The sequence below is a fragment of the Neobacillus vireti genome, assembly GCF_036962345.1.
Classification (GTDB): Bacteria; Bacillota; Bacilli; order Bacillales; family Cytobacillaceae; genus Neobacillus; species Neobacillus vireti_A.
In genome coordinates this window covers 1-57,671 of sequence record NZ_JBALNB010000004.1, presented here as the reverse complement: position 1 = coordinate 57,671, position 57,671 = coordinate 1, and the positions used below count along the sequence as shown (strand labels likewise).

At 40.7% G+C, this 57,671-nt stretch carries 54 protein-coding genes and 1 riboswitch (1 of these 55 running past the window's edge); of the genes, 5 read left to right on the top strand and 49 right to left on the bottom strand.

Going from position 1 to position 57,671, the window contains the following annotated elements; all coding sequences use genetic code 11:
- The 9 genes from rlmD to V7108_RS02700 all read right to left on the bottom strand — a co-directional run.
- Positions 1–741, bottom strand: partial view of a 23S rRNA (uracil(1939)-C(5))-methyltransferase RlmD gene (gene rlmD, locus V7108_RS02740; protein WP_335567325.1) — the 5' portion only. The gene continues 627 nt to the left of window position 1, outside the view; 741 of the gene's 1,368 nt are visible here — the first part of the coding sequence; its start codon is at positions 739–741; its stop codon lies off the left edge, out of view.
- 930 nt (positions 742–1,671) lie between these two features.
- On the bottom strand, positions 1,672–3,138 hold the full coding sequence (locus V7108_RS02735) for a nicotinate phosphoribosyltransferase (RefSeq protein ID WP_335509434.1): 1,467 nt from the start codon (positions 3,136–3,138) through the stop codon (positions 1,672–1,674).
- A gap of 58 nt (positions 3,139–3,196) precedes the next feature.
- On the bottom strand, positions 3,197–3,748 hold the full coding sequence (locus tag V7108_RS02730) for a cysteine hydrolase family protein (RefSeq protein WP_335509436.1): 552 nt from the start codon (positions 3,746–3,748) through the stop codon (positions 3,197–3,199).
- A gap of 388 nt (positions 3,749–4,136) precedes the next feature.
- The gene (locus V7108_RS02725) at positions 4,137–5,078 is read right to left on the bottom strand and encodes a diacylglycerol kinase (protein ID WP_335567324.1); all 942 of its coding nucleotides are present in this window, start codon (positions 5,076–5,078) and stop codon (positions 4,137–4,139) included.
- 180 nt (positions 5,079–5,258) lie between these two features.
- Positions 5,259–6,170 carry a LiaF transmembrane domain-containing protein gene (locus tag V7108_RS02720; protein ID WP_335567323.1) on the bottom strand — a complete coding sequence of 304 codons (912 nt, stop codon included), beginning with the start codon at positions 6,168–6,170 and terminating at the stop codon, positions 5,259–5,261.
- Positions 6,167–6,259, bottom strand: coding sequence for an LPXTG cell wall anchor domain-containing protein (locus tag V7108_RS02715; protein ID WP_335567322.1), 93 nt, complete (start codon positions 6,257–6,259; stop codon positions 6,167–6,169). The genes V7108_RS02720 and V7108_RS02715 overlap by 4 nt, the downstream gene beginning before the upstream one ends.
- Positions 6,256–7,332, bottom strand: coding sequence for a hypothetical protein (locus tag V7108_RS02710; RefSeq protein WP_335567321.1), 1,077 nt, complete (start codon positions 7,330–7,332; stop codon positions 6,256–6,258). The genes V7108_RS02715 and V7108_RS02710 overlap by 4 nt, the downstream gene beginning before the upstream one ends.
- Positions 7,329–7,811, bottom strand: a complete 483-nt coding sequence (locus tag V7108_RS02705) for an anti-sigma factor family protein (RefSeq protein ID WP_335567320.1) — start codon at positions 7,809–7,811, stop codon at positions 7,329–7,331. The genes V7108_RS02710 and V7108_RS02705 overlap by 4 nt, the downstream gene beginning before the upstream one ends.
- Positions 7,808–8,323, bottom strand: a complete 516-nt coding sequence (locus V7108_RS02700) for a sigma-70 family RNA polymerase sigma factor (RefSeq protein WP_335509447.1) — start codon at positions 8,321–8,323, stop codon at positions 7,808–7,810. The genes V7108_RS02705 and V7108_RS02700 overlap by 4 nt, the downstream gene beginning before the upstream one ends.
- Positions 8,324–8,696: 373 nt before the next feature.
- On the opposite strand from V7108_RS02700, the gene plsY reads away from it, so the two are divergent.
- Positions 8,697–9,323, top strand: a complete 627-nt coding sequence (gene plsY, locus V7108_RS02695; RefSeq protein ID WP_335509449.1) for a glycerol-3-phosphate 1-O-acyltransferase PlsY — start codon at positions 8,697–8,699, stop codon at positions 9,321–9,323.
- Positions 9,324–9,359: 36 nt separating this feature from the next.
- On the opposite strand, the gene V7108_RS02690 is transcribed toward plsY, so the two are convergent.
- Positions 9,360–9,911 (bottom strand): thioredoxin family protein, encoded by a 552-nt coding sequence (locus tag V7108_RS02690; protein ID WP_335509451.1) that lies wholly within the window; start codon positions 9,909–9,911, stop codon positions 9,360–9,362.
- A gap of 221 nt (positions 9,912–10,132) precedes the next feature.
- On the opposite strand from V7108_RS02690, the gene putP reads away from it, so the two are divergent.
- On the top strand, positions 10,133–11,611 hold the full coding sequence (gene putP, locus V7108_RS02685) for a sodium/proline symporter PutP (RefSeq protein WP_335509453.1): 1,479 nt from the start codon (positions 10,133–10,135) through the stop codon (positions 11,609–11,611).
- A gap of 521 nt (positions 11,612–12,132) precedes the next feature.
- Here putP and gatB read toward each other — a convergent pair.
- The 9 genes from gatB to V7108_RS02640 form a co-directional block, all read right to left on the bottom strand.
- Positions 12,133–13,560, bottom strand: coding sequence for an Asp-tRNA(Asn)/Glu-tRNA(Gln) amidotransferase subunit GatB (gene gatB / locus V7108_RS02680; protein WP_335567319.1), 1,428 nt, complete (start codon positions 13,558–13,560; stop codon positions 12,133–12,135).
- Between the two features lie 12 nt (positions 13,561–13,572).
- Positions 13,573–15,030, bottom strand: coding sequence for an Asp-tRNA(Asn)/Glu-tRNA(Gln) amidotransferase subunit GatA (gene gatA / locus V7108_RS02675; RefSeq protein WP_335567318.1), 1,458 nt, complete (start codon positions 15,028–15,030; stop codon positions 13,573–13,575).
- 35 nt (positions 15,031–15,065) lie between these two features.
- Positions 15,066–15,359, bottom strand: coding sequence for an Asp-tRNA(Asn)/Glu-tRNA(Gln) amidotransferase subunit GatC (gene gatC, locus V7108_RS02670; RefSeq protein WP_335509459.1), 294 nt, complete (start codon positions 15,357–15,359; stop codon positions 15,066–15,068).
- A 189-nt stretch (positions 15,360–15,548) separates the two neighbouring features.
- A complete protein-coding gene (locus V7108_RS02665) occupies positions 15,549–16,094 on the bottom strand; it encodes a hypothetical protein (protein WP_335567317.1) in 546 nt (181 codons plus the stop codon).
- A 268-nt stretch (positions 16,095–16,362) separates the two neighbouring features.
- The gene (locus V7108_RS02660) at positions 16,363–16,794 is read right to left on the bottom strand and encodes a YueI family protein (protein WP_335567316.1); all 432 of its coding nucleotides are present in this window, start codon (positions 16,792–16,794) and stop codon (positions 16,363–16,365) included.
- A 119-nt stretch (positions 16,795–16,913) separates the two neighbouring features.
- Complete coding sequence (locus V7108_RS02655) at positions 16,914–17,159, bottom strand: hypothetical protein (protein WP_335567315.1); 246 nt, start codon at positions 17,157–17,159, stop codon at positions 16,914–16,916.
- Positions 17,160–17,226: 67 nt separating this feature from the next.
- Complete coding sequence (gene aceA, locus V7108_RS02650) at positions 17,227–18,504, bottom strand: isocitrate lyase (protein ID WP_335509465.1); 1,278 nt, start codon at positions 18,502–18,504, stop codon at positions 17,227–17,229.
- 33 nt (positions 18,505–18,537) lie between these two features.
- Entirely contained in the window at positions 18,538–20,130 is a 1,593-nt protein-coding gene (aceB, locus tag V7108_RS02645; RefSeq protein ID WP_335567314.1) for a malate synthase A, read from the bottom strand.
- A gap of 168 nt (positions 20,131–20,298) precedes the next feature.
- Entirely contained in the window at positions 20,299–21,348 is a 1,050-nt protein-coding gene (locus V7108_RS02640) for a glycoside hydrolase family 15 protein (RefSeq protein WP_335567313.1), read from the bottom strand.
- A gap of 189 nt (positions 21,349–21,537) precedes the next feature.
- On the opposite strand from V7108_RS02640, the gene V7108_RS02635 reads away from it, so the two are divergent.
- Positions 21,538–21,714, top strand: coding sequence for a hypothetical protein (locus tag V7108_RS02635; RefSeq protein ID WP_335509473.1), 177 nt, complete (start codon positions 21,538–21,540; stop codon positions 21,712–21,714).
- A gap of 32 nt (positions 21,715–21,746) precedes the next feature.
- Here the strand turns inward: V7108_RS02635 and V7108_RS02630 are convergent, their stop codons facing one another.
- From V7108_RS02630 to V7108_RS02575, 12 genes are all read right to left on the bottom strand, one after another.
- Positions 21,747–22,361, bottom strand: a complete 615-nt coding sequence (locus tag V7108_RS02630; RefSeq protein ID WP_335567312.1) for an NAD(P)-binding protein — start codon at positions 22,359–22,361, stop codon at positions 21,747–21,749.
- A 9-nt stretch (positions 22,362–22,370) separates the two neighbouring features.
- Positions 22,371–23,816 carry a uroporphyrinogen-III C-methyltransferase gene (gene cobA / locus V7108_RS02625; RefSeq protein ID WP_335567311.1) on the bottom strand — a complete coding sequence of 482 codons (1,446 nt, stop codon included), beginning with the start codon at positions 23,814–23,816 and terminating at the stop codon, positions 22,371–22,373.
- 213 nt (positions 23,817–24,029) lie between these two features.
- Positions 24,030–24,350: a nitrite reductase small subunit NirD gene (nirD, locus tag V7108_RS02620; protein WP_335567310.1), complete on the bottom strand. Its 321-nt coding sequence runs from the start codon at positions 24,348–24,350 to the stop codon at positions 24,030–24,032.
- Positions 24,351–24,356: 6 nt separating this feature from the next.
- Entirely contained in the window at positions 24,357–26,771 is a 2,415-nt protein-coding gene (gene nirB / locus V7108_RS02615) for a nitrite reductase large subunit NirB (RefSeq protein ID WP_335567309.1), read from the bottom strand.
- A 358-nt stretch (positions 26,772–27,129) separates the two neighbouring features.
- On the bottom strand, positions 27,130–28,677 hold the full coding sequence (pruA, locus tag V7108_RS02610) for an L-glutamate gamma-semialdehyde dehydrogenase (RefSeq protein WP_335567308.1): 1,548 nt from the start codon (positions 28,675–28,677) through the stop codon (positions 27,130–27,132).
- Positions 28,678–28,789: 112 nt separating this feature from the next.
- Positions 28,790–29,956 (bottom strand): CamS family sex pheromone protein, encoded by a 1,167-nt coding sequence (locus V7108_RS02605; protein WP_335567307.1) that lies wholly within the window; start codon positions 29,954–29,956, stop codon positions 28,790–28,792.
- Positions 29,957–29,972: 16 nt separating this feature from the next.
- The gene (gene ligA / locus V7108_RS02600) at positions 29,973–31,979 is read right to left on the bottom strand and encodes an NAD-dependent DNA ligase LigA (protein ID WP_335567306.1); all 2,007 of its coding nucleotides are present in this window, start codon (positions 31,977–31,979) and stop codon (positions 29,973–29,975) included.
- Positions 31,980–32,048: 69 nt separating this feature from the next.
- Complete coding sequence (gene pcrA, locus V7108_RS02595) at positions 32,049–34,304, bottom strand: DNA helicase PcrA (protein ID WP_335509493.1); 2,256 nt, start codon at positions 34,302–34,304, stop codon at positions 32,049–32,051.
- A gap of 65 nt (positions 34,305–34,369) precedes the next feature.
- On the bottom strand, positions 34,370–35,053 hold the full coding sequence (locus tag V7108_RS02590; RefSeq protein ID WP_335567305.1) for a heptaprenylglyceryl phosphate synthase: 684 nt from the start codon (positions 35,051–35,053) through the stop codon (positions 34,370–34,372).
- Positions 35,054–35,455: 402 nt separating this feature from the next.
- Entirely contained in the window at positions 35,456–35,767 is a 312-nt protein-coding gene (locus tag V7108_RS02585) for a YerC/YecD family TrpR-related protein (RefSeq protein WP_335509497.1), read from the bottom strand.
- A gap of 28 nt (positions 35,768–35,795) precedes the next feature.
- Positions 35,796–36,848, bottom strand: coding sequence for a DUF3048 domain-containing protein (locus V7108_RS02580; protein WP_335567304.1), 1,053 nt, complete (start codon positions 36,846–36,848; stop codon positions 35,796–35,798).
- 70 nt (positions 36,849–36,918) lie between these two features.
- Complete coding sequence (locus V7108_RS02575; RefSeq protein WP_335509501.1) at positions 36,919–38,661, bottom strand: adenine deaminase C-terminal domain-containing protein; 1,743 nt, start codon at positions 38,659–38,661, stop codon at positions 36,919–36,921.
- A gap of 166 nt (positions 38,662–38,827) precedes the next feature.
- Between V7108_RS02575 and V7108_RS02570 the strand changes: the two genes are divergently transcribed.
- Positions 38,828–39,121 (top strand): YgaP family membrane protein, encoded by a 294-nt coding sequence (locus V7108_RS02570; protein ID WP_335509503.1) that lies wholly within the window; start codon positions 38,828–38,830, stop codon positions 39,119–39,121.
- A gap of 269 nt (positions 39,122–39,390) precedes the next feature.
- Here the strand turns inward: V7108_RS02570 and purD are convergent, their stop codons facing one another.
- The 17 genes from purD to V7108_RS02485 all read right to left on the bottom strand — a co-directional run bounded on the left by purD (position 39,391) and on the right by V7108_RS02485 (position 55,232).
- Positions 39,391–40,662, bottom strand: a complete 1,272-nt coding sequence (gene purD / locus V7108_RS02565) for a phosphoribosylamine--glycine ligase (protein WP_335509505.1) — start codon at positions 40,660–40,662, stop codon at positions 39,391–39,393.
- Between the two features lie 15 nt (positions 40,663–40,677).
- Positions 40,678–42,216: a bifunctional phosphoribosylaminoimidazolecarboxamide formyltransferase/IMP cyclohydrolase gene (gene purH / locus V7108_RS02560; RefSeq protein WP_335567303.1), complete on the bottom strand. Its 1,539-nt coding sequence runs from the start codon at positions 42,214–42,216 to the stop codon at positions 40,678–40,680.
- Entirely contained in the window at positions 42,191–42,793 is a 603-nt protein-coding gene (purN, locus tag V7108_RS02555) for a phosphoribosylglycinamide formyltransferase (protein WP_335509509.1), read from the bottom strand. Before purN ends, purH begins: the two co-directional genes overlap by 26 nt.
- A complete protein-coding gene (gene purM / locus V7108_RS02550) occupies positions 42,790–43,815 on the bottom strand; it encodes a phosphoribosylformylglycinamidine cyclo-ligase (RefSeq protein WP_335509511.1) in 1,026 nt (341 codons plus the stop codon). The genes purN and purM overlap by 4 nt, the downstream gene beginning before the upstream one ends.
- Positions 43,816–43,826: 11 nt before the next feature.
- Positions 43,827–45,233 (bottom strand): amidophosphoribosyltransferase, encoded by a 1,407-nt coding sequence (gene purF, locus V7108_RS02545; protein ID WP_335509513.1) that lies wholly within the window; start codon positions 45,231–45,233, stop codon positions 43,827–43,829.
- Entirely contained in the window at positions 45,209–47,437 is a 2,229-nt protein-coding gene (gene purL / locus V7108_RS02540; protein WP_335567302.1) for a phosphoribosylformylglycinamidine synthase subunit PurL, read from the bottom strand. The genes purF and purL overlap by 25 nt, the downstream gene beginning before the upstream one ends.
- Entirely contained in the window at positions 47,421–48,104 is a 684-nt protein-coding gene (gene purQ, locus V7108_RS02535) for a phosphoribosylformylglycinamidine synthase subunit PurQ (protein ID WP_335509516.1), read from the bottom strand. The genes purL and purQ overlap by 17 nt, the downstream gene beginning before the upstream one ends.
- Complete coding sequence (gene purS / locus V7108_RS02530) at positions 48,101–48,355, bottom strand: phosphoribosylformylglycinamidine synthase subunit PurS (RefSeq protein ID WP_335509518.1); 255 nt, start codon at positions 48,353–48,355, stop codon at positions 48,101–48,103. The genes purQ and purS overlap by 4 nt, the downstream gene beginning before the upstream one ends.
- Before the next feature lies 1 nt (position 48,356).
- Positions 48,357–49,061 carry a phosphoribosylaminoimidazolesuccinocarboxamide synthase gene (gene purC, locus V7108_RS02525; RefSeq protein WP_335509520.1) on the bottom strand — a complete coding sequence of 235 codons (705 nt, stop codon included), beginning with the start codon at positions 49,059–49,061 and terminating at the stop codon, positions 48,357–48,359.
- Between the two features lie 77 nt (positions 49,062–49,138).
- Positions 49,139–50,437, bottom strand: a complete 1,299-nt coding sequence (gene purB / locus V7108_RS02520) for an adenylosuccinate lyase (protein WP_335567301.1) — start codon at positions 50,435–50,437, stop codon at positions 49,139–49,141.
- Positions 50,434–51,582, bottom strand: coding sequence for a 5-(carboxyamino)imidazole ribonucleotide synthase (gene purK, locus V7108_RS02515; protein WP_335567300.1), 1,149 nt, complete (start codon positions 51,580–51,582; stop codon positions 50,434–50,436). The genes purB and purK overlap by 4 nt, the downstream gene beginning before the upstream one ends.
- Positions 51,575–52,063, bottom strand: coding sequence for a 5-(carboxyamino)imidazole ribonucleotide mutase (gene purE / locus V7108_RS02510; RefSeq protein ID WP_335509526.1), 489 nt, complete (start codon positions 52,061–52,063; stop codon positions 51,575–51,577). Before purE ends, purK begins: the two co-directional genes overlap by 8 nt.
- Positions 52,064–52,240: 177 nt before the next feature.
- Positions 52,241–52,342: riboswitch (purine riboswitch) on the bottom strand.
- Between the two features lie 85 nt (positions 52,343–52,427).
- A complete protein-coding gene (locus V7108_RS02505; RefSeq protein WP_335567299.1) occupies positions 52,428–52,628 on the bottom strand; it encodes an NETI motif-containing protein in 201 nt (66 codons plus the stop codon).
- Positions 52,625–53,167, bottom strand: coding sequence for a DUF2179 domain-containing protein (locus V7108_RS02500; protein ID WP_335509530.1), 543 nt, complete (start codon positions 53,165–53,167; stop codon positions 52,625–52,627). The genes V7108_RS02505 and V7108_RS02500 overlap by 4 nt, the downstream gene beginning before the upstream one ends.
- A 106-nt stretch (positions 53,168–53,273) precedes the next feature.
- Positions 53,274–54,191: an alpha/beta fold hydrolase gene (locus V7108_RS02495; protein ID WP_335567298.1), complete on the bottom strand. Its 918-nt coding sequence runs from the start codon at positions 54,189–54,191 to the stop codon at positions 53,274–53,276.
- Between the two features lie 66 nt (positions 54,192–54,257).
- On the bottom strand, positions 54,258–54,710 hold the full coding sequence (locus V7108_RS02490; protein ID WP_335509534.1) for a MarR family winged helix-turn-helix transcriptional regulator: 453 nt from the start codon (positions 54,708–54,710) through the stop codon (positions 54,258–54,260).
- A gap of 360 nt (positions 54,711–55,070) precedes the next feature.
- Positions 55,071–55,232 (bottom strand): hypothetical protein, encoded by a 162-nt coding sequence (locus V7108_RS02485; protein WP_335509535.1) that lies wholly within the window; start codon positions 55,230–55,232, stop codon positions 55,071–55,073.
- Between the two features lie 54 nt (positions 55,233–55,286).
- Here V7108_RS02485 and V7108_RS02480 point away from each other — a divergent pair, with 54 nt between their 5' ends.
- Entirely contained in the window at positions 55,287–56,507 is a 1,221-nt protein-coding gene (locus V7108_RS02480; protein ID WP_335509537.1) for a hypothetical protein, read from the top strand.
- A 58-nt stretch (positions 56,508–56,565) separates the two neighbouring features.
- On the opposite strand, the gene V7108_RS02475 is transcribed toward V7108_RS02480, so the two are convergent.
- The gene (locus V7108_RS02475) at positions 56,566–57,462 is read right to left on the bottom strand and encodes a fumarylacetoacetate hydrolase family protein (protein WP_335567297.1); all 897 of its coding nucleotides are present in this window, start codon (positions 57,460–57,462) and stop codon (positions 56,566–56,568) included.
- Positions 57,463–57,671 lie beyond the last annotated feature (209 nt).

The window sequence follows — 57,671 nt, the reverse complement described above, 5'->3', positions numbered from 1 at the left end:
ATTGTGTACAATCGATTTTACCCTCGGAAGCCGGGTGATAATTTCCTCTACCAATTTGTTTCTGTTAGGAATATCTGCGGTTCTAGTGATGATCACAACCATCAGCTCGCCAGTTTGCTGACCGTATCTTGCCATAATGTGGCGCAGGACACCCTTATGAGTCTCTTCCTGGTAAGCAGCTATCCCTAACTCATTGCAGATTTCCTTCACAGCCTGGATAGCTTCATTAATTTCCGGCAGCTGAATAAGACTTTCAGCGGTATCAACAATTTCATGGCTTCTTGGTTTAAAAAAGCCAGCAATCAGCTTTCCATCTTTCTCACCAACAGGAACCTGTGCCTTATTTCGATAATGCCATGGGTTTTCCATCCCTAAAATCGGGTGAACCTTCACACCCTCTAGTTTACCAATCCTGGTCAACACCTGACGCACTTGATTCTCTTTAAATTTTAACTGTCCCTCATAACTTATGTGTTCAAGCTGGCAGCCACCATATTTATGTGCCTCACTGCTGTCGATTTCCAAACGATATGGACTTTTTTCATAAAGTTCAATTAATCTTCCGAATCCGTAACCCTTATTTACTTTAATGACCTTAACCTGCGCTTTTTCTCCAGGGAGACCGTTCGGAACAAACAACGGATAGCCATCTACTTTTGCTACCCCAGCACCATCATGGGTTAAATCCTCAAACACTACATCTATATAATCATTTTTACTTACCGGAATTGTTCTTGTCATTGTCTACTTCCTTTTCACCGTTTTGACTAGGAAGATTGTAACATAAACCCAGTCTGATTGCGAAAAACGCCATATTATAAAGGTATATTATTTACTTTCGCATAAATTGTCGGAGTATTTTAATTTAACAATCTAACGAAAGTGTTTATAATGAAAACATTCCCACACGAAGGAGGTGATTACGATAAAGAAGGTTTATTTTCTTCCGATCGCATTGCTACTTGCCTTCATATGCTTTTCCGTCTTTCATACTTCCAAGATTACTATTCAATTACATCATTCCCATAAAGTTGTGCTGATGGATAATTGGAATATGAATGCACAAACGGACGATGAAGAGAAACATTTATTTCATTTTGATTTTGTCGGTGTACTTGCTCTATTTTCATTAGTCGTAGTCACCCTTCACAGAATTTTTTCAGCTACCCACATCAGAAACTTCATCTTTTTGATCCCAGTTTTTCATCAATCAAACTATGTAATCTCCTCCCCTGCATTGATAAGTTAACAACTTACAATAAGGGAGGAAAAAATATGTGGATTCGATTTGTAATGATTGGCTTTTTTTCATTGACTGCTGCAGGAATGCTTACCTTTCAAGGCATAGAAATGTACCATGCATTTATGGATTTTTGGAAAAATAAATAAGAAAACCATGAACAAAAACAGATGACCATTACTATTTATTTTGGTCATCTGTTTTTTTGCTTTTTCATGATGACCGTTCCCCATAAAAAAGCGATATATGGGTAACTATAGAGCTTTTATGGTGACCGGTTTCTGTCAAAAAACGATTTTGCGGTAACCATAGAGCGTTTATGACGACCGTTTTCCTTAAAAAGCCAATATTACAGTAACCATGGCACCCTGATCCTGCCAACTACTTTAAAAACTGCAAAAAGACACCCATCAAGGGTGCCTTCCTCATACTTATTCTGCCTTCATTTCGGCAACTTTCTCTTTTACTTCTTCAATATTTCTCATTTTGTTATCCCAGCATTTTTGGCTAAGGTCAACAGGGTATTCCTCAGGATTCAGTGTTCGCTTATACTCATCCCAGAGGGCGTTAAGGTTTTGCTTCAAATATTCACGAGACTCCTCTAAACACGGGACTTCATAAACAAGTTCCCCGTTAGAATAAATCACTTCATGAAGCTCTTTTGCAGTAAAGTTTGTCACGACCTTATTCAGATATGTATGCGTTGGGTGGAACATTCTTAGCTTTTTCTCTGGCAGTTTTTCGTCCGCGAGTGAAATGTAGTCCCCCTCAGCATGATTATTCTTATTATTGATGATTCGATAAATTTTCTTGATACCAGGTGTCGTAACTTTTACCGGATTGGAAGAGATTTTAATCGTATCTTCCATTTCGCCATTCTCGCCTTCAATGGAAACAATTTTATAAACCGCCCCAAGAGCAGCCTGATCGTAAGCAGTAATCAGCTTCGTCCCAATACCCCAGCTGTCTATTTTCGCGCCCTGTGCTTTTAAGTTTAGTATCGTATATTCATCTAAATCGCTGGAGGCAACAATTTTCGCATCCGTAAACCCTGCCTCATCCAGCAATTTCCGCGCTTCCTTTGAAAGATAGGCAAGGTCACCGCTGTCTAAACGGATTCCGATGAAATTAATGGAATCGCCCATCTCCTTAGCTACCTTAATGGCATTCGGAACACCCAAACGAAGGGTATCATATGTATCAACCAAAAAGACACAATCTTTATGCGTCTCAGCATATTTTTTGAATGCAGTATATTCATCCTTATAGGCCTGCACCATAGAATGAGCATGTGTACCGGAAACAGGAATTTGAAACAATTTACCCGCTCTCACATTACTTGTACCTTCAAAACCAGCAAGGTAAGATGCTCTGGCTCCCCAAATGGCCGCGTCCATTTCCTGCGCCCGGCGAGTACCGAATTCCATTGCAATTTCATTTCCAAGAACCTGCTTAATACGAGAGGCCTTTGTAGCAATTAATGTTTGATAATTAACGATGTTTAATAGTGCTGTTTCAACCAATTGGGCTTCGCAAAGCGGGGCATCCACACTTAAAATCGGCTCATTTCCAAATACAAGCTCGCCTTCTTTCATGCAGCGAATGGTACCCGTAAAGCGCAAATCCCTTAAATAGTCCAAAAAGTCATCCTGGTAGCCTACTTCATTTTTCAAATACTCCAGATCATCGTCTGTAAAGCGGAATCCCTGGATAAACTGAATGACTTTTTCCAAGCCAGCGAATACTGCATATCCATTCCCAAAAGGGAGCTTTCGGAAAAACAATTCGAACACGGCACGTTTTTTATATCTGCCATCTCTCCAATACGTTTCTACCATATTGATCTGATATAGATCCGTATGCAGAGTCAAGCTATCATCCTGATAAATGTTTTTCATCATAACCCTCCGAACAACTACTTTTTCAACATATTAAATAATTTTACCATTATAAAAACTATTTAACCAGCGCCCCAAGGGATTGTTCAAAATGCCCCAATGCCCATTCATGACCTTGTTGATTAAAAGAAGCTACCGCCTCCTTATGTACAACGATGGTAAATCCTTTATTGTAGGCGTCAACGGCCGTGTGGAGAACACAAATATCTGTGCAAACACCAACTAGATGAAGCTCTGCAATTCCCCGTTCTCGCAGTTTGATTTCAAGATCGGTTCCAGCGAATGCGGAGTACCGGGTTTTATCAATGTAATACACATTCTCTCGCTCTTTACTCTCGTCATAAACAGTTTGAAGCTCTCCGAACAAATCTCTGCCTGCAGTCCCCCGAATATTATGCGGAGGAAACAATTTTGTTTCAGGATGATGTTCATCCCCTTCGTCATGGACATCAATGGCAAAAACGACGTAATCACCGCGGTCAATAAATTCTTGTGTTAATTGGACGATTTTACTTTCAATGTTCTGACCTGGCACTCCACAGGTTAACGCACCCGCATCCGCAACAAAATCTACCGTATAATCGATATTAATTAAAGCCCTTTTTACCATTCCAATTACCCCCTTATCATCCATTACTATTTCTGTACAGAAATCATTTATTCCTTTGGCTGTTATAGGTTATCGTTTATTTTATTAATTATAAGAATCTAAATAGGCGGAGAAATCTCGCTTAATTAGTATTTACTAATAAAATTAGCATATATAGACGGAGAGATTCCGCCTATCGATCCGAAATAGGCGAAAATAGAGGATTTTGCTGTGCATAACCGGAAAACCTTCCCTTATTCCCCCCGAAACAGGCTCCATTCTGCATTTAACCGGAAAGTCTCCGCCTATTTTTACTTTCGCTGGTTACTGTAGCGCTAATCAACAGCCTTTTTGAGCACAGCCATTCCTTTAAACTAAAAAGCCCGCTCCGGAATGGAACGCGCCTTTTTCAGCTATATCTTTGACCCGGTATCCAGTCGCTTGGTTTATCAAGCGGACGAATGTCCTCGATAGGGACGAACACTTCCAAATGCCGGTACAAATTTGCAAACTCAGCGGGCAGCAATCCGCCAAATTCACCATCAAGATTTACTTGTACCTTTTCTGTTGAATGTACTTTAATTCGGCTAGCCTTCGCATAAATCACATTCGGATCATTGACATGCTCACCACGGATAGCTAACGTTGCCACTCGGACAAACTCCGCTAAATTGATCTTTTTCAAAATGAGCAATGAAAATAGACCATCGTTTATCGATGAATCGGGAGCAATCTTTTCAAAACCGCCAATTGAATTCGTCAGCCCCACAAGAAATAACATCGCTTCCCCTTCAAACAGCTTTCCATCATACTCAATAGTAAGGTCTGTTGCTTTAATCGAAGGAAGCATTTCCATCCCTTTTAAATAGTAAGCAAGCTGTCCAAGCATGGTTTTTAATTTACTGGGAACTTCGTAAGTAAGCTCTGTAATCCTGCCGCCGCCAGCAATATTAATAAAATATCGATCATTGATTCGACCAATATCCACCGGGATGAGATCACCCTTCGTGATAATATCTACCGCCGCACCAATATCTCTTGGGATATGAAGGGCTCGGGCAAAATCATTCGTGGTGCCGGCCGGAATAATTCCTAACTTCGGGCGGTACTCCTGCTCGGCAAGTCCGTTAACCACCTCATTTATGGTACCATCCCCGCCGGCTGCGATAACAACATCATACTGCCTTTCAACCGCAATCTTGGCAGCAGCCGTCGCATCACCAGCACCAGTCGTCGCATGACAAGACGCCTCATACCCGGCAATCTCAAGTTTCTCCAGAATTTCCGCAAGATGGCGCTTAAGAATCTCCCGCCCTGATGTAGGATTATATATCAATCGTGCTCGTTTCATATTCATCATCCTATTTTTTATAAAATCAATAAATGGTATATGATGGGTCTCTTCTATATTCTACCAATTCGTACCTTGGCTTACAATTATTAACCCCGGCAACAAATATTATTCTATCCATATTCCTGCCGTCTACTATCATACCCTTTTTTTATTTATTTGCAAAAAATAAAACGTGATTTAATTTGTATTTACACTAACATAGTGGGTATTCGTGATAGTGATATTGTACTTACCCTCACCAGACTGGAAAACAGCATTCCTTTTTATTCCTTCATTCGGGGTGTCTGTTTCGGTTAACTGCCATGCTCCATCCCTGCCATTCACATCACCAACACCATCCGCTGTTATATTTAAATGGCTGTCTTCAGCAACCTTAACATTTATAGACGAGGCACCATCTAAACTCCAGTTATTTTCAAGTGACCGTGGATTTAACGTAATATCATTCCCATTTCCAATTACCTCAAGCTGTACACCTTTAGGAATAAGTATAGTGGAGGCAATTTCTTGTTGACTATAAAAAGGTCCCATCTCATTTGGCAAGGTCTTTACATTTACGTAAAGAGTATCTCCCTTTTTGTTGGCATACACGTATTCATCCGCACTTTTTAAGAGCCCATCCTTGTTCGCTGTCTGGATTCGGTACGTTCCAAACATCGACACTTCTTTTTCATCTGTTGCTTCAATTGTTGTTTGGTAGCCTGTAGTTCGTAACACTACACGTTTGATACTATCATCCATCTGATAGGAGAAATTAGGAAGCTCAAACGAGCGCTCTTCCCTTGCAACAGCCTCCTCTACTTTCCCCATAATCCCAGTAGCACTAAGCGTCGCGAACATGATTCCAACCATTCCAAGCACCCCAACAAACAGGATACTAACAAAATCATATTTTAATATTGGTTTCTCCTGCCTTGATAGAAATAAATAGAGAAGAATTTCAATTCCAAGGACAATTAACAGCACTGGCCACCAAGACGTCATCACATGAACAAGATCAAACCCCATAAAACGTGAGAGGAAAAGGAAGATGCCAAGAAAGACGAGCGAGGCTCCCATCGAAAATGTACCAACACGCCATGTTCTCATTCCTGCTCCTCCTTTCTTTTTTTAAAAAGGAATCCAATTCCAGCTCCAATTAAGAGTACCCCTGTAATCGTGTTTTGCCACTTTTTCATGATTTCCCTTCCTCCTTTTTGTGCTTGCTACCGGCTAATAACTTAATACCACCGCCAATTAACAGCACACAGACAACTCCCGTTTGAAAATATCTTTGAACCCAATAATTTAAATCTATATTGATCAAATTTGACAGCATTGGTGCAAAGACTGGAATGACCACATTCATGAATAGGTAATAAAGCCCCAATACAACTAAACCAATTCCAACCCATTTCTGATGATTAATTAAGTAAGAAATAATCGGAACATCCTCGATTTCTTCCTCACCATATTTGGATACCTTCTGCATAGCGTCAAAAAAGCTATAAAACCATATAATCGGAATCAGGAACAAGAAGATTCCAAGTCGTAAAATATCTAAGATGTAGATGGAAAACAGGAAAGCCGCCATTAATTGAATCCCACGCTTTTGTAAGCCTAGATAGAGGTGGCCTGCACCAGGGAAAATAGAAAGGAAGGTGGCAATCGATTTGCTCTTCTTTCCATCTTCTCTTCGTGTTTCCAAGTCTTCAAAGATCGTTCGATCGATTAGCTCCTCACCACGCTGCTTTTTATTCACCTGCTGCACCGCGTCAAAAAATCCGTACACCCAAATAATTGGCAATCCTAGCAAGAACACCATAAACTCACCACGGCCGCTAAGTGCCGTTACAAAGATGACCATTACAGCCAGCCCTAAGAACGCTGCTAACAATGTTACACCACGATTCATTAACCCAAGTTGAAAATGGCCCAAACCCGGGACAAACGATAACGCAATGGTATAAAACCTTTCTGACTCCTGTGTTACTTGTGTTGGGAGAATATCTGGATTTGCAGCTTTTAACGCTTTCTTCTGCTTGGAAATTTGCACACCCATGTCAATAAAGCTAACTAAGTAGATAAAAATTCCAGCCATAAAAGAAAGGATTGCAATTTCCTCATTGCCAGAAAATAAACCAAAAATGGTGATAAATGCACAGCCAACAACGGCTAGTAAGTAAAGCACCCCCCGAAACATATTGCCGAAATAAATATGACCGAGGCCTGGAAATAACGATAACGTTAACGCCTTCGTTGAATTTTTCATTTTTTATTTGCCTCCTTTTCTTCCAGTGAATCCATCCATGCAAATGTTTTATCAATAACGCCCTCTGTGACTGTTGGCTTTTTCTCCTTGATATGCTGTGGTGCCTCTACTGCACTTGCATACGTTGCAAGTGATTGAAACACTCCTGAAAAGGTAAGCAATAGTGTTGCAGCCGCTGCAATCAAATAGTGGAAAGATGCCTGTTGGTAGAATGGCTTTTTCGTTTTTACCGGCTGCTTCATGACTGACGGTTTTTCAATATACTCATTTTGTTTCGAAACCTCTGCCATCACTAGGTCTGTAAAACTAGTCTCATTTAGAAGAACTGGAAGTGATGATTCATGTTCTGAGACAGCTTGTAGATAATGCTCCAGACATTCATCGCATGTATATAGATGACTTTCAAGTTCCTCTCGTGTCTGACCGCTTACTTCGTCCTTAACATAGCTCAACCACTCATCATAATGATAATGCTTCATGAAAAATCGTCCTCCTTCCAATTCTTTTTCATCCAAACCCGTGCTCTGTAAAGCTTTGTTTCAATGGTTTTCACCTGTACCTTTTGTTCTTCAGCCAATTGCTGATAACTTTTTTCCGCTATATAGAAACCATAAATGACATCCCGATAATTCTCTGGGAGCTCATCAAGTCGATTTCTAACAAGCTTTCGTCTTTCATTTTCAAGCAATTCTTTCTCCACACTATCCTTTGGAGTACCGAATGCCTGCTGTTCTAAAGCTTCAACCACTTCTTCTTTTCTTCTCGCAAGCTTGCGTTTTACATCTATGGCATGATTTACCGCTATCCGGGTCATCCAAGTCTTAAAGCCTTGATTTTCATATTGGGAGAGAGAGGTATATATTTTCACAAATACTTCTTGAGCAGCATCCTCTGCTTCCTTTTGGTCACGAAGAACAGCAAAGACGGTCCGGAACACATCATTGCGGTACTTCTCAACCAAAAGGCGAAAGGCATGATCACTGCCGTCCATCACTTTTTGTAGTAAAGCTGAATCACTAATCGCACTCTCCCCCTCTCTCTCTGACCTTCACCTTAATAGACGGAATACTTATTACAAACCCCTACACTTTTTATTTAATAAATTTTTTAAAAAAATAATAGCATAAGAAAACGTGCGGTATGTTCGCACGTTTTGGGCGTTTCAAATTTATTAGGCATCTATTAGTCTGACGGGAATATCTTCTCATGAACAAGCATAACTATTAGCAACTTGTCCAAAATCTATAGGTCTCAAGTTCGTCGCGCCTAAAATTTACCTAGAATTGGAACTAAAAAAATTGTACCATTGAACTATGATAGTTTGCTATTTATAATCTAGATACTCTAACAAAGGAATGATCATTATGCTCTGGTTATTGCTCATTGCTTCTTACTTAATTGGGAGTATTCCTACTGCGCTGATTGTGGGCAAGCTAATCTTCGGGGTTGATATTCGTGACCATGGCAGTAAAAATCCTGGAGCTACGAACACCTTAAGGGTTCTTGGAAAAGGGTCTGCCATAATCGTGGTACTTGTTGATATTGGTAAAGGTGCACTCGCTGCGTCCCTTCCTCTATACTTCAACCTTGATGTCGAACCGCTTTACTTTGGTCTGCTGGCGGTTATCGGACATTGCTTTCCTATCTTTGCCGGTTTTCGCGGGGGGAAAGCCATTGCTACCACTGCCGGAACCTTAGCAGTAGCAAATTTACCGTTGGGTTTGATTGCTTTTGGGTCCTTCTTTTTAGTGATTTTTCTATCAAAATATGTATTTTTGGGCTCTATCTCTGTGGGTCTTAGTCTGATGATTTATTCTTTTATTTCAACCAATGTTAACTTTGAACTTATTTTCTTATTTTTTACCTTATTTTTAATTTATCTTCACCGCTCAAATATTCGTAACCTCATCTTAGGAATTGAACCCAAAATAAACGATAAAAATTTAATCAATGACCGTATTCCACCGAAAAATAACAATCTTAAAATGTAAAAGGAATCCCTGACTAATGCCAGGGATTCCTTTTTATTATAGAAGCTTCTGTATAATACTGTTTGCGACCGTTTGCCAAGTAGAAGGATTTTGTTGATAGGTAGTGCCCAAGCTTTTATAAAAAGCCAGTTGCTTTTCTTGAAAATCCGGTGCTTCTTTATCCGGCAGTTCCGCACGGCCTTTTTCTACAAGAGCTTGGATTTCAGGTGCACGTGGTCCCCAAACTCCAACTTCATTTCCTTCTTGATCAATGAAAATAAAAATAGGAATCGCTCTCGAGGTGCCGTTCGTTAAATATTGATCCATTAGCTCAAGGTTCTGGTCCCTTAGTACAAACCGAACTTCCATGCCGGCTGCTTCTGCTATTCTTAGTAACACTGGGTTGTTAAGCAGGGCGTCCCCGCACCAATCCTCTGTAAGAACAATCGCACGCAAATTCTTTGACTGGATTGCTTCGAGTTTGTTTTTATCCTCTGCCTTTAACTCAAAACGTTCATAAATGGAAACCATCTCTTCTTTATTCCGTGTCATTTGCCCTATGTATTCATCTTTCGTTAATCCTTTTTGAAACCATGAATTTAACTCCACTATAAACACTCCCTTCATCTTATTATTATCATAATCCTTTTATATCCTTCTTACAAATGTAAGGAATTCTACCTTCTATTCAAATATCCCAAGAGCATTTTATCCTATTTTAAAAAAGTAATATTTTAGTAGTAGCTATAATATTATTAAGTTGATAGAATATTTCATATATAAAAAATATTATTTTAAACGATTTCTAACATAATAAAGGAGGAAAATACATGTCCAATGAAACACTTCAGCTTGTATCCATTGGAATTTACCTTGCGATGATGCTTTTTATCGGTTGGTATTCCTATCGTAAAACAAGCAATCTGACAGACTACATGCTGGGAGGAAGATCTTTAGGTCCTGCTGTAACAGCATTAAGTGCTGGTGCTGCTGATATGAGCGGCTGGTTATTAATGGGCTTACCTGGTGGAATCTATTTAACCGGTTTAGCAGATGCCTGGATTGCCATTGGTTTAACAATTGGCGCTTATCTCAACTGGTTATTGGTAGCACCTCGCCTGCGTTCCTATACACAGGTAGCCAACGATTCTATCACGATTCCAAGCTACCTTGAAAATCGTTTTAAAGATAATACGAAACTTCTCCGAATTGTATCTGGTATAGTCATACTAATATTCTTTACTTTTTATGTTTCTTCGGGGATGGTTTCCGGTGCTGTCTTTTTTGAAAGCTCCTTCGGCACAAGCTACCATACAGGTCTTTATATCGTTGGCGGCGTTGTCGTTGCCTATACTTTATTTGGCGGCTTTTTAGCAGTAAGTTATACGGACTTTATCCAAGGATTAATGATGCTGATTGCACTAATGCTTGTTCCGGCAATCGGAATCTTTAGTACGGGTGGTCCTGCCGAAACGTTTGATACCATCAGAGCAATCGATCCGTCTAAACTTGATTTATTAAAGGGAACGACTTTCTTAGGAATCGTATCTGCAATGGCGTGGGGACTTGGTTATTTTGGCCAGCCGCATATCATCGTCCGCTTCATGGCTATTAAAACGATTAATGAAACAAAAAGTGCCCGTCGTATTGGTATGGGCTGGATGATTATTACCCTAATCGGTACTATATTTACTGGATTAATAGGAATTGCTTATTTCCAACAGAATCCACAGCATGTTTTGGAGAATCCGGAGGCTGTTTTTATAGAACTTAGTCAAATATTATTTCATCCGTTATTCGCAGGATTTGCATTAGCAGCGATTCTTGCTGCGATTATGAGTACAATTTCCTCTCAATTAATTGTTACTTCTAGTGCACTTGTTGAAGATTTATATAAAGTGGTCATGAACAAAAATGCGAGTGATAAACATCTAGTCTTCTTAGGAAGAATGGCTGTTCTCCTTGTTGCTGTCGTTGCTGCAGCACTTGCTTTTAAACAAAACAGCACGATATTAGACTTAGTTGCGTATGCATGGGCCGGTTTCGGAGCAGCCTTCGGTCCAATCATCCTTTTAAGTTTATTCTGGAAAAAGATTACGAATTGGGGAGCCCTTTTCGGAATGATCGTCGGTGCTGTAACGGTTATTGTTTGGAAAAATGTTGGACTTGGCGAAACACTTTACGAGATTGTTCCCGGCTTTGTTTTTAACCTACTCGTTGCTGTTATCGTAAGCTTAGTCACATATAAGAAGAATGAAGCAATTGAAAAAGAGTTTGATGAAAGTGTACGTTTATTAAAACAAGAATAGGTTACTAAGAAAAACGCTCAGCTTGAGCGTTTTTCTAATTTTGTAATGCAGCAAATTTCCCCTTTTTCCATTACACAAACGTTTGATTAGAATGGACTCCCGCCCTTGTTATAAAAGAGTTTCCCCTTAAAAAATGGGGGGATTTTGTCAACTAAATAATCGTTTGATTAGTTTTAATAAAAACCCTTATCCCAATGAATATTCTACGTTTTTCCTATGAAATTATTGTCACTTTTTAATGGATTATTTCCTGAAATCCAGTCCATTTTAAATTCACTCCAATTCACGACATTAAACTGCCCCAAATTTACTAATCAAACATTTGATTAAAAAAGCCATTAACCCTATTATTAAAGGTTCTTCTTCCAGAAAAGGGTAGATTTTTGTCGTTTAATCAAACGTTTAATTAGTTCCACTGTAAGCCTTAGGAAATAAAGATCTTTCCCAGGAAATGATGCGGAATAAGTCGATCAATGATTCGACAAAAAAAACAGACAGAGTAGAATCTGCCTGTTTGACGTTTATCGTTTGCCTAATTCCTGCTGTAATAATTGATTCACCATTTGTGGATTTGCCTGACCCTTCGTCGCCTTCATAAGCTGCCCCACTAGGAATCCTACTGCTTTATTTTTACCGTTCTTAAAATCTTCAACCGATTGTGGATTCGCATCGAGGACCTCTGAAATGATTTTCAGCAGTGTACCTTCATCGGAAATTTGAACAAGGCCCTTTTCTTTTACTATTACTTCAGCATCCCCGCCGTTCTCAATCAACTCATTAAAAACGGTTTTAGCGATTTTTGAAGAAATCGTTCCGTTTTTGATAAGCTTAATCAAGCCCGCTAAGCTTTCAGGCGTTAGGGCAATCTGATGAAGTTCTTTCCCTTCTGAATTCAGGTAAGCTGAAACATCTCCCATGATCCAGTTTGAAGCCAGTTTTGCCTCTGCACCAGCAGTAACACTACCTTCGAAGAAATCGGCCATTTCTTTCGTTACCGTTAAAACTTTCGCATCATAAACAGGTAATCCTAGTTCTTCCACATAACGCTTTTGGCGTTGATCGGGAAGCTCTGGAATTTCAGCTGCAATCCGTTCTTTCCATTCCTCATCAATATAGATATCGAGTAAATCTGGTTCAGGGAAGTAACGATAATCATCAGATCCTTCTTTTACACGCATAAGTATGGTTGCGCCGGTAGCTTCATCAAATCGACGTGTCTCTTGGTCAACTTTTCCGCCCTGACTGATAACTTCACGCTGCCGTTTCTCTTCAAATTCCAAGCCTTTGCGGACAAAATTAAACGAGTTTAAGTTCTTTAATTCTGTCTTCGTTCCAAACTCTTCTTGTCCGACTGGACGAATCGAAATATTTGCGTCACAACGGAGCGACCCTTCTTCCATCTTACAATCAGAGACTCCTGTAAACTGGATAATCGATTTTAATTTTTCAAGATAGGCATAGGCTTCGTCAGGTGTCCGGATATCTGGCTCAGAAACGATTTCCACAAGGGGTGTTCCCTGGCGGTTATAGTCCACTAATGAATATCCATTACCATGGCTTAGTTTCCCTGCATCTTCTTCCAAATGAATTCTCGTTATACCAATTCGTTTTGTGTAGCCATTCACCTCAATTTCAATCCAGCCGTGCTCTCCGATTGGTTTATCGAATTGAGAAATCTGGTATGCCTTCGGATTATCTGGATAAAAGTAGTTCTTCCGGTCAAATTTCGTATGACTGGCAACCTGGCAATTTAAGGCCATTGCAGCCTTCATTCCATATTCTACTGCCTTTTTATTTAGAACTGGCAATACTCCGGGATAACCAAGGTCGATTACACTTGTATTTGTATTCGGCTCTGCACCAAAGTGGTTTGGGCTTGCCGAAAAGATTTTTGAATCCGTTTTTAACTCCACATGAACTTCTAAACCAATCACTGTTTCAAATTCCATCGTCTTCACCCCCTATAGTCCCGGCTTCTGTTTATGATAATCAGTAGCTTGCTCAAATGCATGTGCCACGCGATAGACTGTTGCTTCATCAAAATGCTTGCCGATAATTTGTAACCCAAGCGGCAGCCCATTATCAAATCCGCATGGAATCGAGATTCCAGGTACCCCTGCTAGGTTCACAGGAATCGTCAAAATATCATTCACATACATCGTTAGCGGATCTTCAATATTTTCACCAATTTTAAACGCTGGAGTTGGGGTCGTCGGACCAATGATGACATCATATTTTTCAAATACATCTTCAAAGTCCTTCTTGATTAACGTCCGAACCTGCTGGGCTTTTTTGTAGTAAGCATCGTAATAACCAGAACTTAGCGCAAAGGTACCGAGCATGATTCGGCGTTTTACTTCGTCACCAAAGCCTTCAGCCCTTGATTTCTTATATAAATCAAGTAAATTATCTGCATTTGAAGTCCGATAGCCATAACGAACACCATCAAAGCGGGCAAGATTGGCAGATGCTTCCGAAGATGATAGTAAATAGTAAGCGGCTAAGGCATATTTTGAATGAGGCAAACTAACCTCTTCCCAAACAGCCCCTTGTTTTTCAAGCACCTTTAATGCATCGAGCACGGACTGACGGACACTTTCATTTACACCTTCACCCAGGTATTCCTTAGGTACAGCTATCTTTAACCCTTTAATATCTCCCGTTAATGCCGAGACGAAATCCGGCACGTCGACATTCGCTGATGTGGAGTCCATTGGATCTAAACCGGATATTGCTTGCAAAAGATAGGCATTATCTTCAACGGATCTTGTAATAGGGCCAATTTGATCAAGAGACGACGCAAAGGCAACGAGCCCGAAACGGGAAACACGGCCATATGTAGGTTTTAACCCTACTACCCCGCAAAAAGCTGCTGGCTGACGGATTGACCCACCTGTATCAGAACCTAAAGAAAACAGCACTTCACCTGCCGCAACGGAAGCAGCGGACCCGCCTGAAGATCCTCCTGGTACTCTCTCAAGATTCCACGGATTGCGAGTCTTTTGATAATGCGAATTCTCATTAGAAGAGCCCATCGCAAACTCATCCATGTTTAACTTTCCGATTGTTACTGTTTCTTGCTGCTGCAGTTTCTGAACAACGGTAGCATCATAGATGGGATTGAAGTTTTCTAGAATCTTACTTGCACAGGTTGTCACAAGTCCTTTTGTGACAATATTGTCCTTTACACCAATTGGAAGCCCAAATAACATACCATTTTTAGAACCCGCGGCAAGCTTGTCATCGAGATAACTGGCTGTTTGCCGAGCTTTCTCTTCATCCAATGTTAAAAATGCCTGAATTTTGCCCTCGACTTGGGCTATACGTTTATACGACTCATCCACAAGATCAGAAGTCTTAAGTTCCTTTTTATGTAAAAGTTCATGAAGATCTGAAACTTTATAATCAAATAAGCTCATGATATCCCTCCTTTATATTGCTGCAGAACCAGTCTCTACTCCCCTAGAATTGCGGGGACTTTTATTTGCCCATCCTGGTGGTCTGGAGCATTTTTTAGTACTTCTTCCCGTGGCAGACCCTTTTGCTTAATGTCTTCACGGAAGATATTCTTCATATCCAGCACATGGTAGGTTGGTTCAACATTTGACGTATCCAGCTCATTTAACTGTTCGGCAAATGTAATAATGGCGTCCAGTTGCTTTGTGAACCTTTCAGTTTCTTCTTCCGTAATGGCTAATCTAGCCAGGTTGGCTACATGCTTCACCTGCTCATTTGAGATTCGTGTCATCTTTCAATCCCCCAATCCCTCTATGTCTTAGTTAATTTACTATTGATAATACCAAACTTTTTCGCTTTACCGCAATGATTGCCTCATCAGTATGGGCAAAAGGGGACTATTTAAGATTTTGGGGCAAAAAAATAGGAGCCTTAGCTCCATAGATGATCTTGTTTTGTGTCTATATATCTCATTATGTAATTATTCTTGCGGAATAACCTCACCATTACTATTTAAAGCTCGAACCTGTGGTCGGAAACCTAGTCCTATATAGTATCTTTTGCCGTCTTTGTTAATTACTTTCGCCTCTTTGTAATCCTCACTTTCGTGATCGGCAATCTCTATTCTATTAATATCTTCATTCAGAATTTCTCCAAACGCAACATATATATCTTTCAGAACTTTTCCTTTATCATCATACTTTGTATAATTTTCTACGTAGGTAGAATAGGTTATGCTTTCAGCATGCTCCCAGCCATTTGGACCACTATTCTTCCATCCATCATTATCGTTCCCTTCAAAGAAGGAAACACCCAGCACGGGTTCTTTAATATGTTTAACTTCTTTCCCTTCAGCCTTCGTGCTATAAAGAACGATCGTAATTCCATCACTTTTTGTCTTGTGCAGCACGTTCTGCACTTCAAATGGAATGGTTTCAGCAATTGCTTTTTCTAGGGTTGGATATTTGCACCCTGTGAGAGTAAGCATTAGAACAATTACAATAAAAAGAATGGTATATCTTCTCATAATTCCCCTCCTAAATTTTGGTCAGAAGCTATTTATCTAGTAATCTATTAGTTTTATGACCATTATTTTTGCGTACTTATTATGAGTTTTACTAACCCTTTGTCTGTCCTACTGCATTTACTTGGACCTATCGGTAATTGTCCCTATAAATAATAATATTCCAATTTTTATAAAAGTTCCAGAGATATCCAAATATAGTAAAATAGGCGTATGTCTGAGGTATTGAAAAAGCAATCTAAATTTTTTTAGACTGCTTTTTCTATGTTTATTATTTTTTAAACAGTTTCGAAAAAAGACCCTTACTTTTTGGCTGCTCTGGTAAATTGATTGCCTTTTTTGTAATGTAGATTTCTTCTTTATCAATCGCATAGTCCATCGCTAAAATTAAGCCAATGTCTGTATCGTGCTCTTTATTGGTCACAATCGTATGCTCAAGCTTGTATTTAACTGCCAGCTTCACATATTTAGATAGGACTGAGTAATCCATATTTCCATTTAGAAAGAGATTAGACCGCGGATTCTGTTTCATTTCCCGTTCAACCTGCGGATAAATCGCAGCTTCTGCAACTTGACTTTTCTTAAGGGCAATAATAATTCGCTCCCGTAACGATCCCAAATATTTCCGCCTCTCATCCGGCTTTGTTTCCAAAGGGCCATGTATACCCTGTTGAAGAACCTCCTCAACATTTGGCTTTTTCAAAAGTAATCAACTCCATTTAAAGGGCTATTTATTATGTATGATGATACCTTAAAAAAGGTTCATTTCCAAAAAAAATGTCTATTTGAGAGTGCTTATGCTTTATGCGGGAGTGTTTCTTGTTATCCGCCAGTATTTCCACGCCATCCGTCAGTATTTCTCGCCATCCGCCAGTATTCTCCCGCCATCCGCCAGTATTTCTCGCCATCCGCCAGTATTTCTTGCCATCCGCCAGTATTTCTTGCCATCCGCCAGTATTTTCCGCCATCCGCAAGTATTTTCCGCCATCCGCAAGTATTTTCCGCCATCCGCAAGTATTTTCCGCCATCCGCAAGTATTCCCCCCCATCCGCAAGTATTCCCCGCCATCCGCCACTATCTCCCTCCCCCTCATACAAAAATCCCCCTCTCCACTTGGAGAGAGGGATCATCTAAATTATTTTGTAAATTGCTCTTCCTCGGTTGAGCCTTTTAACGCTGTGGTGGAAGAGGTACCTCCTGTAATAACCATGGATACCTGATCAAAATATCCTGTTCCCACTTCACGTTGGTGTCTTGTTGCAGTGTAGCCATATTGCTCACTATCGAACTCTGCCTGTTGCAGTTCGGAGTATGCGGCCATGCCGCGCTCTTTGTAGCCGCGGGCAAGCTCAAACATGCTGTGGTTCAAGGCATGGAAACCTGCTAGTGTTACGAATTGGAACTTGTAGCCCATTTTTCCAAGCTCTTGCTGGAATTTCGCAATGGTTTCTTGATCCAGTTTCTTTTTCCAATTGAAGGATGGTGAGCAATTGTAAGCCAGCATTTTACCAGGGAATTTCTCATGGATGGCCTCAGCAAATCTTCTCGCTTCTTCAATGTTCGGCTCAGATGTTTCACACCAAATCAAATCTGCATATGGTGCATAGGCTAAACCACGGGCAATCGCCTGATCGAGCCCGGCTTGCGTACGGAAAAAGCCTTCTGCCGTCCGCTCTCCTGTAATGAATGGTGCATCATTCATATCAATATCACTCGTAATTAAATCTGCAGCATTTGCATCTGTACGTGCCACCAGCACGGTTGGAACGCCCATAACATCTGCCGCCAAGCGGGCAGCAATTAAGTTTCTAACAGCCGTCTGTGTCGGCAGCAATACCTTTCCACCCAAGTGACCGCACTTTTTCTCAGAAGAAAGTTGGTCTTCAAAGTGAACACCTGCAGCACCTGCTTCAATCATGCCCTTCATCAGTTCAAAACAGTTTAGCTGTCCGCCAAAACCTGCTTCTGCATCGGCTACAATCGGAACGAACCAATCAATTGAGTCATCCCCTTCTGAATGGGTGATTTGATCTGCACGTTGAAGTGCTTGGTTAATTCGCTTTACGACGCTCGGTACGCTATTTGCTGGATATAGGCTTTGGTCCGGATACATATGTCCAGATAAATTGGCGTCAGCTGCTACCTGCCAGCCGCTTAGATAGATGGCCTTTAATCCTGCTTTTACCTGTTGAACAGCTTGATTTCCTGTCAGTGCACCTAAAGCATTAACATAATCCTCTTCATGCATTTGCTTCCAAAGCTTTTCTGCACCACGTCTTGCCAATGTATGCTCGATGTCCAGGGAACCGCGAAGCTTGATAACATCCTCAGCTGTGTACGGTCTAGTAATCCCATTCCAACGCTTATCTAATTCCCAGCTTTCTTGTAATTCCATCGCTCTTTTGTTTGTCATTATAAATTCCTCCTATTAATCTATTAAAATTTTTTATAAAAGCTCATATCCAGGTAATGTCAAAAACTCTACAAATTCATCATTTAAGACCAAGCCATCAAATAGCTCCACCGCTTTAGTGAAAGTTTCATTCTCATAAGCAGACAGGCCAATTTCAGCCTTGATTTTCTCTAATTCCTCAGTCTTAAATTTCTCATACATTTCAACTGTTACTTTTCTGCCGTCCGCAAGTACACCTTTCGGATGGCGGATCCACTGCCAAACTTGAGCACGCGATATTTCAGCGGTTGCTGCATCCTCCATCAAGTTATGGATTGGTGCAGCTCCTTTTCCAGATAACCAAGAAGCAATGTATTGAATACCAACATTGATATTAACGCGAACACCTTCTTCGGTAATCTTTCCTCCTGGTACTTCAAGGAGATCAGCTGCAGTAATCGTAATCTTCTGTTGTTTGCTACTATGAATCTGGTTTGCTAACGGCATCCCTCTATCAAATACTTCTAAAGCTACCGGTACCAGGCCAGGGTGTGCCACCCAAGTACCATCATGACCATCGTTTACTTCACGCTCTTTATCAGCAGTAACCTTCGCAAATGCTTCCTCGTTCGCTTTTGGATTTTCACGGATGGGTATTTGTGCTGCCATCCCCCCAATAGCCGGGGCTCTCCTGCGGTGACACGTTTGAATGGTCAGCAAGGAATAGGAGCGCATAAATGGTGCAGTCATGGTTACCTGTGATCGATCCGGTAAAATAATATCTTTGTGGTTACGCAGCTTCTTCAAATAACTGAAAATATAATCCCATCTTCCGCAATTTAGACCTGCTGAATGTTCCTTTAATTCAAAAAGTATTTCATCCATTTCAAATGCAGCCATAATCGTTTCAATTAAGACAGTCGCTTTAATGGTTCCTTGAGGTATTCCAAGCTTCCGTTGTGCAAAAACAAAGACATCATTCCAAAGACGTGCTTCCATATGACTTTCAAGCTTTGGAAGATATAAATATGGCCCCGTCCTTCGTGCAAGTAGATTTTTTACATTATGGAAAAAGTACATACCGAAATCAAAGAAGCTTCCGGAAATGGGCTTGCCATTTAGTTGCACATGTTTTTCCTCTAAATGAAGTCCGCGCGGTCTAACAAAGAGGACTGCACTTTCCTCATTTAGAACATATTTTTTACCATTTTGATTTTCATAGGAAATCGTCCGACTTACTGCGTCTCTTAAGTTGATTTGTCCCTCGACGAGGTTCTCCCAGGTTGGTGAAGTAGCGTCTTCAAAATCTGCCATAAAAACCTTTGCACCAGAGTTTAGCGCATTAATAACCATTTTTCTGTCCGTTGGTCCGGTAATCTCTACACGGCGATCCTGAAGGTCTTTCGGCAAGGGAGCAATGGTCCAGTCCCCATTTCGTATTTGCTTTGTTTCAGGAAGGAAATCCGGCAGGTGCCCGTTATTAATTTCCTCTTGGCGTTTTTCCCTGGACTGTAACAGTTCCAGTCGCCTTGTTCCAAATCTTTGTTCTAACTCCTCAATAAAGTTTAGCGCTTCGGGTGTTAAAATCTCACCGTATTGCGCTTTGAGGGCTCCTACTACCTCAATACCTGTTGTTTGCGTCGACATGGACTCGTTCACCCCTTTGTTATAACACAGCGTATTACCATGTGTTGTATTATATAACACAAAATTTAAAAAAGGAACTATTTTTCTGAAAATTTTATTAAATTAGGTAAAATAATCCTAAAGTACTAAAAAAGAGGCAGTTGAACTATTTCTCAACTGCCTCTACCTTTACATTAATCTTTCGTATCGCTCTTTAGCCAAAATATACATGGCACTTCCCCAGCCTAATGGGGTATTGGAATTATATTCTGCACATTTGGCAAAGTATAGTTCTGGTAAACTGCCATCCGTAAGCATTACACTTTCTGTTTGTTTTATGTAATGGTTTGCTTTTTCAATATTGCCTAATTCTAAATGGCAAAGTGCCAGCCAAGGCAGTCCAAACGTCCATTCAGCCTCTGTTCCGTAGTAAAATGTCAAATTATGGTGCCTCCCTTCATGTTCAACCGTTGAATAATAGGAATCTCCTTTGTAGCGAATCACTCCGCGTTCGCGTAAAAGTACCTTTTCGACCTGGTTAACAATCACCTTAGCCTTGTCCCCAGTTAAAACCTGATACGGGAAGATTAAACTTAATTGTGCTAAATCAAAGGGCCGATCGCTGCTTTCACCCGGGAACAGGTTACTAAGAGCTTGATATCCATTGGTAATCCATTCACCAGGCACAAAAACAATATCTCTAACTGCTTGGAGGCCCGCCACACATGCTCCGACAGAACTAGAATGGACTTCTCGCCATTCCTCCCACATGCCATTATCTGCGTCTTGCCAGTACTCCACACAGCCTAAATAGCCCACCAGTTTTTGAACAATTTCATGATCCTTTTCATCTCTGATGATGTTTTTTCCCTTTGTCTGCCCCATTCCAATCCCCCAAAGTATGGCCCCGATGGCATCATGCTGGGCATGCCCCCATGGAGTGTCGATTTCCCTTACTTCGGAGGCAGAATATCTTGAATGGATGTATTCCCATTGCTCTCTCGGCTTCTGAACGGTATGAATGTCCAGCTTCCACTCGTATTCTCTAAATAAGTCCAAAATTCGGTGATAAGTCATTTCGTAAAATTGATTGTTCTGCTCCAAATAGGGCAGTGCCATATAAAAGGAATCGCGCAGCCACACATAATGATAGTCCTTTGACGAAGAGGCCAAATACAAACCATGCGGCAAACGTAACTGATCTAAAATTTGATAGCTATGCAACACTCTCTCGTTCATCTTTACAACCTCATTTACTTTTTATCTATCTTTTTTGCCTGTTTGAGGTCTTTTTATACGCTTAAAAAGTGAGTATAAACTCTGAAAAAGTTGTCCATGCTTAAAACTATAAACATAGATTAGGAGAGTGAGAAAATTGAAATTTAGGAAGGTAAATGTAGACTTTTTTGCAAGCAGGGGTGAATATCGATGAGTTTGGAAGAATTAAATAAAGTGATTGAAGTGAAAAAAATGGATTTAGAGGAATGCGAGCATGAACTTAACAACCGTTACTATCCTTCTATCGTTCGAATAGCCATGATGAATTACATCGTAAATTTACAGGAACAATTAAAAAAGCATGATAATGACCTGATAAATCTATAAAAGCCACAAAAAATGACGTGTGTAATTACACGTCATTTTTTCCGCATTATTTGTAAAAATTCACCTTCGCGATTTTGACTGTTTAAAAACTCCTCATTAACTATCGCGGATAACAAATTCCTTTTTCTAACAGGGTCTTGCACTTCTTTTAAGATTTTCTGTCTCGCAGAAAATAAAAATTCCAAATATTCTTCATACCGTTCATCAAATTGCTGGTCCAGCTGCTCTCGGATTCTTCGTGCAAATGTGGGGCTGGCTCCACCCGTTGACACTGAAATGGTCAATCGTCCGCGTTGAATTTGAGAGGGAACATGGAAGTCTGAACCTTCAGGATCATCCGCAATGGTTACAAGCTGATGGTCACCCGCAGACTTCTTAATTGTTTGATTCAACTCCATGCTGTCCGTTGCAGCAAAAATCAAAAACGCACCATAGAGATCTTCTTCTGAAAACATTTTTTGCTGCCAGTTTATTTTTCCAATATCCGCAAGTTTTCTAAGTTCCTTCGTTGCTTCCGGACTGATTACGACAACTTGGGCTCCAGAGCCTAAGAGACCGTGAACCTTGCGTTCAGCAACCTTACCGCCGCCAACCACTACTGCCTTTTTACCCTCGAGTTTTACCATAATTGGATAATTAGAATTCAAGCAATCCCACTACCTTTCACAAGCAACTGGATGCTGAACTAAATAGTCTGCCAACGCATCTTTTGTAGCAGATTCCGGCATTCCGTCTGATCTAAGGCCAGCACGTTCAACTGCATTCTTTGTCTGCTGCCCTATGCAAACAACTTGTAGATTGTTCAAAAGTTCGATGGGGTTAATAGTACAAACCTCTAGCCCTTCCAAAAACGTTCCAACTGTAGCTGCACTCGGAAACACCATTGTATTCACGTCTGCTTCTTCAAGCATTCGTTGAAAAATTGGTATGAACTGCATATCCAGTTCTTTTTTACTTGTCACCAAATAATCAGCATTCTCAATCGTTTTACTCTTATTGTCCCCGACAATCAACAGGCTGCCCTCCTGAGGCATGTCCACCAACAATCCTGCAATAAAACCCCGTTCTTTTAGAGCTTTAATTGATTTACTAGAACCGCCATAAAAACTAGCACGTATTTCTCGGATATCCATCCCTTTATCCATGACAGCTTCAAAAAATTCACTGACACTTTCTGGGGATGAGAATAGGATCTTTTCATAGGTTTTTACATTACTTAACTCAACAGGCAATTTGGTCTTCTTCCATTTTGGAAATTCAATGACATCCGCACCCAGATCCATCAATTCCTTTGCCAAGCCGCTAACACTTTCCCCAGTACGTGCAAGCAAGATCTGCCTGCCATACAAAGGCATTTTTTCGAACCAACTGATTTTTTCACGAAGGGATATCACATTACCGACAAGGATAATCGCCGGGTTACGAAAATTAGCTTCCAATACCTTTTCCGAAATATCCGCAAGTGTTCCCTGCAATGTTTTTTGACGGCCAAATGTACCCCATTGAATCAGGATAACAGGAGTAGAAGCAGGTTTCCCATGTCCAATCAGATTCTCACAGATAAAAGGCAGGTTTCCTACTCCCATATAAAAGGCGATGGTATCGATGCCGCGAACAAGGCCTTCCCAATCAAGCATTGGCTTGCCTTCCGCTGATTTATCATGCGCTGTAACCACTGCAAACGACTCCGCATGCTCTCGGTGGGTGACTGGAATTCCCGCATAAAGGGGGGCTGCAATCCCCGAAGATATCCCAGGAACGATTTCAAAAGGAATTTGATAATGGGCAAGGGCCGCGGCTTCTTCCCCAACCCGGCCAAAAACACCTGGATCTCCGCCTTTTAAACGAACGACCACCTTACCTTCTAGTGCCTTTTCTACTAAAAGTTCATTGATACTTTCTTGGCGTAATATATGGCGGTCAGGCAATTTTCCGCAATAAATTAGTTCGCAGCCCGCCGGCGCATACTCCAATAGTTTTGGATTTGCGAGGCGGTCATATAAGATCACCTCAGCCTGCTGAATTGCTTCCAATCCTTTTACGGTGATTAAACGAACGTCACCTGGTCCCGCTCCTACTAAAAATACCTTCCCTGTCTTCATCCTGCAGCCATCCTTCCAAACTCTTTATCTAAGGCTCTTTTCTTGAGCTTTGTGTGCTCCTTGGAACAAAATTTAATGATTGTACTGAGTCTCAGAAAATAGAACTAACTTAATTAAAAAAGAGCCTGAAAACTAAATTCTAAAGCGCAAAATAACTATTTCCACGTTAAAATCGGCTTTAAGATTTTAACAACAGGCTTACGAAAAACAGTCTTAACTAATAATATAAACGTTATCGCCTTCTACTTCCACCTGATAGGTTTCGATTTGACCTTCATCTGGTGCCTGAACCTTGCCATCTGCTAAGGAAATTTTCCAATCATAGACTGGGCAAAAAACATAGTCGCCGCTTACCAATCCTTCTGTTAACACGCCGCCCTTTGGGTGCGGACTGTGATTTTCAATGGCATATACTTTTCCGTTTGTAACTCTAAATAAAGCTATTTCACGATCATCCATTTTTACAGAATAACCAGCCCTTACTGGTAGGTCAGAATAATTTGCTACTAGAGTCTTCGCATTTGTTAAAATCATTTATGGTCACTCTCCAGCCTTAACAGTGTGTACTGCATAATATTTATCTTTTATTTCATCACTTTCAATTGCTTCATTCCAAGGTTCGATGTACTTCGCTAAGGTTTGATCCATGCGCGCATTTAATGCTTTTCTAGTTTCTTCATTTGCCAAGACCTCTTTGACATGCTCTAGGCCAACGCGTTCAACCCATTTTGAAGTCCGCTCTAGGTAATTAGCTGTTTCGCGGTAATATTGGAGGTAGGCACCGGTCATTTCCATAACCTCAGCTTCTGTTTTCACGGTTGCTAAAAGGTCACCTGCGCGGAGGTCGACACCGCCGTTACCTGCTACGTAAATTTCCCAGCCGCCATCAATTCCAACAAAGCCAATATCCTTAATTCCAGCTTCTGAACAGTTTCTAGGGCAGGCTGACACACCCATTTTTACTTTATGCGGTGTATCAAGACGTTCAAATTTCTTCTCCAGCTCAATGCCTAGTGACATAGAATCCTGCGTACCGTAGCGGCAGAATTGTGCACCAACACAAGTTTTTACCGTCCGGAGTGTTTTTCCGTAAGCATAGCCTGATGGCATATCAAGCTCTTCCCACATACTAGGAAGGTCTTCTTTTTTAACCCCGAACAAACCAATCCTTTGACCGCCTGTTAATTTTACAAGTGGAACTTCATACTTTTCAGCTACTTCAGCAATTTTTTTCAAATCAGCAGCCGTCGTAACACCGCCATACATTCTTGGCACAACAGAGTATGTTCCATCCTTTTGGATATTTGCATGCATTTTCTCATTTACTAGGCGGGAATCACGGTCATCTTTGTATGCGTCCATATGAACCATACCTAGGTAGTAGTTAATCGCAGGACGGCATTTCGTGCAGCCTTCCTCGTTATTCCACTCGAGGACGTTCATCACTTCTTTCACACTTGTTAAGCCCTTTTCTTTAATTTCCGCAATCAACTCTTCACGGCTAATGGTTGTACAGCCGCAAATGCTTGTTTTTTGTGCCGCTGAGGCATCAAATTGATCACCTAGTGTATAGGCTAAAATATCATTCACCATCGGTTTGCATCGTCCGCAAGATCTGCCGGCATTGGTACAATGGCTAACTTGGTCAAGTGTTGTTAAACCTTGGGCTTTAATTGCCTCCACGATGGCACCTTTCGTCACACCATTACAACCGCATACCAATTCATCATTTGGCATTGAGGCGATATCGCCGCTGCTGCCTTCGGCTGAACATTGTGATTCAAAAATAGAAATCCCTGTAATGTCTTCCTTTTTTGAAAGCAATCGAAACAGTCTTGTACTATCTTTGGTGTCGCCATAAAGAACAATCCCAACAATTATGTTATTGCGAACTAAAACCCTCTTATAAATACCTTCATATTCGTTATATACCATGATTGATTTTGTGGTGCCATCCTCAAAAATCTCACCTGCAGAGTAAAGGTCTACACCAGCGACTTTCAGCTGCGTTCCCGTTACAGAGCCTTTATATGGAGTTGTTTCAATCCCACAAATTTTTTCAGCAAGGACTTTTCCTTGCTCATATAATGGAGCAACCAGCCCATAAACAATTTCTCTATGCTCGGCACACTCACCAACCGCATAGACATTCGGTACATTCGTTTCCATATAGTCATTCACGACAATTCCACGGTTTACATAAATTCCGCTTTCTTTCGCCACAATCGTATTTGACTTAATTCCGATTGCCATAACTACAAGATCTGCTCTAGCAAAAGTTCCATCTTTGAATCGAAGACCAGCAACACGCTCATCACCAATGATTTCAACCGTTTCTTTTTCCATTAGAAAGTTCATACCTTGGGATTCGAGCTCTGCTTTTAGCAGGCTTGAAGCGATTGGGTCGAGCTGTCTTTCCATTAGGCTTGGCATAAGATGTACGACATCAACCTTCATCCCTAGGTTCAGTAATCCTCTTGCAGCTTCAAGTCCAAGAAGACCCCCGCCAATTACGATTGCCTTTTTATATTCTCGCGCCGAATTGATCATCATTTCACAATCTTTTATATCCCGAAACCCGGTTACTCCAAATTTGTCTGCCCCCGGTATTGGCAGAATAAAAGAATTCGAGCCTGTTGCGATAATTAACTCATCATATTCTACCTCACGACCCCGATCGGAAACGACCCTCTTTGCTTCTACATCGATCTTGGTTACAGCTTCATCTGTGAATAATTGAATATTATTTTCTTTATACCAGTCTACTGGATTCATAATGATTTCTTCAAAGCTCGCCTCTCCTTGAAGAATATTTGATAATTTTATACGGTTGTAGTTAGGATGCGGCTCTTGTCCAAAAATAGTAATTTCAAAATGATTTGGTGCTAGTTTAAGAATTTCCTCAATGGTTCTAACTCCCGCCATTCCGTTCCCGATCATAACTAGTTTTTTCATGTTTGATCGCTCCTTCTATGATTTATCTATGAATTTACGTTAATAATGTTTTTCTCTATACTTACATAGTAATCCTCATGGAGCTGTAATATTGTGAAGTTCGTCACAATTCTATGGTTACTTGTGAACCGTTTCACATAATTGTCAAAAATGATTCTAAGTATGGAAGTTGGTTGTTGAAAAGGGGGTTTGGACAATTTTTCACTAGTTTTGGATATTTTTTATTGGGTTTTGGACATTTTCCCGCTAGTCTTGGACAATTTTCAATGGGTTTTGGATAATCAGACAATTTATACCAAAAACCTCCTGAGTTTTCCATACAAAAAAACCCCTCCTCAGACGAGAAGGGGTCGTCATATTAAAACATCTCAGAAGTAGTTTTTGCCTGCATGTGCAGCAATAAGTAGTCTGGTCCTCCAGCTTTGGAGTCTGTTCCAGACATATTGAAGCCTCCGAATGGCTGATACCCAACAATCGCACCGGTACATGAACGGTTGAAGTATAGGTTACCAACATGGAAGTCTTCACGCGCTTGCTCTTGGTGTGCACGATTTCTTGTAATAACTGCACCAGTTAGGCCGTACTCTGTGTTGTTTGCTATTTCAATCGCTTCCGTGAAATTCTTTGCCTTTGTGAAACCAACCACTGGACCAAAGATTTCTTCCTGCATGATACGAGCATCTGGAGCAAGGTCAGCAATAACGGTTGGTTGAATGAAGTAGCCTTTTGAAATGTCTCCTTCACCGCCAGCCATCAACCTGCCTTCCTGCTTGCCGATTTCAACATACTCCATGATTTTTTTGAATGCATTATGATCATTAACTGGGCCCATGAACGTTCCTTGCTCCGTTGGGTCACCTACTGTTAATTCTTTAGTTAATTCAACCACACGGTTCAATACAGTGTCATACACATCCTCAACAATGACTGCACGAGAGCATGCTGAACATTTTTGACCAGAGAAGCCAAATGCACCTGCAACAATAGACTGTGCAGCAAGCTCAAGATCACCTTCTGAGTCAACCACGATTGTATCTTTACCACCCATTTCAGCAATCAAACGCTTCATCCAGATTTGCCCTGGATTTACTTTTGAAGAACGTTCGAATATACGAAGTCCGACATCACGTGAACCTGTGAAGCTGATAAAACGTGTATCTTTGTGATCAACTAAATAATCGCCAACCTCTGAACCGCTGCCTGGAACGAAGTTTAATACACCTTTAGGAAGACCTGCTTCTTCCATTACTTCCACAAATTTAGCCGCAATGACTGGTGTAGTTGAGGCTGGTTTTAATAGAACCGTATTCCCTGTCACGATAGCTGCAACTGTTGTTCCCGCCATAATAGCAAAAGGGAAATTCCAAGGAGAAATAATAATGCCCACTCCTAAAGGAATATAGTCGTAGCGATTGTATTCGTTTGGACGGCTATTTACTGGTACGCCATTTTTAAGCGCTAACATTTGCCGGCCATAATATTCTAAGAAGTCAATTCCTTCAGCTGTGTCTGCGTCTGCCTCTTTCCAAGGCTTGCCCGCTTCCTTTGTCATAAGAGCAGAAAACTCATGTTTACGGCGACGGATGATTGCTGCTGCTTTAAATAATACATCCGCTCGAACTTCAGGCTTTACTTTTCTCCAAGTTTTAAACGTTTCAACCGCAGCCTGCATTGCCTTTTCTGCAAGGTCACGGCTTGCTTTTGAAACAGTACCAATTACTTCTTCTTTATTGGATGGATTATAGGAAACAATTTTATCTTCTGTTGAGATTTTTTCGCCGCCGATTACTAAAGGATAATCTTTTCCTAAATAGCTCTCAACTGTTTTTAAAGCTTTTAAATAGGATTGGCGGTTTTCCTCAATTGTAAAATCTGTGAATGGTTCATGCTTATAAGGTTGTACCATGTCATAAAACCTCCTATATACTATAAACTCAACATCCTTATTCATTTTATCATGTTTCTTTTAACCGTATCAATTGATAACCGAAAGCAAAAAAACCTAGCATCAGCTAGGTTTAATAAATATGCACAAACGGTTCGGTTTCATTTGCCTTGCGGACAATTAATGCTTCAGGTCCGTCAACAGAAGTAACACTTACCGAAACAGAAATATAATTAGGAAAATGCTCTAAGACCAGACCTGTTACATATTGAGTAAAGCCAATCGCCTCAGATTTTCCATAAAATTGGATCGGAATGGAGATATCCAAATCAGTAAATTGATCTCCTATATAGAAAGCACGGCCGATGACTCCATTAAAGTTTGGAAAATATTCCTCTACATCCTGTTTAAAGTTTAAAAAAGCAGTTACATCATCACGGTGCGCTTCTTGTGCCTCCGTTGATGGAAAGAGGAAGTACTTTTCAGAAACAGGCTCCCACGCATTTATCGTTGAGCTTCCTTTATCCACGTGCGCATACGTGAAAAAAGTTCCTGGAACGACAGAGGATCTGCTTTGCTGTTCAAATAGCGCAATGGTAATCGGTACATCCTTCAAATTCTTCATTGCTCTAAGGCGCCTAATCACCTCATCCGCAATTTTTTTCCCTTCGCGCTCCATTTCAGGAAATTCAATTTTGCGCTCGAAGTAAGGCTCACCCACCGCTGTCCGGTAATAATGGACCGTGTTTAAGGCCAAACCAATCACAACACCGCCCAATTTGACCGTATCATTTTCGCCTTTGATCAGGTAATCATGCTCTAATATATGGGCTAAGTAGATAGGGCTGTTACTGTTTCCTGCCTGAAAATCCACACCGTCTTCCAATACTGGGTTTAAGCCAATATTTTCGTTCTCCTTTAATTTCTGAGCCTCAACTTGAGCTGGAGTGTATTTGCGATTCAACCATAATCTAACGGTATTGCGCTTTAGTTCCTGTCCTTCACGGAACAAATAGGTTTTTGGGTCAAATTGATGTTGCGCGATTCTCATCAAGCCAGTCTCAAATTCGTTAATGTCATATCTCGTATTGATGTTTCCTACAATTAATCCACGTGCTTCCCCAGGTTCGAACGGTAAAATCGTCCGATAATAGTTGTCTGAAATATTATATTTGGGAATGATCGCTTTCTCTTCCGACTCTTTTTTCGTTTGCACCACGTTCTCCTGCTTTTGAAAGTTCGGTGCACATCCGCTTAGAAGGATAACAAGAGATAGAGCGATGATTGAGAGTTTTCTCACTTCGACACACCTCTCTCTATTTATTTAATTCTACTAACAGCTTCTCCTCGTCCCATACTTCAATTCCCAGCTCCTCAGCCTTCGTAAGCTTTGAACCCGCATCTTCACCTGCTATCACAAGATGCGTTTTTTTGCTGACGCTTCCTGCTACTTTTCCACCTAGGGCTTCAATCTTTTCCTTGGCTTCATTCCTAGAGAGCTGCTCAAGTTTACCTGTTAAAACAACCGTTTTACCAGCAAAAATGCTATCTGACTCTTCAACAGATACTGGCTTTGCTCCTTTGTAATCCATATTAACTCCTAATGCTGTAAGTTCCTTTACTAACGCTTCCGCCTCTTCCTGGGCAAAGAAGGCAACAATAGAGTCTGCCATTTTATCTCCAATTTCATTGATCGCTAGTAAGTCCTCTTTGTTTGCCGCAGTTAGTTTTTCCATTGAATCAAAGCTTTGCGCAAGTGTTTTTGCTGCTTTGGCTCCTACATGGCGGATTCCAAGACCAAATAGCAGCCTTTCTAGTGAATTTGCTTTAGAAGCCTCTATTGCTTTTAACAGATTTGTTACGGATTTTTCTCCCATTCTTTCTAATGCCAATAGCTGTTCTCGCGTGAGCTTATAAATATCGGCAACATCCGAGATTAACTTTTCAGCAAAAAGCTGACTGATTACTTTTTCGCCAAGACCATCAATATTCATCGCCTCACGTGATACAAAATGAATCAATCCTTCACGAATTTGCGCAGGACAACTAGGATTAATGCAACGTAAAGCCACTTCTCCTTCTAAACGGACAAGCTCACTTTCACATTCTGGACAATGCGTTGGCATATGGAAGTCAAGTTCTTCTCCCGTTCTTTGTTCTGCTAATACATTGACCACCTCAGGGATAATATCTCCCGCTTTTTTAACGACTACTTGGTCGCCAATCTTAATATCTTTTTCTCGGATCAAGTCTTCATTATGCAAGGAGGCACGCCCGACTGTTGTACCCGCTACCTTAACTGGCTTTAGTATGGCTGTTGGTGTCACAACACCGGTTCTACCCACGCTTAATTCAATATTCAAAAGAGTGGTGACCACTTCTTCTGCCGGAAATTTATAGGCAATGGCCCAGCGAGGACTTTTTGCTGTTGTTCCAAGCTTACCTTGCTGCTCATAGGAATCTACTTTAATCACAATTCCGTCTATTTCGTATGGTAAATTCGGACGCTTATCTACCCAGCCATTTACATATTCAATAACCTCATTAATGGTAGGGCATTTTCTTCGCTCCTTATTGGTTTTAAAGCCAAGACGATCTAAGAAATCGAGACCTTCACTATGCGAGGCAGCATAGATTTCCCCAGCACCACCAATTCCATATAAAAAGACATCCAGATTTCGCGTTGCTGCAATTTTCGGATCTAGTTGTCTTAACGATCCCGCTGCTGCATTTCTAGGGTTGGCAGCTAATTCCTCGCCACGTTCTTCCTTCGCCTTATTTAAAGCTTCAAAGGATCTTTTCGGCATAAATGCCTCACCGCGGACCTCGAGTGAAACACTTTCACGTAAACGGAGTGGAATCGATTTGATGGTCTTTAAGTTGGCAGTGATATCCTCGCCAGTGGTACCATCCCCTCTTGTTGCCCCTTGGATAAACAATCCGTCTTCATAGCGTAATGAAACTGCGAGACCATCAATCTTTAATTCACAAACATAGGAGAATTCATCCCCAACTGCCTGCCGGATACGGCGGTCAAAATCTCTTAAGTCCTGCTCGTTAAAGGCATTGCCTAAGCTTAACATCGGTGTCCGATGCTCCACCTTTTCAAATAAGTCCAACACTTCACCGCCAACGCGGACTGATGGAGAATCTGGTGTTTTCAGTTCTGGAAATTCAGCTTCTATCTCTAAGAGTTCTTGCATTAAACGGTCATATTCTGCATCAGGCACAGAGGGGTTATCCAGCACATAGTATTCATAGCCATATTGATTTAATAGGCTTTTTAGTTCATTGACTTTAAGTTCCGCGGTTTGAAGGTCCATACATCCAGCCCTTTCATATTAAAATTAAATATGATAACGAGAATAGCCCCAAAAAGGGGCATTCTTTTTTTATACCTTTTTTGTTATTGGTGCAAACTTAGCCAGCAGGCGCTTGATACCAGTTGGGCTTGGGAAAGCTATATCCAGCTCTGTTCCTTCCCCTTCCCCTTTTACACTTACTACTGTACCAATGCCCCATTTACCATGCTCGGCTTTATCGCCAACCTTCCAGCCAATCGTATCTCCACCAGTGGAAGCCGCTACAGGTCTCATAACTGGTTTTCTAGTTACTGGTGTCCCGAACGAGGTGCTTGTTGAACCCATTGTACTCCGGCCAAAAGCAGTTCCTCTTGTACCGAACGAAGTACCTTTCTTTTCTGCTGGTTCCACTCCTTCTAACAGCTCTTCCGGAATCTCTTTGATGAACCTTGATGCTGGATTCATGTTCGTTCTACCAAACAAGGTTCTCATCTGAGCGTTTGTAATGAATAGTGTTTGTTCCGCCCTCGTAATTCCTACGTAAGCCAAACGGCGCTCTTCTTCCATTTCTGCTTCTTCCATTAGTGAGCGGCTGTGAGGGAAAACTCCTTCTTCTAACCCGATTAAAAAGACAACAGGAAATTCTAATCCTTTTGCAGAGTGAAGTGTCATTAGAGTAACGGCATCAACTGCTTCTCCATCATCATCAAGTGAATCGATATCCGCTACAAGCGCTAAATCGGTTAAGAATGCAACAAGACTCTTATCTTCATTCACTTGTTCAAAATTCTTGGTAACAGATAATAATTCATCCAAGTTTTCAAGTCTGCTTTGGGCTTCGATTGACTTCTCTGCCTTCAGCATTTCTCGATAACCAGACTTATCTAGTATTTCCTCAACTAGCTCGGTTACCGATAGAAATTCTTGCATTTGCGTATAATTTTTTATTAAATCTCTAAATTCCCTGGCACCTTTGGTGATTTTCGGGCTTAACCCTAGTAACTCCACGGAGTCGAGCGCCTGGAAAATGGATATATCATGCATGGCAGCAAAGTCAGCCATTTTATCAATGGAACTCGAACCAATTCCGCGCTTAGGCACATTAATGATCCGCTGTAAGCTGATGTCATCATCAGGATTCGAAATGAGCCTCAAATAAGCAAGCATATCCTTGATTTCTTTTCTGTCATAGAACTTCGTCCCGCCAACGATGCTATATTCAATATTTGATTTTAGCAAAACTTCTTCCATTACACGGGATTGAGCGTTTGTCCGATAAAGGATGGCAATATCGGATAGCTTTTTGCCATCGCGTGTTAATTCTTTAATTTTCCCAGCTACAAACTGAGCTTCTCCCTGCTCACTATCCGCACGATAATAAACAAGTTTGTTTCCTTCCGGGTTTTCGGTCCAAAGATTCTTTGCCTTACGGGTTATATTATTTTCTATAACCTTATTCGCAGCCAAAAGAATCCTCTTGGTGGAGCGATAGTTTTGCTCAAGCAAAATCACTTTGGCATCCGGATAATCTTTTTCAAACGAAAGAATGTTGGCTATATCCGCTCCCCGCCAGCGATAAATCGACTGGTCAGAATCCCCGACCACACAAAGGTTTTTAAAGCGATTTGCCAAAAACTTCACCAGCATATACTGTGCTCGGTTGGTATCCTGATACTCATCAACATGTATATACTGGAACTTTCGCTGATAATATTCAAGTACTTCTGGTACGCGCTGGAACAATTGAATGGTTTTCATAATCAAGTCATCAAAATCAAGCGCTTGATTTTTCCGTAACCGTTTTTGATATTCTGTATACACATCACTAACTGTTTGTTCAAAGTAGCCCCCGGCGGTTTTAGCATATTCTTCGGGATCAATTAATTCATTCTTTGCCGAACTAATCGCCCCTAAAATCGCCCGCGGGTCATATTTTTTCGGGTCAAGGTTCTTATCTTTAAGAATTCCTTTTACTACTGATTGCTGATCACCTGTATCCAAAATCGTAAAGTTACGATTGAACCCCATCCGGTCGATATCCCGACGCAAAATTCTTACACACATCGAGTGGAAGGTGGAGATCCAAATTTCCTCGGCTGCTCCGCCCATCACTTTTCCAATACGCTCTCTCATTTCACGAGCGGCTTTATTTGTAAAGGTAATCGCTAAAATATTATAAGGATTTACACGTTTTTCAACGATTAGATAGGCAATTCTGTGTGTTAATACTCTCGTTTTCCCACTTCCAGCACCAGCCATCAGTAAAAGCGGACCGTCCGTTGCTTTTACAGCGTTTTGCTGTTCTGGATTTAAACCATTTAGAAGCTTTTCTGATAAATATTGCAATTCCTTCACCACCATAACGAACATTTGTTCTTATTTTAACTCTTTTGTTCTATTTAAGCAAATTTTCACCGTACAGCTTTTACTGTTGCCAAAGCTTGGGCAAAATCATCGTAAATGGCATTTCCAACCACAATGACATCAGCATGCTTGGCCATTTCGGAGGCTTGGTCAGCGGATTTAATTCCACCGCCGTAAAAAAGAACGGTTTTATCAAGAACTTTTTTTACCTCATCAATTACCTGAACATCTCCATATTTACCGCTATATTCAAGATAGAAGATTGGCAAATGGAACATTTTCTCTGCCATCATCGCATAGGCCTTTACTTCTTCGATTGTTGCATTTGTATCAGCAGATGTCAGTTTAGCAGCCTTGCATTCCTCATTTAATATGCAGTAGCCTTCCATGACAATCTCTTCCCAATCCATAATTTCACCAAATTCTTTCACTGCTTGATGGTGAAGTCCGGTTATCCACTTGGTATCACTGCTATTTAAAATCGTTGGAATAAAATAAAGGTCAAAGCCGGGGGTAACACTTTCAATACTAGAAACTTCGAGGACACAGGGAACAGTAAAGCGGCGTATTCTAGCCATCAATTCAAGAACATTTTCCAGAGTAACTCCATCAGTCCCTCCAACGATAACACCGTCTGTTCCAGATTCACATATTTTTTCTAACTGTTCATCACTTATCTCTTTATTTGGATCGAGTTTAAACACATGGCGCCACTCGCGAAAATCATACATCCCAAGATCCTCCCATTCATCTTCATTCCACCATTATAGCATTTACAGATTCGTTTAAAAAAGAAAACACTAATTGAAATAATAGAAATGTTAACCATATTAAAAAAGCGGAGGCGACTTTGTCAGTGAAAAAGGCAGTTCATTTTTTTCCTCGGGTCCACAGACATAAGCGAGCCGAGAAGGTTGCTCTTTAACCTTCTTGACTGATTGTCGGAAATGTGGAGGCGACTGCCCTGGGACGAAGGCATAAGACGAACCCTGCAAGAAGGCGTTCTTTGCCTTCTTCAGGGGGTGGCTTATGACTCGAGTCCCAAGGAGCCGAAACTAGACAAGCTTATGACCCAAGCTCCTAGGCGCCGGAGCTGGATTAAAAAAACCGAAGAGCACTCTCTTCGGCTTGGTTTATTTTTCTTCAGTTGGTTCTTCCGTTTTAATCCGCTCTAATACCATTTCATAGGTATCATTACCAAAATTCAAGCAGCGTTTCACACGTGAAATCGTTGCTGTACTAGCACCAGTTTCTGTTTCAATTTTATGATAAGTATTTCCATCACGGAGCATTCTAGCTACATCTAGGCGTTGTGCTAAGGATTGAATCTCATTAATGGTACATAAATCATCAAAAAAACGATAACATTCTTCGAGATCCTTTAAGGAAAGAACGGCTTGAAATAACTGATCAAGCTCTTTTCCGCGTAACTTATTTATTTGCATTTGGATTACCCCTTTAGATAGTAAGAAATTATTTTACATTAAATAATACACTTGATTGAAGTCCAGGATTCGTCGGGATAACATTCACCCAAGTTTTTCCAGGGACAAATGGAACCACTTCACCATTTTTTATTGGCACGATTAGACCATTATCATTTTTCCATTCCACTTGTATTACCTTGCCCAATTGCAGCAAGTAACCTGATCCCCCTGCTTCTAAGTCAATTTCCTTATGGCCAACATTATCAATGACTTGGTGCGTTGTCTCGATGATAAACAGATTGTCTAACAGGATAGGTTCTTTTGTTTCGTTATCAATGGTTTGGTCTCCATCAGAGAAACGTTTGTATTTTCCAACTGATTCATCATACTCGTAAATAGAGTCGAAAACCCCGCTAGCAGAGTATGAAACCATTACTGACTTCGCTTCATCCCCTGTTACCGATTTACTTTCATCCTCTGATAAAAATGTAAATTCATGCGGCGATTGATCCATAGAGTATTTCTTTTCTTTTGCACCTTTTAAAACATTTTCATACGTGATATAAGAATTATGGGGCGCCTGGCGGTCTCTAGACCTTTTAAATAAAGTACCGTCATAAACCATTCCATTTAAATTATCAATAAACCCGCGTTCAAGCAATTCTTGTGCCTCTGCACTATAGCCGTGAGCTATAAAAAGTGCATTAAGCCCTTTTGCTACATCAATGTAATAATCCCTTGCACTTCGAACAGGCCCAATATTTTCAGGACGTTCGCTTTGAAAAACGGCAAGAAACCGGGTAACATCGCCTTCAGCTAGTATTTCATAAACTATATCTGCTTTGTGCAAACCAGATTGCGGTCTGGCTTTGGGATGATTGTTAACCATTACCGCTACTGCTCTGCCCTCGGTCTTTTTCTCTGAACCTATACCTGTTAATGGGTAGTGATAGGGTAGTTCCGTCTCAACTTCTCCCTGTATCACTTCCTCCACCTCTTTTACCGGGTCCTTTGGCTCTGGTCCATTCGCTTTTTCTTTCTCACTGCAGCCAGAGAGCAGTAAAAGAGCTGCTGTTGCTGCAACAGCCCACTTTTTCATCTTTTAAACACTCCTAACTTTATCTAAAAGGAGGTGGAAGATTTAATCTCCATTTAAATACTTTTATATTTTAACGCATTATCGAAGGAAAGAGTACCGTTTTGTTCATGACATCGTACATTCCCTGCGGCGTAATACGAATATAAGGTAAATGAGTAGCGGAAAAGAATTGCAAACTGTATACAGGATCTGAAAAAGAATAGCCGCGACCCCTCAATTCCTCAAGCAGTTTCTTTTCTTCATTTATTAATTCCTTAATGGGAAGATTAGACATTAGACCATTTAATCTTAATGGAACCTCACACACAACGTGTTCATCTTCAACCATGACGATTCCGCCGCCCAGCTTCTTCATCCTTTCAAATGCCGCAAGCATATCCGTTTTATTTTTTCCAATTAAGATAATATCACCTGTATTGGAATAGGAACTTGCGAGTGCTGAAAGATTTGTTGCAAAACCTTTCAACAGGGTATTAATCCTCCACTTTCCATTCCGATCTAACAGCGTGAAAAAGCATTCGTCATGATCGGTGGACAACTCATCACCTGAGGCATCGATTGCGATAGAATAAGGCTTCGTAATGACCGAATTCTCCATCTTAATTCCAAATGGCATGGAGAACTGCAGGTCATCAATACTTAGTTTCCATTCAAGTTCCATAGGCTTTAGACCATACTCATCCCAATTGATTGAGTGGTAAGAATCGACCGTTTGTCCTTCACGTTTTACCCATTTCCCTTTTGCAAGAACAGAATGCGGTGTTGGATTTTCAATACTTGATAAGAAATTAATGTTTGCGACACGGCCCGTAGCAATATTTCCATGCAGATGGTCAATATTATAATAACGGGCAATGTTCACCGTAGCCATATTATAGGCATCGATCACAGGTACACCTTTTTCTATGGCAATCCGAATCATTTGATCATTCATACCTTGTTCATAAAAAGTCGATGTTGCCCCATCTGTGTTAAACATGAGACGATCGTAGGCTTGAATGCCTAAGCGTTTTATATCGTCTAGCAGTTCTGGCAGGTCGGGACGAATGGATGAATATCTCAATGAAACCATATATCCCTGCATTAAACGGTTATAAACTTCTTCACCTGTCATCGCCTCATGGTCACTATCAGCACCTAAGAGCATCATTTTTGCTAACGTTTTCTCAGATGCTCCAGGAAAATGACCCTCAATCTTTTTGCGCATCCGCTTCGTTTCTTGCATCCAGTGCAGCATCATATCATCGCCATCTAGCAACTTCGGCCATCCTGTCAATTCCCCGCCTTGCAAAACAGCGTCGTGCTCTAACCACGATTTAATATTGCTATGTGAAAAAACATCCACTTCATTCAATATTTCAGTTTGCGGGTCAAACCTGCACCACCAGAACATCGTCGTTGGAATGGAACGCAGCTCTTTCAGTAAGGAAAACGCTTCCTTTTTCTTCAGATTCATAATCAATGACATGTTGTCATTGATTATGGTCGTTGTTCCAAACTGGGATGCATAGGCTGCAAGTGTATGGGGATTATATAATTGATAAGGATGGGCATGTGGCTCAATATAACCTGGGACAAGTATTTCATTTGTGCAGTCAACGACTTCACAATTTTCCAAGTCAGCCGGTAAATTCTCGCCGACGTATACAATCCGATCATCATATATCCAAATATTCGCCCGCATCCACTGGCGAAATGTCTGATTTAAATACAAGGCATTTTTCAATAAAAGAGTTGGTGAAGTTTTACCATCTAAAACTGATACATGCGCGCGTAAGTGTTTATTTTTCCATCGATACCGTTGTTCCAGCATACGATACCCTTCCTTTCTTGAAGCTATCTATCTATTAAAAGTATTGTTTTATCAATAAAGAAAGCCCTTACAAAAATTAGATTTACCTTATACTAACATATTTTACTGTTTAACGCATTAAAGAAATGGTAATTGATTTAAAAATATTGTGAAGGAGTGAACAAAAATGAACGTTACAAAAAATATTGGGATTTTAAATGCATTAATTAGGATTACCATTGGGCTGACGATTCTTTCTTGGAGTACCGCTAAAATGGTGAAGTTTCCGTGGAGAGATTCTTATTTGTTTATTGCTATATGTGGTGCAATGAAGGTTGCAGAAGGTATTGTTCGTTTTTGCCCGGTCACGGCACTGTTTGAAAGGTATCAGGAAATGGAGCAGCAGCAAATACCTTTAGCGCTTGGCGATGAATCTGCTGAATCTAATATTGATGAGGTATTGCCGTATAATCCTTCGTAACTGTTTGAGTATAGTTTGCTTGATGGCTATTCGTGCCCTTCAACTCAAAATTATTTGGATCGTGGTAACGAATAAATGCTTTTCATGCCCTTCCACTTAGAATTATCCGGTTTGCGGTAACGAATAAATGCTTTTCGTGCCCTTCAACCCAGAATTATCCGGTTGGCGGTAACGGATAGCCTCTCTATTCTTGCCCTTCCGCTTAGGTTTCACTGGTTTCGGTACCATAAAAAAACGGGCTGACCCAAAAATGGTCAGCCCTTACCTTTTTAACTTAAGACGCGCCCGATTGCCTTCGAACCGATATCCTTACGATAAAACACACCATCGCATGATAATTTTTGCAGTTCTCGATATACAGTATCTTGTGCATCCTGTAAGCTATCAGCTTTTGCCCCAACTAAGAGAACCCTGCCTCCATCCGTAACAAATTCACCTAGTTGATTTTTATTTGTACCTGCGTGGAACGTATAGACTTCCTGTGAAAAATCTGATAATCCTTTAAGAACAGCACCTTTATCATATTGTTCTGGATATCCTTTGGCTGCCACGACTACCCCAATCATCGATTGCGTATCCCATACCAATTCCGGCGTCTTGCGAGCCAATAAGTCTAAGATTGTCTGTACTAAATCCGATTTTAACCTCGGTAAAATAACCTGTGTTTCCGGGTCGCCAAAACGAGCATTAAATTCGATTACCTTTGGACCTTTGTCGGTTACAATCAATCCTGCATAAAGAATTCCGCAAAAGCTTCTTCCTTCTTGGATCATTGCATTTGCAGCAGGCTTAAGGATCGTTTCGATAGCTGTTTCAACTGTCTCATTGTCAATATGAGGAACTGGTGAGTAAGCACCCATTCCACCCGTATTTGGACCGTTATCACCATCAAAGGCACGCTTATGATCTTGGGCGATTTCAAGCGGGATCACGATATCCCCATTCACGAATGCCATGAGGGAAAATTCCTCACCAGCTAAAAACTCCTCAATAACCACACGTGAAGAAGCGTCGCCAAATTTTTGGCCCACAAGCATTTCTTCCGCACTCTGTAATGCTTCTTCAAGCGTTAAGGCAACCGTAACACCTTTTCCGGCAGCCAATCCATCCGCTTTAATAACGATTGGAGCACCTTTTTCTTCAATATATTGCTTTGCATCCTCAAAGTTGGTGAATACCGCATATTCAGCAGTAGGAATCTGATACTTCCTCATGATTTCCTTTGCAAACGACTTACTTCCTTCGATTTCAGCTGCTAATCCGCTTGGTCCAAACACAGCTAAACCTTCAGCCTGAAATTTATCTGCCAATCCTTCAAGCAATGGCACCTCTGGGCCAATGATCGTTAAACCAATTTCCTGTTCGATTGCAAATTGAATTAACTGAGCATGTTCACTCTCTGAGATTAGGACTCGTTCAGCCACATCTTCCATCCCATCATTACCTGGAGCAGCATATACTTTTTCAACAAGGGGGCTTTCACTTACCTTTTTGCACAGTGCATGTTCTCTTCCGCCTCGTCCAATGATTAGAACTTTCACTTCTTTCACCTCGTTTTAGTGTTTAAAATGTCTTACTCCGGTAAACACCATGGCAATTCCGTATTCATCCGCTTTTTTGATGGAATCTTCGTCACGGATGGAACCGCCTGGCTGAATGATTGCCGTAATTCCCGCTTTAGCTGCTGCTTCAACGGTATCATCCATTGGGAAGAAAGCATCAGAGGCAAGTGCAGCGCCTGCTGCTTGTTCACCAGCTTGTTTTAAAGCAATTTCAGCGGCACCTACTCTGTTCATTTGACCAGCGCCGATTCCAATTGTCATATCCTCTTTTGACACGACAATGGCATTGGATTTTACATGTTTAACAACTTTCCAGCCGAGCTTTAATGCTGCCCACTCCTGCTCAGTTGGCTGTCTTTTTGTCGCTACTTTAATCTCAGCGTCTTCCAAAGTGAATCGGTCCTGTTCTTGAACAAGAAGCCCGCCTTCTATGGTCGTTAACTTTAATTCTGGTTTTTGTGTGTCTAAGAATGGAATCGTTAATAAACGAAGATTCTTTTTGGATGTTAAAACCGATAATGCATCAGCTGAGAAAGACGGTGCAATAATGATTTCCAAGAAAATCTCATGAAGTTTGCCTGCAGTCTCTGCATCCACTTCTCGATTAAAGGCAATGATTCCGCCAAAAATGGATACAGGGTCGGCAGCAAATGCTTTTTCAAAAGCAGTAAAAGTACTTGTCCCTGTCCCAATACCACAAGGATTCATATGCTTAACAGCCACTGCAGCGGGTTCAGTAAATTCTTTTACGATTTGCAGAGCTGCATCCGCGTCATTGATGTTATTATAGGATAATTCTTTCCCATGAAGCTGTTCCGCATTAGCAATGGAGAATGTGGAACCAAGTGGTTTTTTATAAAAAGCAGCTTTTTGATGTGGATTTTCACCATAACGAAGCGATTGCTTTAATTCATATGTAACCGTCAATTTTTCAGGTGTTTCTTCCTGAGCAAGTTCGGTCATATATTCAGCAATTAAAGCGTCATATGCAGCTGTATGACGGAAAACTTTTGCCGCCAGCTTTCTGCGTGTTTCCAGCGTTGTTTGACCATCGGCCTTTAATTCCTCAATTACATTACTATAATCCACAGGATCCACAACTACCGTTACATACTGATGATTTTTAGCAGAGGCACGTAACATAGATGGACCGCCAATATCGATATTTTCAATCGCATCGTCTGTGGTTACATCTGGCTTCTCAATAGTTTGTTGAAAAGGGTAAAGGTTCACACAAACGATTTGAATCGGATTAATACCATGTTCATCAAGTTGTTTTTGGTGCTGCTCATCATCATGTTTAGCTAGCAATCCGCCATGAATAAAAGGGTTTAACGTCTTTACACGTCCTTCTAATATTTCTGGAAAACCGGTAACATCACTTACACCAAGAACAGGAATACCTTGTTCTTGCAGTGCCTTTTTCGTTCCGCCTGTTGAAATAATTTCAAACCCTAAGCTGACTAACTCTTTAGCAAAATCAGAAATACCATTTTTATCAGAAACACTAATTAGTGCGCGTTTTTTTGTCATTGGTGACTTCCCCTTTCATTAACAGCATTTGCAAGATGGATGGATAAAGCTTATGTTCGATTTTTTGGATTTTCTGCTGCAAACTTTCTCTTGTTTCTTTATTTTCAATTCGGATACGTTCTTGGACAATTATCGGACCCGTGTCCATTCCTTCATCAACGTAATGGATCGTTACGCCAGTCCACTTCGCTTTTGCCTCCAGGGCCTGACCAACCGCGTCTTTACCTGGAAATGCAGGAAGAAGCGAAGGATGGATATTTACGATTCTGCCCGAATACTCACCAAGCAAGGTTGGACCTAATAGTCTCATATAACCTGCAAGGACGATAAATTCAACACCATAACTGGTTAATTGCTCCGTAATTACCTTCTCATACGCTTCTTTGGAGCTATATTCCTTTGGGTTAAAAGAAAAAGCCGGGATACGAGCGGCATTTGCCCGTTCAACAGCAAACGCTCCCGGTTTGTCACAAACAAGAAGAGCTATATCCGCTTTAAGCTCTCCCGTTTGTACTACATCGATGATGGCTTGAAAATTGCTACCATTTCCAGATGCAAAGACAGCAATTTTTTTCATCGGCGGCCACCTAGTACAATTCCCTCTTCTGCTGTAACCATACCAATCTCATATGGAGTTTCCCCGGACTCTCTTAAATGATCCATCAAGTCAGCGGCGTTTTCTTTATCAACAGCGATAACCATGCCGATACCCATGTTAAAAATATTATACATATCCTGCTGTTCGATCTGGCCAACTGTCGTGATTAAATTAAAAATCGGTGGAATCTCCCAGCTCTTATCATAAATCGCAGCTCCAAGTCCCTCAGGAAGCATCCGCGGAATATTTTCAATAAATCCGCCGCCTGTAATATGGGCCATCCCTTTTATTTCGAATTTTTTCAAAGCCGATAAAATCGGTTTTACATAGATTCTTGTTGGTTTTAATAATTCCTCTCCTAAACTGCAGCCAAGTTCGTCTACATATTCCGTTAAGGCCCAATTATTGAAAACCTTTCTAACGAGTGAATACCCATTGCTGTGAATTCCGCTTGAAGCTAATCCAATCAACACGTCTCCAGGCTTGATATTTTGTCCTGTGATCATTTTGGATTTCTCAACAGCTCCAACGGTGAATCCTGCTAAATCATACTCACTTTCACTATACAAACCAGGCATTTCCGCTGTTTCACCGCCAATAAGTGCACAGCCTGCCTGTTCACATCCATCACTAATGCCCTTTACAATTGCCTCTATCTTTTCCGGATCTGCTTTTCCGCATGCAATATAATCTAAAAAGAACAAAGGCTCTGCCCCTTGAACCACGATATCATTGACACACATTGCAACAGCATCGATACCAATGGTGTCATGCTTATCCATCCAAAAAGCAATCATCAGCTTTGTGCCAACTCCGTCTGTTCCTGAGACAAGAACAGGTTCTTTTAGGTTAAGAGAAGATAGGTCAAACATTCCGCCAAATCCGCCTAACCCGCCTAATACACCTGCTCGGGCTGTTCTTTGCACATGCTTTTTCATTCTTTCAACAGCCTCATAGCCTGCTTCGATGTTTACCCCTGCCTGTTTATACGCATTTGCCATGATGGTCCCCCTTATTTTTGGTAATAATATTGGAGTGTATCTGGATATATTTCCGTTGGATAATTACCTGTAAAACAGCCAAGGCAGAAACCATCCGTTCCTTCAGTTTTTACAATTGCTTCTACCATTCCCTCTGTGCTTAAAAACGTTAGGGAATCAGCACCAATAAGCTCGCGAATATCTTCCACTGATTTATCCGATGCAATTAATTCCTCCTTAGACGATGTATCAATCCCATAGAAACAAGGATTTTTTATCGGCGGAGAACTGATCACAACATGTACCTCTGTCGCTCCTGCTTCCTTTAGCAGCGATACAATCCGTTTGCTCGTGGTTCCGCGAACGATGGAGTCATCCACCATTACAACACGTTTTCCTTCTACCACACCGCGAACAGCGGACAGCTTCATTTTTACCCCTTGCTCTCGTAAGGTTTGAGTAGGTTGAATGAAAGTTCTGCCAACATATTTATTTTTAATTAAGCCCATTTCATAGGGAATACCGGAAACTTCTGCATAGCCAATCGCGGCAGAAATACTTGAATCTGGAACACCTGTTACTACGTCGGCTTCGATCGGAGCTTCAACTGCCAATCTTTTCCCCATATTCTTACGGGCTGTATGCACATTAATACCTTGAATGTTACTATCCGGTCTTGAGAAATAAACATATTCCATCGCACAGATTGACTTCGTTGAATTGAAAGCGAATTGCTCAGAAGTAATTCCGTCCTTGTTTATAATCAATAATTCTCCCGGTCGAATATCACGGATAAATTCCGCCCCAATGACATCAAATGCACAGGTTTCGGAAGCAACCACATAGGCATCTCCTAAACATGCGAGTGATAATGGTCTTAACCCATGAGGATCAAGAGCAACCATTAATTCATTCTCCGTTAGAATTAAATAGGCGTAAGCTCCTTTTAACATCGAAAGAGCATTTTTAACCTGATCTTTAAGCTCAGGAAATCCGCTTCTTCTAATTAAATGAGCTAAAACTTCGGTATCAGAGCTTGTTTGAAAAATACTTCCCTGTGCTTCCAGCTGGTGCTTTAAGAAATTAGCATTTACTAGGTTTCCATTATGGGCAAGGGCAAGACTGCCCGTTTGGGAATGGAACAGCAAGGGCTGGACATTTTCATAACCGGCGCCTCCTGCCGTTGCATAACGTACATGCCCAATCGCAGAGGTTCCCTTTAATTCTTCCATTACCTTCGGAGTGAAAATCTCTGAAACGAGTCCTTCACCTTTGACAACCCTTAGCTTTTCTCCGTTGGATACGACGATACCTGTACCCTCCTGGCCGCGATGCTGCAGACTATGAAGCCCATAATAGGTAAGCTGTGCAGAATCTGGGTGTCCCCAGACACCAAAGACTCCGCACTCTTCGTTTAATCCCTTGATTTCAGCAAGCATGGAATAGCTCCTTTCCAGGCATCCTTCAATTGGTTTACAGAAGCTTCTAATACTGTATCGGTTTTAGATAAAACTTTTAACGTTCCTGTTTCGTTCACTTCTCCGATTAATTGTGCAGTTACTAAACTCTCAAACTGTGCTTGATGTTCTTTTTTCACAGATAACAAGAAACGAGATTGTGATTCACTGAATAAGGAAGAAACGAGATTCCCTGAAACATTCACTTCCGCTCCGAGTTTGTCATTGTCGAAAAGACTTTCGGCAATCGCCACTGCTAAACCGCCTTCTGATAAGTCATGAGCAGATTGAACTACGCCAGCACGGATGGCCGCTAATACTTGATCCTGATTTGCTTTTTCTACCTCAATATTTAACTCCGGAGCTTTTCCAAAAACTTTTCCGTGAACTAGTTTTTGAAGCTCACTTCCACCGAACTCATCCTTTGTTTCTCCAACTAAGTAGATAAGGTCGCCACTATTTTTAAATGATTGTGTGGTGATATGATCAATATCTGTTACCAATCCAACCATTCCGATTACTGGCGTTGGATAGATGGCCGTTCCGCTTGTTTCGTTATATAAAGAGACGTTACCGCCAATAACTGGAGTTTCAAGAACGCGGCAGGCTTCACTGATTCCATCCGCTGCTTTTTCAATTTGCCAGAACACTTCTGGCTTTTCTGGATTACCGAAGTTTAAGTTATCAGTAATGGCTAATGGTTCTGCACCAGAGCAGACAATATTACGGGCTGCTTCCGCTACGGCAATTTTCCCGCCCACTTCAGGGTCTAAATACACATAGCGTGAGTTACAGTCAGTTGTCATCGCTAATGCCTTACGAGTTCCACGAATACGAACTACTGCCGCATCTGAACCTGGTGATACAACTGTATTTGTCCGCACCATATAGTCATACTGCTGATAAACCCATTCCTTGCTCGCAATTGTTGACTGACTTAAAAGCTTTAGAAGTGTTTCTTTTAGATCGGAAACCTGTGGGATTTCCTGCTCCATTGCCTGAAACTCCTCATAATACGCAGGAACTTTGGATGGTTTGTGATAAACAGGTGCGTCTTCCGCTAAAGCGTCAACCGGAACATCTGCCACGATTTCGCCATGGTGCAGCAAACGTAGTTTTTTATCATCTGTTACTGTACCAATCGCTACAGCTTCCAGGTCATATTTTGTGAATAAATCTTTTATCTCCTGCTCTCTTCCCTTTGTAACAACAATTAGCATACGTTCTTGGGATTCTGAAAGCATCATTTCATATGCAGTCATTCCTGTTTCACGCTGTGGAACGAGGTCTAAGTTCATTTCGATACCCATTCCTGCCTTACTTGCCATTTCCGCTGAAGAACTTGTTAATCCCGCAGCCCCCATATCCTGAATTCCTACAAGCGCATCGGATTGAATCAGTTCCAAACAAGCTTCTAGTAAAAGCTTCTCCATGAATGGATCTCCAACCTGAACTGCTGGACGGTTTTCATCGGATTGATCAGTCAACTCTTCAGAAGCAAAAGTTGCACCATGAATTCCGTCACGTCCTGTTTTGGCACCAACATACATCACCGTATTGCCAACACCTTGCGCAAGACCTTTTTTAATGTCTTTATGGTCAATTAAACCGACACACATCGCATTAACTAATGGATTACCATCATAGCTAGCGTCAAATTGAATTTCGCCGCCGACAGTCGGGATTCCGATACAGTTTCCGTAGCCTGCAATTCCTGCGACAACTTCTTTGAATAAGTAGCGCACCCTTGCAGATTCATTCAATTCTCCGAAGCGAAGTGAGTTTAATAGTGCGATTGGACGTGCTCCCATCGAGAAAATATCACGGATGATTCCGCCTACGCCTGTTGCGGCACCTTGATATGGTTCGATCGCAGATGGATGGTTGTGGCTTTCAATTTTAAAAACAACCGCTTGTTCATCACCGATATCGACAATCCCTGCGCCTTCACCAGGACCTTGAAGAACCTTTTCCCCTGTAATTGGGAATTTTTTCAATACTGGCTTCGAGTTTTTATAGCTGCAATGCTCTGACCACATAACGGAAAATAATCCCGTTTCAGTGTAGTTCGGTGTCCGGCCAAGAATGTTTTCAACGAGCGTAAATTCTTCATCGGATAAGCCCATTTGCTGATAAAGTTTTTCTGTCTTTACTTGATCTGGTCTTGGTTCATGCTTTAACAACATTTGCTTCCCTCCAGCTTCTTACAATCGATTGAAATAATTTAAGTCCATCTGCGCCGCCTAATAACTCATCAACAGCTCTTTCTGGGTGCGGCATCATTCCAAGAACATTTCCTTTTTCATTGATAATGCCTGCTATATCTTCTAAACTTCCGTTCGGGTTATCTTGGTACGTAAAAACGATTTGATTGTTCGCTTTGAGCTTCACGAGTGTTTCTTCATCACAATAGTAGTTTCCTTCACCGTGAGCGACTGGAATACTAATGGTTTCTCCTTGAGAGTAGGCAGTAGAAAACATCGTCTGATTGTTCTCTACCTTTAATTCAACAGGTTTACAGATAAATGATAGACTTTCGTTACGTTTCATGGCTCCAGGCAGTAACCCAGCTTCAAGCAAAATCTGAAACCCATTGCAGACACCAAGAATCGGTTTACCAGCCTCTGCCGCTTTTACTACCTCTTTCATTACCTTGCTAAAACGAGCAATGGCGCCTGTTCGTAAGTAATCACCATATGAAAAACCGCCAGGAAGTAAGATGCCGTCAAATCCCTCTAAGCTTTCCGTATCATGCCATACATATTCAACCTGCTCACCAAGTTCATCCTTAATCGCATGGTACATATCGATATCACAGTTAGACCCCGGAAAAACGATGACTGCAAACTTCACTGAGGAACAACCTCCTCTACTTCATAACGGTAGTCTTCAATAACTGGATTTGCTAACAGCTTGCTGCAAATTTCATTGATTACTTCATCAAGATTACGCTCTGACTTTTCAATCGTCAGCTCCATATATTTACCGATTCGAACATCGGATACCTCTGGATAGTTTAATGATTGCAGTGAATGCGTTACTGCCTTACCTTGTGGATCTAGTACACTTTCTCTCAACGTAACATATACCTTTACTTTATACATGCTATTTTCCCCCTAATCTGTTAAAAACAGTTTCGTAAGCTTCTGTTAAACTTCCAAGGTCCCGACGGAATACATCTTTATCGAGCTTTTCATTTGTCTTTTTGTCCCATAATCTGCAGGTATCCGGTGAAATCTCATCTGCTAATAAAATGTCTTCAGCAGCATCCTTGCCAAATTCTAGTTTGAAGTCGATCAAATTGATGCCTAGTTCAGCGAAAAATCCTGTTAAAACTTTATTGATTTGCAGGGCTTTTTCTTTTAAAACGGCCAGTTCTTCTGCTGTTGCAACGTTCAATTCGTAAATATGGTCAACAGTTACGAGTGGATCGCCGAGGTCGTCATTTTTTAAATAAAACTCGACCAGCGGTTTTGTTAACTCTTTACCTTCCTCGATTCCCATGCGCTTTGAAAAACTGCCTGCAGCCACGTTTCGGACGACAACTTCAAGAGGGATGATACTTACTTTTTTAACCAGCTGCTCCGTTTCCGACAGTTGCTTAATAAAATGCGACTCAATTCCCTGTTCTTTAAGCTTTAAAAATAGCAAACTAGTAATTTCGTTATTTAAACGCCCTTTACCGGTAATATCCGCCTTCTTTTGCCCGTTAAAAGCTGTAGCTGAATCCTTATATTCAATTAAAACCGTCTGTTCATCATCTGTTTTAAAAATCCGCTTTGCTTTTCCTTCATACAAAAGCTCTCTCATAGAACGCCTCCTGAATTGGCAATATTGGGAATCTTCTTGATAAGTTAGGGGTGCACTTGCACCCCTTCTATTTTTTTTTACCCGTTCAACCCTAATCGTTCAAAAATGGTATCAACATGCTGAAGGTGATAGTTGTAATCAAAACAGTCAGCAATTTCTTCCGCTGAAAGCAGGCTAGTAATTTTCGGCTCTTCTTCAATCAAGCCGCGGAATGGTACTTGTTTTTCCCATGACTCCATTGTTTTTGGCTGCACAGTATCGTAGGCCTCTTCACGTGATAAGCCTTTGTCAATCAACGCCAGCAGTACTCTCTGTGAGTAAATCAGCCCAAGTGTACGATCCATGTTACGTTTCATGTTTTCCGGGTAGACTGTAAGGTTTTTAATGATGTTGCCAAAACGATTTAACATGTAGTTCAAGGCAATCGTAGCGTCCGGTAAAATGATCCGCTCTGCAGACGAGTGTGAAATATCTCGTTCATGCCATAACGGCACATTTTCATATGCGGTCATCATATAGCCGCGAATCACACGTGCCAAACCAGTCATATTTTCGGACCCAATTGGGTTTCGTTTATGAGGCATTGCTGATGATCCTTTTTGTCCTTTTGCAAAAAACTCTTCTACTTCACGCGTTTCACTTTTTTGCAGCCCGCGGACTTCCACAGCGAATTTTTCAATCGAAGTCGCAATCAATGCAAGAGTGGACATATAGTGTGCATGGCGGTCGCGCTGCAAGGTTTGAGTTGAGATCGGTGCAGGCTGAGTCCCAAGTTTTTCACACACATATTGTTCAACAAACGGGTTAATATTCGCATACGTTCCAACTGCTCCAGAAATTTTTCCAAACTCAACACCAGCAGCGGCCTGATTAAAACGCTCCAGGTTTCGTTTCATTTCTTCGTACCAAAGAGCAAGCTTTAAGCCGAATGTAGTCGGTTCCGCATGTACCCCGTGTGTACGCCCCATCATTACGGTAAATTTATGTTCGATCGCTTTGTTTTTTAGAATTTCTATAAAGTTTTCAAGATCCTTTCGGATAATCGCATTGGCCTGCTTTAATACGTAAGAAAGCGCGGTATCTACCACATCCGTTGAAGTTAAACCGTAATGTACCCATTTGCGCTCTTCTCCTAATGTCTCGGACACAGCGCGGGTAAAAGCCACAACATCATGTCTAGTCTCTTCTTCGATTTCTCTAATCCGGTCAATATTAAAGGATGCATTCTCACGAAGCTTCATTACGTCCTCTTTCGGAATTTCTCCTAACTCCGCCCATGCCTCACATGCAAGGATTTCAACCTCCAGCCACGCGTTAAAGCGATTTTCATCTGTCCAAATCGCACCCATTTCAGGTCTTGTATAACGATCAATCATTTTTTGGCCTCCAAACTTTTATCGTCCCAAATGTGACTATTACTCACATCTTTAAGGGCAGAATCAACCGTATCACATAGAATGGTTACATGCCCCATTTTTCGTTTAAATTTCGCCTCTTTTTTACCGTAAAAATGAACCTTCCAATCCGGTACACATGTTACTTTTTCTAACACGTTTTGAACATGCTCTCCTAATATATTAACCATGACTGCAGGCTTTAATAGCTCAGTCTTACCAAGGGGAAGGTTACACACAGCCCTGATATGCTGTTCGAATTGTGATGTTTCACATGCTTCAATCGTATAATGCCCTGAATTATGCGGTCTAGGAGCGAGTTCATTTATATAAATTGTATCCTCATCCGTTAAAAACATTTCAACCGCCAGCGTTCCCACTAACTCAAATGCATTGGCAAGCTGAATCGCGGATTGAATGGCCTTATCCTCCGCTTGTTTACTAATACGTGCAGGCACGATCGTCTGGTGGAGAATATTATCCTGATGAATATTTTCGCCAACCGGAAATACTGCTGTTTCTCCTTGCGGATTTCGAACGATTATGACGGAAATTTCTTTCGTAAAAGAAACCCATTTTTCCAAGATACATTGTCCGTGTTCAAGAAGTGCTTTAGCCTCTTCAATATCCTGGCTATTTTTAAGAACTGCTTGCCCTTTGCCGTCATAACCGCCGCGTGCTGTTTTCAATACAACGGGATAACCAAGCACTTCACAATTTTCTTGAAGATCATTCAGCGAATTGATGACCGCATATGGTGCCACCTCGACACCTGCATTTGAAATTGCCGCTTTTTCTTTCACCCGGTCTTGAGTAATTTCAAGCAGGTTCTTACCCTGTGGTACATAGGCTTGATTACAAAGCCATTCAAGCGCTGCAGCATCTATATTTTCAAATTCGTAGGTGATGACATCACTGATTTCAGCAAGTTGGCTAATGGCTGCTAGATCATCATAATTGGCGATAATCTTATAATCCGCCACCTGACCGCATGGAGAATCTTCCGTAGGATCTAAAACTGCAATTCGATAACCCTTTTCTCTTGCGGAAAGGGCCATCATTCTTCCGAGCTGACCGCCGCCAATAATTCCAATCGTTTGTCCTGGTAAAATTGTTTGATTAGACAAGCTCTTCACTACTTTCTATTGCCGAAGTTTTTGCTTCCTCGCGGATTTGCTCTAGTCGTTCTTGTAATTTCGAATCAGTAATCGCTGCGATCTGAGCAGCGAGTAAACCAGCATTCGTGGCTCCTGCCTTCCCAATTGCTACCGTTGCCACTGGTACGCCAGCTGGCATTTGCACAATCGATAATAGTGAATCCAATCCATTTAATGCCTTCGATTGAACAGGAACCCCAATCACAGGTAATGTCGTCTTTGCAGCCACCATACCTGGCAGATGAGCAGCACCGCCGGCACCTGCAATGATTACCTTAATTCCCCTTTCTCTAGCATTCTCAGCAAATTCAAACATCAAATCAGGAGTACGGTGTGCTGAAACGACCTTTTTTTCATACGGAACCTCTAACCGGTCAAGGATCTCACAGGCATGCTTCATCGTTTCCCAATCTGATTTACTTCCCATTATTACTGCGACAATCGGATTCATGTTCTCGCCCCTTTTTATAGCTCCAGCGCCCCTGGACAAGTCGCTTGCGCTTTTATTACTTTCTTATATAAAAAGCCCTAAACAGATACTTCCCCAATTTCGCAGAAATGAGAGAAAGTAGTCTGTCCGGGCTGATTCGGCACAGATAAAATACCTTGAAATGATTTTGTCATTTCCGGCATTTCCACTTTCCCTCATAGTCCAATCATTTACGGTAATTGGGTAGAAACTTATGGGCCATATTCCCATTATTATACGAGGGTATTACGTAATTTATTTATTTGACACCTTTATATTATAATTTATGGAGCAAATGGTCAATAAAAACGAACGATTTTATTTTTACCAATTATAATGTTCGCTTTTATTCAACACTAATACCTTCAAATATAATCTGCCTTCCGACGGGTTCATAGGCTTTTTCGTTCCCATTAATTACCTCGTGGAAGATCGGTTTTTCCGTACGGCGGATCGGGACATATCCCTGTTTCTTCATTCGCTCTAAACACGCCTCGATACTTTCATCTTCTTGAACCTCAAATTGCATTTTCTTCTTTTTACTCATGAAAACAATTTCCCTCTTTTCACTGATTTCACCCAAAAGCCGCCATGGATCGCTTTTGGTTCATAGGAGATGATGAATGCTTTGGGATCTATACCTTTTATCGTTTCATATAATTTAAGTTCGAATTTCCTTGGAGTCAAGATTTGCAGGGCCATACGATCTCCCTCGAGACCATGGGCCGCCCAATCTGTCACTCCAAAACCTTTTTCTCTTAAAACCTTTGGCAGATCCTTATCATATTCCTTTGTGATTACATTCACCGTAATATAGCCCAAAGCCAGCTTTTCCTCAATTTTCATCCCGACAATCACACCGATACCGTACCCAACCGCATAAGCTATTAAGTTTTGAATTTCATTAATATTATTCAATACAAGTCCAAGTCCTAACACGTAAATCACTACTTCAATCATACTCAGTGACGCCGCTAAATATCGCTGACCTTTTAATGTTAAAATCATCCTGATCGTAAAAAATGATACATAGACAATATTGATAACCAAGATAATCGCGACCATCACAAAACTATTTTCTAACAATGAGTACACCCCTATCACTATTTGTATTTTGTTAGTGTAACCTTTTTTATTAAATTTTTCATTCATTTAAAATAGACCTGCCATTTTGACAGGTCTCAAGCTAGGATTATTTAACCAAGGGGAATTGATTTGAAGGATTGTCTTTTGCGCGGTCAAGGAGTGTAGTTAGGATATCGCTCCAAATTTGATCACCGTCCGTTAAAAAATGACCTGCTCCAGGGATAAAGTGAGTTTGGCAATTTGAGATAAGAGAAGCAGCTTTTTTCATTTCCTCCGCCGGAGCCATTCGATCCCCTTGACCATGCCAAACATCAATCGGTACAGCAATGTCAGCAAAGGAAAATCCCCAAGGTTTGGATAATAAAATAGGTTCATTCACACATTCATCCACAGATACTCGAAAGGCTTCGCCCATATGCATCATTAAACCTTTTAACTGTTCATCTGTTTGTAAAAATTGACGATCCCACTCATGTAAATGCTTGTTTCCTTTTTTATTTTGCTCTATGAACTTTTCTGGCTGTTCTTCAAGCAGCTTTTTCGTTGACCGATAACTTGCTCTTACTAGCCACGGTGCTTTTCTAGCGAGAAAAAAAGCGATTTTATTGGCAGTCATTGTACCTTTTGGAGATTTCCCATTTTCAAATGGAGTGGTGCTGGCTACTAAAGCTACTGATTCAAGTCTTTCAGCGAGCTTATAGGCACAGGCTGCAGCAAATGCGCCGCCTCCTGAAACCCCAATAATCGAGAACTTACCTAGCTTCAAAAAGTCTGCTGCTTCATTTATATCATCAACCCAATCAAGCAGGGTTCGGTTTGGCTTTGGGTCTGATAACCCAAAGCCCGGACGGTCCAACGATATCAATCGAATCCCCAATGTCTTAGAGATTTTATCATCCCCAAGAAATAGTAAGCGGGACCCTGGTGTACCATGAAAAAACATAACTGGCAGCCCTTGCGGCTCTCCATATTCAATCACAGCCAACTTTCTGCCATCTTTTAATGGAACCATATAGTCTCTCATTTCATTCTCCTCCATTATTTAATTTAATTAAATATTTTAGGGAACTGAAATATTACTCAAAAAAATTTACTCCTTCTGAGCTTCGACTGCGATATGATAGAGTTTTTCATGAATGTCTAATAACTTCTCCAGATCATCCTTTGGTAATTTCGCATAATATTTTTCAATGATAAATAACTGATTCTTTTCGACCATTTCATTATAGTGATGACCTTTTTCACCGAGTTGGACGATAATTTCGCGGCGGTTGTCAGGATTGATCTCTCTTTTTATATAATCCTGCTTTTCAAGCTTTGATATAAGCTGACTTGCAGCACTTGCCGTAATCGCTAAAAAGTGTGAGATTTCATTTACAGTCCGATTTTTTACCCTTAATAGTTCTAAGATTACTTGTTGTTTTGTTGAAAGGTCTGCAAACTCATCATTCATTAATTTTTTATAGTCTTCTAAAAATAGTGAACTCAACGCATTGGAGTAATCTAATATTTTGCTGCAGATCATTTCTATATCTTTGTTCACTTCTTTCACCTCTTTACATTTCCATTATAAACCAATATAAACATTTAAGTAAACTTAAATGTTTATGAAAATTTAAAAGCTAAGCTGGTAACCAGCTTAGCCTCTAGATCAATGTTTTTTTCAAGTTTCGTAAATAATGATGACGGATGAATAAGAAATAGATGATTTGTACGATAAAAAAGCTTGCTATTACGATAACCATTTCGGTCGCAATTGACATCATAAATAAACTTTGCAGCGCTATAAAGGCAAAAACACTATGAATAATAGTTACGATGATGGGAACAAAGAAAAGCAGTAAAAGCTGCTGTGTAACAGTCTTGTTCAGCTCCCCATCTGTTAAACCTACCTTTTTAATGGTTAAACATCCAATAAAACAAGATGTGGGGAATACTGTTCAAATTGGTAAAGGACACTGTCAAAATGATTGACTGACTGGGTATTAAAGCCAAATTTATGTAAATGCTCTTCAAGCAGTGTAACAAGTTGTTTATCATCTTCTACAACAAAAATTTTAAACATATGATTCTCCTTTAATTGGGGATTCTAAGAAAAAAAGATTTTAGGTGGTAACTCATGAAAAAAATACTAGTGTTCGTACTTTTATTATTAACCATTATTCCAAGTGCTGTCTCAGCAATACCGCATGAAAATCTAAAAGCAGCTTTTGTAAGAAACAATGAATTATGGATAAAAATAAAGGAATGGGAAATGAAAATTACAGACTCAGGTTATGTAAGATACCCCAAATGGTCATTCGATGGCAGTTGGATAGCCTATTTGAAGTCAGTAAAAGAGGGGGATGTTTTTGACCTATGGACGTACAATGTGAAAACCAATAAACACTATAAGGTAAAAGAAAATGTCAGTGATAATTTCCAATGGTCCCCTTATGAAAATAAAATCGGATTTCAAGTGGCAAAAAATTTATTTACTATTAATTCCGGACAACTTGGTCAATTTATTCCAGTTGCGAAAAACGTTGAAAACTTTTCTTGGCTTCCAACAGGGAATGGTTTACTTATTTCAACCAAGAAAAACCCAAAACTTAACTCAGATATAATTTTATCAAAAGTTATCTTAAGAAAAAATGAAAAGCCTATGATAAGCCATTTTTACACAATAAACGTGGATAATGATGAAATATTGGTCTCTACTAGTATATTTAAATGGTCAAACGACAAGAACTGGTTGAGCTTTTTATTAATCCCTACCGCTTCCTTATCTGCTGATGGAAATATCTTATCCGTCCTGTCCTCTGATGGAAAAACATTTCACCGAGTGGATGAAATGCTGCGGGAAGATGCTTGGTTCCAATGGGCGCCATTTAACAGCCTATTAGGATATATAGAAGGTACTGGAAGAGAAGCTACCATTACTAAGCAATTAAAGGTTTTAAATGCCCCAACAATGGAAAATGATGTTTATACCCCTGCCGGTTTTGTAGATCGCGATTTAACTTGGCAAAACAACCGGACTATCTTCGTTTCACGTTCGAAGGAAAATGGTGAAGGAATCTTAGATAGAAGACCATTGCCAAGCCTATATAAGATTAATCTATCGGATAATAAACAAACCCAGGTAACTGCTCCACCTGTAAAGTATGGGGATTTTAGACCACAAGTCGTTAAAAATAATCTAATTTGGATAAGAACAGATCGGAGGAATACACATGTACTCGTATCGCCTACCTATCAAATGAATGAAATGGTTTGGATTAACAATATCAATATTGGCAGTTCTTACTATGAAAAATGGAGTTGGGACGAGGTATTTAGTTTATATACGGCGCGCTAATTTTTATGTTTAGGGGGAGCACCAGGTAGGTTCATAGTGCCTGTCTCCTCCCCCAGACTTAAATGTCTTCAACTAATGTATTGGTAAGTGTACCTAACTTTTCAACTTCAACCGTTACCACATCACCCGGTTTCAAGTAAACTCTCTTTTCCCTTGGGTATCCAATGATAACACCTTCAGGAGTTCCAGTAAGAATCACATCACCTGGTGTAAGAGTCATATGCTGTGAAACATAGCTGACAATCTCTTCAACATTAAAAATCATATCGGATGTATTGGAATCTTGACGTTTTTCTCCATTTACATATGTTTTTAATTGCAACTTGTTGGGATCCCCTGCTTCATTCGCTGTGACTAGATATGGACCGATAGGGCAGAAGCCATCAGATGTTTTTCCAAGCAGCCATTGATGTGTTCTCTTTTGCAGGTCACGTGCTGAAAAATCATTTGCTGTGCAGTAGCCAAAAACATATTCTAATGCATTTTCCTTATTTACATACTTCGCTTCTTTCCCTATTACTACCCCTAATTCAACTTCATAATCCAGTCGCTGGGTCACCTTTGGTACAGCGATCTCGCATTTATGTCCTGTTAATGTATTATTAAATTTGCTAAATAATATTGGTACCTCCGGATAGGGAGCTTTTGTTTCATCTGCATGTTTGCGATAGTTTAAACCTATACAAATAATCTTGTTCGGCTGTGTGACACAAGGTCCCCACTCTATGTCTTCCTCACTTTTGATGTAATTTGGTTGATCTTCAACTGGCAGATTGGCAATATAGTCCTCGACTAAGGAAATCGCTTCCTGACCACCTGCGATTACATCCATGATATTTGTATGTATTTGATTATTAGGGCTAACTTTTAATGCCTCTTCCAGGTCAATAAGGCCATTCTCAACTTTTACACCTAATACATTCTTGCCCTCTTTATTGATCGTTACTAGTTTCATTGAATTGGTATCCTCCTTGTTTTCGCATCCTTACCAACTCATTTCTCTATTACTTACTTTTTATCCTTCCCTTGGTCTTTAATTAATTGAAGCAATTTTTAGAAAAGACACACTCGTTATATTAAAAGTGCATGATTAACCATATTGTGCCCGTAATCCAGTCAATCGATAATTACGGTAAGATTCCAATCGTGATTGTGCCCCTAATC

What these genes read in the sequence shown, in the direction of transcription:
- V7108_RS02735 (WP_335509434.1), bottom strand. Translation starts at nt 3,138, where the DNA reads ATGAAAAACATTTATCAGGATGATAGCTTGACTCTGCATACGGATCTA.
- V7108_RS02730 (WP_335509436.1), bottom strand. Translation starts at nt 3,748, where the DNA reads ATGGTAAAAAGGGCTTTAATTAATATCGATTATACGGTAGATTTTGTT.
- V7108_RS02725 (WP_335567324.1), bottom strand. Translation starts at nt 5,078, where the DNA reads ATGAAACGAGCACGATTGATATATAATCCTACATCAGGGCGGGAGATT.
- V7108_RS02720 (WP_335567323.1), bottom strand. Translation starts at nt 6,170, where the DNA reads ATGAGAACATGGCGTGTTGGTACATTTTCGATGGGAGCCTCGCTCGTC.
- V7108_RS02715 (WP_335567322.1), bottom strand. Translation starts at nt 6,259, where the DNA reads ATGAAAAAGTGGCAAAACACGATTACAGGGGTACTCTTAATTGGAGCT.
- V7108_RS02710 (WP_335567321.1), bottom strand. Translation starts at nt 7,332, where the DNA reads ATGAAAAATTCAACGAAGGCGTTAACGTTATCGTTATTTCCAGGCCTC.
- V7108_RS02705 (WP_335567320.1), bottom strand. Translation starts at nt 7,811, where the DNA reads ATGAAGCATTATCATTATGATGAGTGGTTGAGCTATGTTAAGGACGAA.
- V7108_RS02700 (WP_335509447.1), bottom strand. Translation starts at nt 8,323, where the DNA reads ATGGACGGCAGTGATCATGCCTTTCGCCTTTTGGTTGAGAAGTACCGC.
- plsY (WP_335509449.1), top strand. Translation starts at nt 8,697, where the DNA reads ATGCTCTGGTTATTGCTCATTGCTTCTTACTTAATTGGGAGTATTCCT.
- putP (WP_335509453.1), top strand. Translation starts at nt 10,133, where the DNA reads ATGTCCAATGAAACACTTCAGCTTGTATCCATTGGAATTTACCTTGCG.
- gatB (WP_335567319.1), bottom strand. Translation starts at nt 13,560, where the DNA reads ATGGAATTTGAAACAGTGATTGGTTTAGAAGTTCATGTGGAGTTAAAA.
- gatA (WP_335567318.1), bottom strand. Translation starts at nt 15,030, where the DNA reads ATGAGCTTATTTGATTATAAAGTTTCAGATCTTCATGAACTTTTACAT.
- gatC (WP_335509459.1), bottom strand. Translation starts at nt 15,359, where the DNA reads ATGACACGAATCTCAAATGAGCAGGTGAAGCATGTAGCCAACCTGGCT.
- V7108_RS02665 (WP_335567317.1), bottom strand. Translation starts at nt 16,094, where the DNA reads ATGAGAAGATATACCATTCTTTTTATTGTAATTGTTCTAATGCTTACT.
- V7108_RS02655 (WP_335567315.1), bottom strand. Translation starts at nt 17,159, where the DNA reads ATGGCGGGGAATACTTGCGGATGGGGGGGAATACTTGCGGATGGCGGA.
- aceA (WP_335509465.1), bottom strand. Translation starts at nt 18,504, where the DNA reads ATGACAAACAAAAGAGCGATGGAATTACAAGAAAGCTGGGAATTAGAT.
- aceB (WP_335567314.1), bottom strand. Translation starts at nt 20,130, where the DNA reads ATGTCGACGCAAACAACAGGTATTGAGGTAGTAGGAGCCCTCAAAGCG.
- V7108_RS02640 (WP_335567313.1), bottom strand. Translation starts at nt 21,348, where the DNA reads ATGAACGAGAGAGTGTTGCATAGCTATCAAATTTTAGATCAGTTACGT.
- V7108_RS02635 (WP_335509473.1), top strand. Translation starts at nt 21,538, where the DNA reads ATGAGTTTGGAAGAATTAAATAAAGTGATTGAAGTGAAAAAAATGGAT.
- cobA (WP_335567311.1), bottom strand. Translation starts at nt 23,816, where the DNA reads ATGAAGACAGGGAAGGTATTTTTAGTAGGAGCGGGACCAGGTGACGTT.
- nirD (WP_335567310.1), bottom strand. Translation starts at nt 24,350, where the DNA reads ATGATTTTAACAAATGCGAAGACTCTAGTAGCAAATTATTCTGACCTA.
- nirB (WP_335567309.1), bottom strand. Translation starts at nt 26,771, where the DNA reads ATGAAAAAACTAGTTATGATCGGGAACGGAATGGCGGGAGTTAGAACC.
- pruA (WP_335567308.1), bottom strand. Translation starts at nt 28,677, where the DNA reads ATGGTACAACCTTATAAGCATGAACCATTCACAGATTTTACAATTGAG.
- ligA (WP_335567306.1), bottom strand. Translation starts at nt 31,979, where the DNA reads ATGGACCTTCAAACCGCGGAACTTAAAGTCAATGAACTAAAAAGCCTA.
- V7108_RS02590 (WP_335567305.1), bottom strand. Translation starts at nt 35,053, where the DNA reads ATGTATGATTTTCGCGAGTGGCGCCATGTGTTTAAACTCGATCCAAAT.
- V7108_RS02585 (WP_335509497.1), bottom strand. Translation starts at nt 35,767, where the DNA reads ATGCAAATAAATAAGTTACGCGGAAAAGAGCTTGATCAGTTATTTCAA.
- V7108_RS02580 (WP_335567304.1), bottom strand. Translation starts at nt 36,848, where the DNA reads ATGAAAAAGTGGGCTGTTGCAGCAACAGCAGCTCTTTTACTGCTCTCT.
- V7108_RS02575 (WP_335509501.1), bottom strand. Translation starts at nt 38,661, where the DNA reads ATGCTGGAACAACGGTATCGATGGAAAAATAAACACTTACGCGCGCAT.
- V7108_RS02570 (WP_335509503.1), top strand. Translation starts at nt 38,828, where the DNA reads ATGAACGTTACAAAAAATATTGGGATTTTAAATGCATTAATTAGGATT.
- purH (WP_335567303.1), bottom strand. Translation starts at nt 42,216, where the DNA reads ATGACAAAAAAACGCGCACTAATTAGTGTTTCTGATAAAAATGGTATT.
- purN (WP_335509509.1), bottom strand. Translation starts at nt 42,793, where the DNA reads ATGAAAAAAATTGCTGTCTTTGCATCTGGAAATGGTAGCAATTTTCAA.
- purM (WP_335509511.1), bottom strand. Translation starts at nt 43,815, where the DNA reads ATGGCAAATGCGTATAAACAGGCAGGGGTAAACATCGAAGCAGGCTAT.
- purF (WP_335509513.1), bottom strand. Translation starts at nt 45,233, where the DNA reads ATGCTTGCTGAAATCAAGGGATTAAACGAAGAGTGCGGAGTCTTTGGT.
- purL (WP_335567302.1), bottom strand. Translation starts at nt 47,437, where the DNA reads ATGTTGTTAAAGCATGAACCAAGACCAGATCAAGTAAAGACAGAAAAA.
- purS (WP_335509518.1), bottom strand. Translation starts at nt 48,355, where the DNA reads ATGTATAAAGTAAAGGTATATGTTACGTTGAGAGAAAGTGTACTAGAT.
- purC (WP_335509520.1), bottom strand. Translation starts at nt 49,061, where the DNA reads ATGAGAGAGCTTTTGTATGAAGGAAAAGCAAAGCGGATTTTTAAAACA.
- purB (WP_335567301.1), bottom strand. Translation starts at nt 50,437, where the DNA reads ATGATTGATCGTTATACAAGACCTGAAATGGGTGCGATTTGGACAGAT.
- purE (WP_335509526.1), bottom strand. Translation starts at nt 52,063, where the DNA reads ATGAATCCGATTGTCGCAGTAATAATGGGAAGTAAATCAGATTGGGAA.
- V7108_RS02505 (WP_335567299.1), bottom strand. Translation starts at nt 52,628, where the DNA reads ATGAGTAAAAAGAAGAAAATGCAATTTGAGGTTCAAGAAGATGAAAGT.
- V7108_RS02495 (WP_335567298.1), bottom strand. Translation starts at nt 54,191, where the DNA reads ATGAGAGACTATATGGTTCCATTAAAAGATGGCAGAAAGTTGGCTGTG.
- V7108_RS02485 (WP_335509535.1), bottom strand. Translation starts at nt 55,232, where the DNA reads ATGTTTAAAATTTTTGTTGTAGAAGATGATAAACAACTTGTTACACTG.
- V7108_RS02480 (WP_335509537.1), top strand. Translation starts at nt 55,287, where the DNA reads ATGAAAAAAATACTAGTGTTCGTACTTTTATTATTAACCATTATTCCA.
- V7108_RS02475 (WP_335567297.1), bottom strand. Translation starts at nt 57,462, where the DNA reads ATGAAACTAGTAACGATCAATAAAGAGGGCAAGAATGTATTAGGTGTA.